This is a genomic window from Massilia sp. UYP11 (assembly GCF_050434805.1).
Classification (GTDB): Bacteria; Pseudomonadota; Gammaproteobacteria; order Burkholderiales; family Burkholderiaceae_D; genus Telluria.
The window spans coordinates 1-56,808 of record NZ_JBNDJE010000023.1 but is presented as its reverse complement, the minus strand read 5'-3'; the positions used below and the strand labels follow the sequence as shown (position 1 = coordinate 56,808).

Genomic DNA, 56,808 nt, shown 5'->3' with positions numbered 1-56,808 from the left:
CAAACCCTTACAGTAGTGCAATTGGTATTAGCTTCACTCTTCCATCAGCGAACCCGACAAGTAAGCTCTTTATTAGAGAAGACATCATAGTAGCGAACGAAGATCCTAACCAGCTTGTACGGCTTTACGTTGACTCTGCCCTAACAATCCCATTGGCTTCTCAACCGATTGATGTCTCCAGCTTCGGTGACGAGCAAACTCGCACTGTTGAAGTCTATGCAAAATACTACAGCACGAGCGGAAATGCAGTCAGTCGCGCAGGTTCGTACAGCTTTCAAATTCCAATCTACGTGACCGACGCAACAGAAGAGTACGCGGCAACTATCGAGTTCTACCCTACCGTTGAAGGATCATGTGGCTTCTCTCAAGCGAGCTACAACGTGAGCACCAATGTTGGAATGAGTCAGGTTGCCAAGACTTCTACCAATGTCATCTATAACTGTTCTCCTGGACTTACACCGTCAATGACTTCAGACAGTGCAAGCTTCACTTCCGCTGAAGATAACGATATGACTATGCAGATTTTTAGCGACAACAGCTACAGCCGAAACATAGCAAACGAACCCTTGGAGCTACAAGCAGACGGCACAAACAAAAGCCAAACTTTGTACTTGCAACACTTTGAGAATGGAAGCCCGATTATTAGTAAAGCTGGAACATACAACTTTGCATCTGCAATCATCATCAACTTCTAAACAAAAATATTAATTATCAGCCGTTGACTTTACGAATTGTTTTTGTATTATTAGATAGAGTATGCGGTAAAGCATATGACAACCACAACAAAAGGAAAACTATGAATTTCAAAAAATTAAAAATCGCAGCTTTAGTTTCAAGCTTAGCTCTGTGCTCTTCATTCGCACAAGCAGGAACTGCTTATTCCACTATCAATGCAACAATGAATGTAGCAGGTACATGTTCATTCAATCAGCCAACCTACACATTGACTGTAAATGCAACAACTGGACAGAAGCCAACTGGCAATGTCCAAGTCTTTGTTCAATGCTCTACAGGACTAACAGCAACTCTTCAGCAAGGCTATGCTAGAGCTTACTCAGGTAGCGGACAAGTTGGAGAAATCGAAGCCGTAGCATACAGAGATTCAGGTAACACTCAACCTCTTAGCGGTAGCTCAATAAGTTTGACAGCAGACAACAACATGAATCCTTACACTATCTATTACATGTTCAGAGATTACCAATCCGAGGGGCCAATACAGAAGACAGGAACATTTGAAATTTCAATGCCAATGCAAGTTAATTTCTAATTACCTAGTGAAATATAAGAAGCTCGCCATGTGCGAGCTTTTATTTTATCTAAACAATGTAGAAACCTTGACTTTCTATATATTTTCAATATAACTAGATATATATACAAAGGAAAATAATCATGACAAAGATAGAAAACAAAAAAGAAAAGAATTGGACAATGATCGGTTGCGCAGGATTAGCAATCTGTGTAGTTGCCTACTCTTTAGCTTCCATGAAAGTTGCGGATATAACTGAAGACTACAGAAACGAACAAATCGCTCAATATGCTGAGATTAATTCTAAGCTACAAAAAAATGAATGTGACAGACCAATTGCAGCGTACTTAAACGAACTTAAACGAAGTGGAATTTCCGCAGACTTCAGAAACGAAATTGACATGGTAGATACAGCAACACGTGAACGTTGCTTAAAGGCTCAAACCACTATCAGTGAAAACAAGGACAAAATGAAGAATGCGGTTCATCTTAAGCCGTCATTCTCATACATCACACAACATTTTTTTGGATAACAAAACTATGGACTCATTACTATCAATTCTACTAAGCCGTTGGGTTCTAGCTGGAAGCGCTTTAGCATTCATGGCACCAGTCGTTCAACCTTTTGCAAAGCTAAGCATTCCTGAGAATGTTTCAGTCGTAGCATACATGACAAAGGACACTTCATTTAGAAGTGCAATGGCTGAGAGCCGTGAAGAGTCCAACAAGCTATTTATAAAGGCAAAAACGCATGCAGGTTCTGCACTTACAAAAACATTAAACAGTATTTAAAGGAGGCTATTACGAAACTACAACTTAAATTTAAAGAAAACGAACATGGGAAGTGGCAATACGAAGTCAAAGAGAATGGAAAACGAGTTCTAATATCGGGCAAGTTCGACAATCTCTCAGCAGCAAGACAAACTTACTTTAGACATCATAGTAGAAAGCCAGTTGAAAATGAAATTGAATACGTACCGTGCATCAAAAACAAACCAACTTATCAACTCTATCAAGGAAAAATATGATAAAACAAAAACAGATCTACACAGCAGTTGCAGCATTATTTTTAGCTAGTTCAGCATACGCACAGCAAATCAATATCGGCACAAGCCCAACAGATTTGCCAGTTGCTGGTGGCACAAGCACTATCGCTATCGGTGACTCAACCACAGTAGCTACAACACACCCTATTCCAGCTTCCATCGTTGGCACTTCAGGTGCAATCGCTATCGGTATGGATAAGACTAACGGAGCAGTAACAAAAGCTTCAAACGGCGGCGTAGCAATCGGCTTAGGCACAAAGGCAACAGGCATGCAAAGCTCAGTGGCAGTCGGAACTTATGCAGATGCCACAGGAAATTATGCAATAGCTATCGGTTCAAATGCTGAGGCTGGTGGATACTTAGGTACAGCTATCGGCCCTGGTGCGAAGGCCAACTTCTCAGAGAGCGTCGCACTAGGTGGATCATCTACCGCAGGCAGAGATAGAGAAGTGAGCGTGGGCGCACCTGGCTTCACCCGCTATGTGTCCAATGTCACAGCAGGAACAAAGGCGACTGACGCAACCAACCTTGCTCAAGTTCGTGGTATCGCATACGAGACTTTAGATTCAGCGAACCTTTACACTGACGAGAGCCTTGCAAACTACGATGTCCAGCAGAAGGCATATGTGAGCAGCGCAGTAGCGAGCGGAGTACAGCAAGCGAACGGCTACACGGATACACAGTTCGGCAGAGCAAAGAGCTACACAGACAGCAAATTTGAGCAGTCCAAGAGCCTAGCTTATGCAGGCGCCGCAATGGGAATGGCATCTTCAGCTTTGGTCTTTGACCCTACCAAGTCCAGACAGATAGCGGTAGGAGCAGCAACCGTTCATGGCAAGTCTTCAATCGCAGCAGGGGTAGCTTGGAAGGCAGGAAGAAGCTTGATCAACGTGAGAGCAGCCACAGGAAACAACGGCATGTCTGGTGTAGCTGGTGGAGCTTCCTGGTCCTGGTAACACCTCACCTGGTAGCACAATTGAGAGCCCCTTCATGGGGCTTTTTGCTTGCCCTTCAGCATTGAAGAACGAAGTACAATCGGTTGAATGATCATTGTCAGGAACGAACATGCATAGGCTTTATGAAATTGGATTTCAAAGAGCAGGACGATGGTTGCTCAAGGGTGACGACTTGGCTTTGGAGCTACTTAGTCTCATGGATCGTCAGAACGTCCTTTATGCCTTTGTCAGTGGGAAGACCGTCAAGTATGTAGGCAAGACGACACAGACCCTACAGCGTCGCATGTTTGGCTACCAGAAGCCCAACCAAGACCAGCGAACCAACTGGCGCAACCGCCTGGCGATTGTGGATCTTCTCAAGAGGGGCGAACCTGTAGAAATTCTTGCCCTGGCAGACAATGGCCTACTGCGCTACGGAAGCTTTCACCTGAACCTTGCAGCAGGACTGGAAGACAGCATCATCCAGACCTTGAAGCCCGAATGGAATGGTGGCCGCACGAGTACCGTGATCGAGACCCCGAGTGAGGCGAACCCACCAGACAGCAGCCTTGAAGCCAAGCTTGAGGCGCAAGTACAGGAAGTCGTCCAACATGCGAGCGAGCCAGTGCAGAGCGTAGAGAAGCCCTTCCCTACGATTGAGACCCGTGCGAAAGTAAGTCCGACGACGATGGCCAGCGAACCTAAGCCTGTGCTAAAGGAGCTTAGTGCGGCGCCGCACTTCATCCTGACCTTGCAGGACACCTATCACCGCAGGGGCTTTTTCAACGTGCCTGTCAACTGTGACAAGTACTTTGGCCGCGACGAACAGAGCATCACGATCTATTGTGGCCGCGAGAAGCTTGAGGTAATTGGAAAAATCAACAGGACTGCGAACACGAATGGAACCCCAAGGATCATGGGAGCAGTCCCACTGCGGGAGTGGTTCCAGAAGCGCCGTGTCATGAGCCCTCTCAAAATATCAATCGTTGACCCTACGACGATTCACATACACGAGAACTAGCCCTACCTGGTAGCGAGCCACACAAGCCCCTTCATGGGGCTTTTTACATTTCAAAACTCAACCTTAGATCTTCATCGCTTCTTCGTAGAGGTCAAAAATCTTGGGTACCAAGTTGTTGCTCACTCTCATCATCAATGCATTGACATCGTGTTCAACTTTTGACGATTCTTGAACCTCATCGAAGTCACGCATTAGCAAGAAAATCACCCCGTTCCTCCACAAGAATTCAATGATGTACCTGTGCTTTGACAGGTTCATTATTTTCTTCAGTGTCTGGAAATCCTCGTCTTTCTCAAAATCTCTCATCTTCTCAAGAAGCTGACCCGTAGAAGGCACGGCCTCAACCCCCTTCATGAAGTCTTTGCTCCATGCGCAATCCTGGTCGCGTAGAGGTTTGCCACCCTTCTGTAACGTATCCAAAATTGACGACTTCAAAGCAAAGGGAAACTGATCACAAATGATATGGATGTTGTGAAGGAAGCCCATGATATTAGCTTCGCATTTTACCCTATCACTGAAGCCGTTCTCATCCTTGTTAATCGACCAGCCGAGATACTTCTTACGCTGAGAAGTCGCCAAATACTGATTCCAGAAATATCCAGAATAAGTTTCTGCCCTGTTTAAAGAATTGACTACCAGACGAAGCTTTTGACTATGAATCTCCGAATGCTTCACCTTGTCCAATAACGGCCTCAAATCTAGACTTTGTTCTTCACTCACCGGCTACTCCCTCATATGTGATTGCCTGAATTCTAGCATGCCTAAATATGAAAGCATGAAGATATCCAATTCTCTCCAACACCTTGCTCAGCCGTTGACTCTTGAAGATTTTTCACTATGGTAAGTACACCACAGGAGTAATTATGAATAATAAAAACAAGACAGGACTTACAAGAAGCGAAAACGGAACCCGCTACTTTGCAATGAAGAAGGAAGCTGAAAAGAGTATTGACACATTGTTCAACCGAGAAAAGGAAGATCAGAGTGCGCTTGTGAAACGACATCTCAGACTTGGAACAGTTCGCATATCAATCTACAACAAGGTAACAAAGCAGGAAGTTGACGAGGTAGACATCACTACACCTTTCATTATCAACGCAAAGGTGTATGACTCAACAACCGGAAAATTTGTCCCCAACAATCATGTAGCAAGGTATATCCGCAACACCATGCCTACAAGCGACCAGACGCATTTAGACAAGCTTAAAGAACTTTGTGATTTATCAGGACTACATAATGAATACAAATTTTTTGAGACTCAATTTCTTCAATATAGAGACAACTCAACAGATTGGCATAGTGAATCCGAATGGAATTTAATCAGCAGAGGCGCACAACATAAGGAGATTAAACAAACATTCTTCAGCAAGATGGAAGCGAGATACGAAGCTTTGACCAGAACGAAGTTCAAGCTTAATGCCCACGTATTGTGTTACCTATCTATTTTTGAAGTCTATTCAAATGGGCAAAGAAAATACTGCACAGACGACTATAGATTGACTTCTGAACATATTCTTAACCAGGCTCTTAATTACTCTGGAACCTACCCTAAATTGTTCATCCGTTCAGTCGTCAAGCAGTCAGCATTAAAGAGAATTTTTGGGAAACAAGCTAAGTGGTCTGGATATACCGTAGACCTTTCTCAAACGTCGATCAACCAATACGAAGACGACGACTACAAAGAAGAAGATTTAAACGAATTACTTAACTACACCATCCTTCCTCGTATCCACACAGACTATTCCTGGTTGAACTCAATCCACCTTGAAAGCATTCCTTGCGCACTTTGGGTAGAACTCTTCAAGCTAAACAATGGCATTCCACCATTCCTCGTGCCTGACGATACCATTGATGACTTCACCGATGAGCAATTGAAGGAGATCGTCAAACACGCGCCAAGAATAATTCTTGCGTGGAACAAGCCCGAACTCTTCAACTTAGATGTAAAGCTACCGATTACTGAGGTGTATCCAGTTCTTTCACTTAAGCAGAAGTGCGACCAGCTTACACTAGTACACCTCGGCTTTGAAAACCGTCACCTTATTCCTGAGTCATTGACCTGTATTTCTTCGTTGGAAAAAGCAGTTGAATCCAGCACAGCGAATCTTTCCGAGATCTACCATTTATTAAGTGAAGAGCTTAGGATTAAACACTGGAAAGGATTCGCATGTCCCTATAATCTAGCCTTCATTCCTGACCACCGTTTAGTTGCGGCAGACTTTGAACATTTAGTCGTAAAAACGCTCTTTGAGTATGCCGTTTGGACTGATACAGAAATTCCTAAGTTGCGATTTGAGGAATTGCATCCGATTCTACGAAGAGATCCTGAGAAATTATTTAACACTATCGTTCACTTGTGCGAAATAGGATTTGACCCACAGCAGACCGTTGAGCCTCACTTCTACTGGAAAGACAGAATCGAGCAGATAGTTTTAGAAGAGTACGAAGACTTTAGAAATAAGTTAAGTTCTGAGGTACAAAATGCTATTGCTGATTGCGGTATGGTAGAAGGTTGCGTAATTAACATCAACCCTAAGCTTGCAGCAGAATTTAGAAAAATTCTCCACTACCATAAACTTCAAGCAAAGATTCCTCTAAAGACTGACATACCCAAGAAGAAGAACAAGATCTAACAACAAGCCCCTTCATGGGGCTTTTTCTTTATCTGATATCCACTTTATTAAAAACAATGACTTAACCTTGTTTTTACATTTTGTTTTGCTATAGTAATCTTATAACAACAAGAAAAGGTAAATCATGAAAACTCAAAAGGAATTGGCGATGGAAAAGTTTGGAGACTCTGAATACACAAGAAGGAAAATCTCAGAGAAGGATTTAGAAAGAGCTTGGATACTTATCACTGATGGAACCGACCCTGACTTGAAATATTGCTGCGACTGGAACTACAAAAATAGGGAGTATACATTTTATAAAGGCGACTTCAATTGCCCTAATTACCAAGTTTGCTTCAAGAAGAAAGGTGAAGCGTACTGGTTCTTGTTGAATACCTATGGATCAGCACATTCGACGAAAGAATTATCACCCGTTTAAAACGCCTGGACTAGCCCACCTTACGGGCTACACTTTTTATAAGGAAAATATATGCGCGAAATTAAAAACGATGTAGCAACCACCAGCCCTAAGAGCTTTGACCCCTGGAAGATCACAGCAATCATATGTGTCTTGCTTTCAGCTTACCTAATCATTTCACCACGCACGCCGGCCCCAAATTCACATCCCTCCAACTCTGTTGAAGTAGCTAAAGCTCACAGTCCAGACGAAGCGACCATGCAGGAAGCTAAGGCGACATACAAGCCCAAGAGCATTCGTGAGAACTTGGCACGAGCGAAAGAAATAGCTAAGGGCTTCAAAGAGCAACCTGGTGAAGAGCATATGGATCGCATGAAGCGTTTTAATGATTACGTTTTAGAAGAAACCAAGGAAGATGTAAAGGTTAAAAAATAATAACAGCAACCCACGGAGACAATTATGACAAAGAATGAAAAGGCAACAAATATCGGATACACACAACCTATTGCTACTGGCAAGACATTAACCTTACTTATGCCTGACCACAGCACACTCAATGATGAGGAGATAGACGACATCAAAGAATTCTTCAATCTCATTATGCGAAAAATGGATAGGCAGAGAGAGCGAAACAAGCCAGCAGAATGTGTTTTTAAGACTGTTTTCGATCCTAATATTTTGAATTCTGTAGAGACTGATACCCCAGAACAAGCACAGCTTAAAGAAAATCTTATGCACTTGTTCTACCAATACGAATATCAAAAAAAACATCTAGGACAAGAGCACATGCCATTTGCGAGTGACGAATATCAGCAGGTTATAACCGTAGATAACAGCGGCAGTCGTGGTGAGCAAGATGGACATACTAAGTAAAAGAAACGGAGAGTATATGGATAATGAAGAATGGGAAAAGAATGCAGCAAAATTGTTTGTAGCAAACTACGCAAAAAATATTTCAGAAAGACAGAAAAATGGTGGTAGCTATACAGCTAATGGAGCATCGCAATCTGAAGAAATTCTAGACAATTCGTTGACTAAAGACTTTTTGATTATCCTATTTCAAATTTCCGCAATTGTTTCTTCTTGCTTTTTCTTGACTCTAGAACAATCCGCTACGGCAACACTCATGATACTAGCTTCACTTCTTATTATGGCTTTCTTTAAGGTCAAGATTGAAAGCAAGGCTGTTTTAAACCTAATGGGATTACTGATCTTGCATGCTGTAGTTTTGTCTGTGGTTGGATGCGTACAAAGTAGTTCGGGAATGAATAAACCTGATACAAGGCAAGAATCAATGCAGTCAGCAGGAGTGTAATGAAAAGGATTTGCTCACCTCACGAGCACATAACAATAAAAATAACGGAGCACCACATGAATAATAATAAGAACAGATTTGCAGAGGATTGGGAAGATGGTTGGACAGGCACACACAAAGACATAGAAGAACTTCTTGGTATTTCTGATAAAGACGACTACGAGCCAACTATAGAGGAAACGAAATCAGAAGACGACGAATACCTATCCGAGATTCGTTCACTCTATCAAGATGATCACGGCTTATCCTATGCAGTCGTCTATGCCCAGCTTTTTCTTATTGAGCAGGAAGAAGCGATTGCTCCAGCAAGTGACAATTGGAGGTTTTCTTTCAATGCCCTTATATCTTCAGATACCATAATAAAGTTCTACAAAACAAGACGTGATTCACCAGAGTTTGTTAGAGCAAGAATCCGCGCTGTACTAGACTCAATCGGCTGGAACGAAACTGAATTCAAGCAGAGCGAAGAAGTTCTATACAAATATCTTTCGCTAGAATTGGCTTGCAGAAGATTCATTGCTAGTCTTCACAGCAAAAAGCTACTTGCCAGATTCGTTGAGGAATGCAAAGCAAACTATGACAATCTATCAAAACTTACCAAAGACCTAGACAGGGACACGATAGCAAAAGGGATCACAGCCGACATTTTCACAGGGGTAGTTGAAGAGAAATACGTTGAGTCACCACTTGGCGCCGCTAACAGAACACAAACAATCCAATGGGTAGCGAGCGAAATTCAAGACTGCGCGAAAGGTAAGGACAACAGCAGGTTCCTTGACAGGCTCTACAGCAACCGCTTCAAGGAGCGTCTTGAGGTTGACGAGGAAATCTATGCCCACTTGGAAGACCGCTTCCCTCACTTCTCGGAAGTCATCAGCTACTACAAGGCTCAGTTCAGGTTGAACTTGCTCACTGGCCGCGACTACATCCCACCTGTCCTTCTACTTGGCGCACCTGGTATCGGCAAGACCATTTTTGCCAAGGAGTTAGCCCATGCTCTACAGACCGGCTACACCTTCATTGACATGGCCTCCGCATCGGCAAGCTGGACACTTTCAGGACTAAGCTCTTCCTGGAACGGAGCCAAGGCTGGCAAGCTCGCGACCACCATGTTAGACAGCCCTACCGCCTCACCAGTCGTCGTCCTGGACGAGGTTGAGAAGTCAGGATCTAGCGCCCACGGCCAAGACTCAAGAACACCTCTTTACCAGCTACTTGAAGAAAACACGGCCAAAGCCTTCACAGACGAGTTTGTGGACTTTCCGGTCGATCTCTCAAGGATTATCTACATAGCGTGTGCGAACAGCACTGAGGGGCTTACAGAGCCGTTGCTAACCCGTTTCAAAATCATGGAGATTCGTGACCCTTCCGACCTTGAGCACGACATGATTGTGGACAGCATCTACCAGACACAGCTTGCAGGATCTAAAGCCTTTCCTTCCACCCTACCTGGTGAGATCAAAACTCTACTAAGGGGTATGTCATTGCGTGAAGCCAAGGTAATGATCAGTGACGCTATCGCCACTGCCCTACTTGAATTGACATTGAAAGAAGTGAAGGATCGAAGAATACTTTCAATCACGCTTCACCCTCACCACTTCAAGAAGAAGGCAGTTCAGAAGAAAAAAATAGGGTTCTAACTCGCAAATAAGAAACGCCCATGCGGGCTTTTTTTCTTACCTCATCAAAACCAAAACCTACTTTGAAGGCTTTCTCCCTCTTCGTCCTTTAGGACATCTAAACTTCGTGACAATAAAATTTCAACAAGTAAAAAAGCACGACGCCCTACGGGGCTTATTCCTTATTTATAAATATTGCAAAAAACCTTGCTTTAACCTTGCTTTTATCTTTTTTTCTATTATATTAATTCTACAACAAGAGAAAGAAAAATATGCAACTATCAAAACCTTTTGATTACATTAGCGACTATGCCCTAACAAATCGTTCAAAGCGTGAATTCGTCACTGACAAGAAAACAGGTTGTGTCTATCACGTGGCTTATCGATCAAAGAACCATGAAAAAAGAGTTCCTGGTAAAAGCCATCAGCCAAACACCGAGTACATGCGCTTAGAGATCGATCCCAACCTTTCCCCTAATTTCAGCATTGAAGAACTTGACCTAGTTTCAGGCCGAAGTATCACCTGCAACCTCACCGGCTTAGAACAGCCAAGCCGAGGCACTACGAAGCTAATCATGTCTGTCTTCTATATAGACGAGACTCAAAGCCTTCAGGAGAGCGTCAGGACCTTCTACATGGATAGTATCGGCGGCACTATCACAAAGCGCCTGGATCTTGCTTTAGACACCTTCAGGAAGGAAGCCAAGGCGACCATAGACGAGATCAACGGCAAGGGCTTCAGCAACAAGCGAACTGAGAAGGCGAGCTATTACGCTAGCTACTTTGCTTTGAGAGGTAAAAGCTTGGACTCCCGCAGGGACAAATGGGCACCAAAAATTTTGCATGACGTTTGGAGTAATTACGATGCGACGAGCTTGAACATCATGCTTTACCTCTTCTCAATGTTGAAGGGAGATTTCTTGGACACAGGCGGCAAGTTCATGTACGTCAGCGACCACTTTATTGAAGTGAGGCGCTACAACTGGCATCCGACGAAGCACCTCTACACAGAGCAGGAAATGGCTGAGCTTGATGCAGTAATGGAATACTACAGATTGAACAGAGAATACATACAAAACCTAGTGAACGATTGCAGTAAAGGTTCATACTTCGATCAGGATAAATTCAAAGCAAATGTAAAAATATCATTCTGTGAAGAGGTAGCTCAATGACCCGCGATGAGTACAAGGAAGGCTTTACACACTTTGCTGAGACAATGATTCGTATGTGGAAGAAAGGAGGCGATAGGGATAATCAAATTCTTCTTGCAATGACTCATGAGAACTTCCCTGAATATTTTGAGACCTACAAGCACATGTTCATCATGGGCTTCTCTACCCTGGACAACTTCTTGATTGCCCTACTTCGCAACTACATCATGGTTGAGATTGCATGTATCTCTCACGACGCTCCTAACGACAGGCGACATGAAGTAAGCGACATCTTCAATGAAATAATCACGGAGAACTTAGAGAAGTACAAGGGAATTCTCATGACACTACATGCTCCAACATATCGACAGATTGAAGAGCTACATAATAAACAGCTACGGTTCAACTAAGCTCCTTCGGGGGCTTTTTTTACGACAGAGAAGATATCGACTTTAAAATAAACCTTGCTTTAACCTTGTGTTTTAATTTCCTTTTGTTATCGTAATTTTATAACAACAAGAAAAGGAAGATATATGAGAACAGCAATTGCATACGTATCATTCACAAACGACGCAGAATTCTTTGAGCTAAGTCTTGAAGGATCATTGGAGCATCCATTTGACGATGGTTCAGCTTATATTAAAGCGAAGCTCGTTCGCATGGAGAAGGAATTTAAAGATGGTGAAGAGCCAAGCTTCATATATGTAGGTGACAAGACAGTTCACTTATCTAAGGCGCACATCGTCAGTATGGAGATTTGGCAAGAATCATAATAGGACTGGCCCACCTTGCGGGCTACAACAAAAACATCCCAACCTAAGGAGAATATATGACAATTCAAAGAATGACACAGAAACACAGCTTAGCCGAGCATGTACACTTTCAGGCTTACCTTTTCTTAGCAATCAACAATGCGGTTGAACGGCTGAACCAATCATTGCCCGATCCGATAGAAAATTTAGAACACAATATTGCGACCTGCAACCACCTTCAAGCACTGACCAATGCCCTGGTTGAGTCAAGCGAGTATGTGAAGAGCATCATCGAATCAATCACGAGCGAATCTGACTAATTCTCTTACAGTCACACAAATAGATTACCCCTCTTAAGGGGTATTCTTTCGCCTCAAGATAATGATATCCACTTGCAAAAACCTTGCTTTAACCTTGTGTTTTATTTTTCTTTTGTTATAGTAATTTTATAACGAGTAAAAAGGAATCAATCATGTACAAAAACTCCATTGCTGAAATACATTTTAATCATACAAAAAACGCAATCAATAATCTTGAGAGTGCTTTAGCAAGCATTGAACACTACAAGCAACAAATTTCATTAAGTCTTGCAATACTTAGAGATTTCAAAGTTGGCGATTCTGTTACAGATGTGCTTTCTGCAAAAGACTCCGAATTTCTTTATCATGCCAACTCGATAGGCAACGATTTCACTGAAGATGAAGAAGATAACGGAAATATTACACTTTCAACACTAGATCCGTTAGAAGACTTGGTTAATGAGTATAACAAAGCTGAATCCAACTGATATTGACAGCGACGATAAAGGCTTTACCCACCTTACGGGCTACACAACAACATCCCAACCAAAGGAGATCATTATGGAAGTTAAAAATAAAGAACAAAAAGTGAGCAATGTCGCGCATTCAAAGTACCACTTTGAAAATTTTGAAGACGCAATTAAGTCGCCTAAGTATACTTTCAAGATTCCTGACTGCGATGAGAATGGGGAAATTGACATGCATTTTGAATTAATTGAGGACGACACAGACAAGAATGAGAAAGATTAATCATAAGCCCCTGGAGGGCTTTTTTTTCGCCTCAACACAATGATATCCACTTTCACAAATAACCTTGCTCTAACCTTGTGTTTTGATTTCATTTTGTTATAGTAACTTTATAACAACAAGAAAAGGAATGTGCATGGAATCATTCATACTTTTAGATACAGAAACCACAGGGTTAGACGACACAGCAGAGATAGTGGAAATATCTATCATCGATCACTTGGGACATGTCTTACTTGACACCCTGGTTAAACCTACTAAGCCTATCCCCTCTTCCGCTACTGCCATTCATGGAATCACTGATGACATGGTAGCCAATGCACCAAGCTACGCCGACATACACAGCAAAGTTTTAGCTCTACTTGAGCAAGGCACCTGCTACATCTATAACAGCAGCTACGACACAAGAGTCATTAGGCAAACCGCAGCACTTCATGGACTGTCTTTTGACTCTTCAAAATATTCGTTCTGGTGCGTAATGGAGGACTATGCCCACGAGTTCAATCAAGGCTACTGGGAGAAGCTAGTCTATGCCTACAGTCATGCCCTGGATGTGACTAAGAACGAGCGAATCAGTTTGAAGGCTCATAGATCACTTGCAGACTGCTACATGACCCTTGAAGTAGTACATCTATTACAGAGTCACACCGAAACGTCTCCAAAGAGATAGGAAAATAATTTTTTGGACTTGCCCACCTTACGGGCCTCAACAATAAAAACAATAAAGAGGAACTTATGGAATATAGAAAAATTAGTGATTACGACACCAACATGTCAGGGTCGGAAGGCAACAGATATGAGTTGATAGGGTGCGAGATTTTGGCGCCAATAGATCAGGATGATCTTGCTAGTCTGATTTTAGAGCATCACGGCTACGATACCTTTGAAAGCTATCAAAGCAACGACTATGGCAGAGAATTTGAGTCCGAATACAATTCTTGGCCTGAAGTCTACAACGCAATTTTACAGGGAGACGCCGTGGATACGACTCAGCATATCCATGATGAAATTTTCTTGGCTCTTCATGCGAAAGGCGTAATTTCAAATTGTTGGGTATCTGATCTTAGATATTACCAATCAAAGTATGGCGACTATTACATAAGCAATGAGGCTCCGGTACGCCTGGTTGACGATGGAAAAAAATCGTATACAAAAAACGACCTGATACAAGAGCTTATGCGACAGGGAAAAATAGTAAAAATGGCAGAGAATTTTTACACAAAAACCTGAGTCATATAGGACTTGCCCACCTTACGGGCCTCAACAATAAAAACAATAAGGAATACCATGAACAACACGTTTAACACAGAGAACATCAAGAATGAGATAACAAGATGGGCGACAGTTAAGACACCTGCTCTCTATGACCACTTCTCTACTTACTTAGGAATACCAAGCAAGGAGATCAGGAAGCTTTTCATCGAAAGCCAAGAAATACAGGATCACATCAACCAGTATTTCCAGGAAGAAAAAATTCAGGAAAAGCTTGAGCGCGAGGAAAACCTTAAGAAGGACCTAGCCACCCTAGAAGCCCTTTTTAAAACAGCGGTCGAGAAAAAAAAGATTTTCCTCGTTAAGGCATTAGTGAAATCCACAGGGATTCCACGTTGCAATATTAAGACCTTTTCTAAGGAAAATTCTGAATTATGGGAGATGGTAGTTGGCCCTACAGCAATAGCCGAGCGAAAACGTATAAAGACCGAGAGAAAAGCCGCTATTGAAGCACGGCATGCCGAAAATAGACGCTTGAAGGCACTACGCAAAGCCGAACTGGATGCACTTGTAAAAGCTAGGAAGGAACAGAAGGAAGCAAAGGCAGCTTATCTACTTGTTGTGGCTGAACGAAAAGCACAGCTTGAAGAGCTTCAAGCACAAAAGAAAGCCGAACGAGAGATCATCCGTTTAGAGAAAATTCAGCAGCGTTATGAGACTTTTGGATCATACATTGGCAACGAGCTAAGATATGAGAAAGGTCGTTTAGTAAAGAAACTGGAGTTTTTCATATCGAACCTTGATTTGGTCAAGATTGGTTTTACTGGACATATAAACTTCATATTTGGCGATGACAATTGTTGCGGCATTTATGTTCAACACGAGGCTGATCACCTTGGAACGTTCCCTACCCGTATCAACAAAGACTTCCACAAATTTGAAATTACCTGGAACAAGCGAATTTGCGATGAGCCAGCCGAGCATACAAGGGCACCACTTCACCTTCATCTTGTAGAGACACCTCACAATAACGGTTTCTACTTTAAGATACCCGAGCGATTCTTCTTAGGCTACATACCTGATTGATTGAAGCCCCGAAAGGGGTTTTTCTTTCTCTAGCGCCGTTGACATTCATCTTAATTTTGCTATGTTTATTCAAACAACATAGAAGAGAAGAATGAATAGAAATACACTATATAAAAATATTGAACTAGGAATAGCAACTAACGGACTTGTTAAACCTAAAGCAAATTTAAAAGTATGCAAAGGACACCTTGCGAATTTCTTGAGCTTTGCTTGTTACAAGAAGAAGATGCTCAAAACAAAGGTGAAAACCTACTTTGCTGATTATGGTTATCCAGAAGAGTTCCTTCATGACTCACCGTCCGCTAATTGCCAGCAGTGCAGAGACAAATTAAATTTGCAAAGAAGTAGACGAAGGCAAAATGTTGAGAAATCAATTCGTCTACTTCAACAAACAAACAAAATTTTGAGTGAGGTTGAGAACGGAACCTTCAGGCGGCATGGCGGTAACAAGCTTGAAATCCGTTGGAAGCAACTAGCCGCAACATACATTAGAAGAGTTGGATTGCCAGCAGACACTCCGTTCATGGAGCGAATGAGGGCTTATTGTGATTACCGCGAGCAGAGAGTTGATGATAATTTTTATGGCTCAAGCAAATGGGTAAATCTTAGAACCCTCATCATCAGTGCCTACGGTTGCACATGCATGAAGTGTAAGCGCCCTGGTCTAGTCGGCTCCGAACTACACTGCGATCATATCCTTCCACGTTCCCTCTTCCCCGAACATGAGCTTGATGCAGACAACATGCAGATTCTTTGCCGTTCATGTAATAGCTCAAAATCTAACAGAAGACTTGTAGACTACAGACCTTCGGATTGGTGCTCAATATTAGAAAAGGTTCTTGTGGAAAAATAGTATCTTTTCTCATTCTTCATTATATAGATATCCATCTTAATAAAAACCTTGCTTTAACCTTGCTATTATGAAACCATGATGCTAATATAATATTATATAAACAAATGGAGATAATTATGATGACATATACACAGACATTAGAAAAGATAACTACAGACGAAAGATTTGCGAGCTTTCAGAACTTTGACCCTGAACTTCTTTACACTCTTGAGTATTTTAATGAAATTCCTGAAGATGTTATAAAGTATTGTTTTAAGTGGAGTGAAGATCAGACCGAGCCATACTTTGAAGATGTTCGTACCTATGTGGAAATCATGTCGTTGATACAATAAATAAAATGTAGTGCAAAGAGAAGCCCTTGAGGGCTTTTTCCTTTTGTACTCTCTCTTTCAGATATCCAATTACTTGAAAACCTTGTCTTGCCCTTGCATTCCTTAAGATAACTGTTATGATGATTTTATAACAGCCCTACAGGAGAAATCATGAACCAACAAGAATTTTTAGCAGCAGTGCCAGCACCGCAAGAGGACGAAAAAACAGTAATGATTGAAGGTGAACCCTATCACATCGTCAGCTTTGAAGACGAAGCTAATAGAGACAGCTTCATCAGCGACATAAAAGAGAAGATGGGATTGATTGCACGTCCTGTTGACAAAGAAATTACGCAGGACTATCAATTTTTTGCAGCAGTTCCAGCACCAGAAGAAACCGAAGACACAAGAGATATTGACGGCTCACCGTTTTATGTCTTTGGCTTTCATAATGAAGACGACATGCACAACTTCATTGAAGATGTGAAAGAGAAGCAGGACGTGGAAGCTCATATACTTGAACGAGTCGCCTCACATTGATTGTCACCTACTGAACTGGCTTGAAGACACCGGCCAGTTTTTTTACCCTCCGATACCCAACACTTCGCGCAGCGCTTCATTGTCTGTTCGCACCCGGCCGAGCAACCACTTCACACCCACATGGCCCACAGCCCGACTCATGGCGCCAATGCCTTGCAGGTCAACGATCAACACGGCTTCTGGATCTTCTTCGTCACCAAGCATGTCGTGCCCATGCGTCGCTAATGACATGAACCTGTAGAACACCTGGTAGAGGTCATCCACTCCGGCTTCAGTCGCCAGTTCAATGACCTTCTTCTGTTTAGGCAGCTTCTTGAACCTGTCCTTCTGCAAAAACTCGGCAGTTGCATCGCCTCCGCTTTCACGGTCTCGGATCTTCAGGTTGCCGTTTTGCATGTTGATTCTCGCCGCCTTGGTGAACTCGGCCAACCCCGCCTGGCTCTGGTGAATCGCGTTCTCTTCTGACACACACACCCACAGAATGAGAATTAGGCTCTCAACCATAGTGCGACCGATCACACCTACGGCTACCTGGTTGTTCTGCGCACCAAGAGCCGACGCACCGCGGACCAGCTCAGCACAGCGACCCGCAATCTTCCTGACCTCTACATCTCGAGCGCACGCTTCGCCCTTCCCTTCCCAACTTGCGACCACGGCCAGCCGCTTCGCATGCTCTGCCAGTCCATCGGCATAGTCTTGAACAGTCGCTATTTTTGTCATGGTCGTGTGCTTTTACTTAGGTTGCGATGAAGACAAGGATACCCGAGGGCTACCCTGGCAGGACAGTGACTCATCGAACTGAACCCTACACCGGAACGGGCTACTTTGAGCTTTTACACAAGGGAGGCACTATGTCTGACGACCTGAACAATCGCGGCCAGCAGGACCGCATCCGTATCAATGTCAATGAAGAGCATGAGGTTCGCTACTGGACCCAAGAGCTTGGAGTCACCCGCGAAGAACTTGAGCAAGCTGTCAAGACTGTTGGCGTCATGGTAGACGACGTGCGCAAACACCTGGAAACGTAACCTTCCAACACTTGTTCGCAAAAAGCAGCGACTGGAGCTTTTTAATATTTTAGAAAATATTTCTTCAATGAGTAGACACCTCGAACTCAACGCAGAAGCTAAAATCTCTGCAAAGCGGTTCGCAGCACCTGTTTACAGCCATGTTATAACAGAAACTTTGGCGAGCCAGAAATATGACTGCGGAACAGTTTATTGTAGCGGTTCCAGCACCCTGTATGAGTATGGATGCAGAGCTCATTGAAGGAGCACCCTACTATATTTTCACATTTAACACAGAAGATGAGCGAAGATGCTTTATGGATGACGTTAAATTCGAAACTGGGCTCAGCGCTGTGATGGTGACGCAAAAGCTTTTGAGATATAACATCGTATATACTTGATTCAGGTAGAATCTGTTTTCGCTGGCTATTTAAGTAAATGCTCCTTTATGATGGGCCCCATCATTAAATCGAGATCTACGACGAATATGCGCACCCCATCGCGCCATACACATTGTTTCATCCATGCGAAAGCATGGTATTTCAACTCAAAAGTGTTCTGATTCTCTGAGTAGGAAAATTGCAATTTGTCTCCGCATTCATCAACTAAAAGTACAAAGTTCCTGGTGAGGACTGTTGCAACAATTGCAGTTGCCCCTTCGAATGATTCGTTTGACGCAATTGCACGACAATCAACGACGGGAATGATTTGATTACGGTATGTCATCAGCAATCCTCGATTACAAGGGATTACTAAATGGTTATTTTCAATCTTAAGTATTTCCTTGATTTTGCTTTTTTCTATCGCGATAGCTCTGCCGAATGCAGAGAGCCTTAGTAACGAAACAGGCGAAAAAATTTTGGTCATGGCGGGCCATCTTTTGAATAAAAGCAACGCGTTCGACTTTACTGAATTATCACCCAGTGGTCGTCGAATCACATAAAGCGCTTAACGTCAATACCCCATGCTTCGGGCTTTTCAAAAGAAACGATCTTATCGCCCCCCCCAAACCCCACCGGACGCGAAAGATCTACGGTAGCTGGCGGCATGTACGCTCGAGTTTTAGAATTGAAAAAAACACGTACTTTTGGGGTTAGCAGATTGCTTTCATGGGACTCAATAACTATGCCTAATCGCCCCGACTCCAATAGCACTAATGTTCTAACTGGATAGATTCCCACGCAACGCATGAACTCCTGCGTCAGAATTGGATTGAAGTGAAACTCGCTCCATTGATAGATCTTACGGAGCGCTTCTGCTGCACAAATTCCCTTGTGATACGACCGATCCGACGTAATCGCGTCGTACACATCAACTATCGCAGCCATTTGCGCAAGCTCTGAGATGTCGTCTTCTCTTTGCTTGCACGGATATCCTGTTCCATCACGTCGCTCATGATGGTGCAAGGTAATGTCTAGAACAATCTCGCCGATGTCCGGCGAATTTTTTAAAATGTGATATCCGTCGCGCGGATGGCATTTAACGATCTCGAATTCCTCATCGGTGAGTCGTCCTCCTTTATTCAAAATATTGTCAGGCACTAAAGCTTTCCCAGTGTCGTGAAGAAGCCCTCCAATTCCAGCCTGGACAATCACATCATCTGCCAAGCCACGCGATCGGCAAAAGGCTACCATTAGAGTGCAAACGCTTACGGAGTGGAGAAAAGTGTAGTTGTCTTTATTCTTTATTCGTAGCAGCCCTAACAGGGCTCCTTGATTGCGAAAAACCGAATCAGTAATACGCTGTACTGCGAATTCTACGTTATCAATTTCGATTGCGCGACCGAGACGAGCATCCTTCATGACTGTACGAACTACCTCAATGGCCTGACGTTTTACGTGCACGGCTCGCCCTTGCTCGTCCGTTAGAGAACATTGAGATGGACGTAGCTGCTGATTTTCCTCAGCAACTCTCTGTAATTGTGTCTCCGTCTTCGCCAAAGTGACAGCTAACGGAGGTGCATACGATACGTCAATACCACGTTCGCAATCGATAACAACACCTCGGATTCCGGCTCTTCGTATTTTTTTAATTTCCTCATCACTGCGAATAACAAAACGACTGCGAATAAATGGATGTTCCATCCATCCGCAGTCCAAATCATGGATAGCCATGCCAAGTTTAAGCTCACTGGCATCAATCGTTTTCAACATTTCAACACCGAATAAATATCTATTGCGACAGAGCGAGACGATACGGCTCACGAGATTGCTGGCTTGAAATTTTCCCAGACCTATGAGATCTTGTACTGGCGCTAACAAGCTTAAAAGAATCGACCAGTTCCGCGAGATGCTCAGCTTGGTCACGCAACTCTGCGGTCCCATTCGCCGCCTCTTCGACAACTCCTGCATTCTTCTGAGTGTCTGCATCCATTGCCGAAACCGCTACGAACATTTGCGCTAAACTGGCACTTTGTTCACGACTCGCAACCGCGATAGCCGACATTAGCTCCGCAGCTTTTTCAACTCCAGAAACGATACGTGTCATCGTCCCGCCTGCGTGGTCAGCGAGAGCCGTTCCCGCTTCGACACGGGCGACAGAGTCTTTAATTAGAGCGCTAATCTCTTTGGCAGCCGCAGCGGAGCGCTGTGCCAGCGCGCGTACCTCGGAAGCAACCACAGCAAATCCACGCCCTTGCTCGCCAGCGCGCGCTGCTTCTACTGCTGCATTCAAAGCAAGAATGTTAGTCTGGAAGGCAATCCCATCGATCACTGCAATAATGTCGACAATCCGCTGCGAGCTTTCCCGAATGGTTGCCATTGTCTGAACAACTTGAGCAACATCAGCGCCGCCTTCTACCGCTGTCGTTTTCGCTGAACTGATCAGCGCATTAACTTCGCTCGCTAGATCGGCGTTGTTCTGAACGGTGCTGGTCAGCTCTTCCATCGAAGATGTCGTCTCTTCTAGAGTACTCGCTTGAGTTTCGATTCGTGCTGATAGCGCAGCGGAGCCCCCTGCTATTGAATCTGATTCGTCCCGCACGACTTCCGTCGACTCCTTGATTTGTCCAACAAGAAGTTTCACATTTGTTTGCAAAACACGGAGACCCTGCATTAAATCTGCAAGTTCATTAGCGCCACGTGCGTTAATCCGACCACTTAGATCGCCAGCACTCATGGTTTCGATATCGTACTTCGCCCGCGTAAGCGGATCAATAAGCGTATTAAGCAACACAGCGCGGTAGCCGAAAAGAAAGAGCAATCCTGTCGCTGCAAATCCTAAGCGAATTGTCGAATTCAAAAAAGGGCCTGGTAATGCAAGAACTACTAGCAGGCAGCTGAGAAAGAGCGTCGATGATAAAATCTTTGCCCGATAAGACATTCTTTGCCAAAACAAAAGCTTCTTGAGCGGAATTGCGCTCACGACAGCGCCTTCTTTTATCAAAAGTCCGCTGTTCCCAGATCGTATAGCTTTGTATGCAGCCTCTGCGTTTGAGACTTGATCACGGGTCGGCTTCACCCTTACCGAAGTGTAACCAACAATTTTCCCGTCTTGAATTAGCGGGGCCGCGTTCGCTTCGACCCAGTAATGGTCTCCATTCTTGCATCGGTTTTTTACAAGACCGGTCCAAGCCTTACCCGCCTGGATAGTCTCCCAAAAATCTTTAAACGCCTCTGATGGCATGTCTGGATGCCGAACAATGCTCTGCGGCGAACCGATCAGTTCATCTTCAGAGAATCCACTAATCTCAATGAAATCTCTGTTGACATACGTGATATTTCCACGCAGATCTGTTTTAGACACGACAGTCTGATTGTCCTTTAAAACGTATTCTTTACCACTAACTGGACCATTTTCTCTCATCTTCTCCTCCGAAATTTGACGTCGCTGATGACGACGAAACATTTCCAGGAGTAAATGTATCATGATTTGAGGAATTTGAGCACGGTTTTCGTGTTTCGCAACAGATGTTACGAATATGCAACGAAAATCTTGAAGAAGTGGCGGACCGCACGTGATGTTCAAGGACAACGACAGAACTGTCTAACTGGACCAGTGCGCTCAGAGAAGCAGAGGCCTTTCGACCAGCTACGTCGGGTCTTGTTCATGTCGTATGTGCGGCATAATGGCGAGATACAGTGCTTCAAGATTTACAGGTTTAAGGAGGTGGTCATTGAACCCTGCAGCATGACTGCGGTCCCGATCTCCTGGTTGTCCGTAGCCGGACAGGGCAATGAGCACCGCATTGTTAGTAGTCGAGGTGGAACGGAGAAGCTGAGCCACCTCCCAGCCGTTGAGCTTTGGCAGCCCGAGATCGAGCAGTACCACGCTTGGATGAAACTGGAGGGCGGCCGTAATTGCTGCCTCTCCATCGTAAGCACGCGCTACAGAATGTCCATCAGCCTCAAGAAGCATGCCTAATGTGTTTAGACCGTCAACATTGTCATCGACGATCAAAAATTTTGTCGGCGCGAGTCTCTTGCTTGTGCTGTCTAAGGTATCGACATTGTTGCGATCTTGCGCTCCTCTTGGAAGACGTACGCTGAAACATGCTCCGCGTCCAAAATCACGGTTTCGGGCCAAGACCTCACCTCCGTGGAGCTCAACAAGCCGCTTTACCAAGGACAATCCAAGTCCGAGCCCACCACGGGACCGGTCGAGCGTTGCCGTTGCCTGTGAAAATAAATCAAAGATGCAAGGCAACAGACCTGGATCGATCCCAGGTCCATTGTCAGCAACGCTAATCTCCACCCATTGGTCATCGTTTGTGGAGATGCGGGATTCTACATTTATGCAACCGCCAACTTGCGTGTACTTAACTGCATTCTGCAAGAGGTTCGTCACGATTTGTATAATTCGGGCTGGATCAGCTACCAGCTCAATATCAGGTGGCAAGCTGTGTTTAATTGTCTGACCTCGCTCTTTAGCGAGTGGAAAAACAGATTCCAGGGCGGGATAAATCGCTGAGGATAGAACGACCTTTTCTTTGCGAAGTTCAATTTGGCCATGGACAACACGCGATACCTCCAAGAGATCGTCAACTAATCGTGCCATGTGCTTGGCTTGGCGCCGAATAATCTGAACCGAATGAGTTCTTTTCTCCTTGTCCTCTCCAGTTAGCTCGAGAAGTGCAACAGCGTTGGCGATCGGAGCTAAAGGATTCCGGAGTTCGTGGCCGAGCATAGCTAGGAATTCGTTGCGCCGTCGGTCGGCATCGTGCAAAACATGCTCGGATTCCTTGCGCTCAGTGATATCTACATTAACACCGGTCACTCTTTCTGCCTTTCCATCTCTACCGTAACTGACACGACCACGCCCCAGCAACCATCTCGCATTCCCATCATCCAGCACGATCCTCATCTCAGCCTCGTAGTCAGTGCCTTCACTCAGACAACGGGCTAAAGAACGTTCTACGATAGCGGTATCTTCGGGATGCACCTTCGCCATGAAACTAGCGATGTTGGATTTCCCATCAAGCGCAGGAGGAAGGCCCAACAGCTCAAACATTTGTCGACTCCAAGTAGCTTCGCCTGTAGCAACCGACCACTCCCAGACACCCATACGACTCGCTGCAAGTGCCATTTCAAGGCGGAGCTGTGTACTGCAAAGCTCCTCGGTGCGTTGTTGCAGTGCTTCCTCTGCAGCTTTGCGTTCAGTGATGTTCACCGACGAGCCAATTAGACCTATTACTTCACTGCTCTCGTTGTACAGCGGTGCCTTTGTCGATAGCCACATAGTACGGCGGCCATCTGGGAAGCTAACTTCTTCCTCGACGACTTCTGCACGACCGCTATCCATTATCCGTCGATCAGTAGCCATAATTACAGTAGCTTGTTCAGAATTTTCCAAAAATTCTACATCCGTCTTGCCTAGAATCATCTCCAAAGGCTTACCAACAAGCTCTGACACACCTTGATTACCCACCGTCATGCGGCCGTTGTAGTCTTTGGCATAAACGACTCCGGGAACGGCCTCAATGAATGAACGAAGCAGATGCATTGCGCGATCTCTTTCGATCTCGACGGCGCGCCGCTGCTCGATGTCGAGCAATACACCAGGGAATCGCAACGGTAGCCCAGACTCCGAATGGTCAACGCGCCCGTTCGCCTGTATCCACCGATAGATACCGTCCCGACCGCGCACACGGTATTCATGACTATATGGGCCGCCGCAACGGATCGCTTTAGCGATGGCGGCATGCAGTTCAGAGAGGTCCTCAGGATGTACGGTCGCGATTACTTGCTCGAGGCTCAGGCCGGATCTTCCTAATTCAACATCAATCCCAAAATATTCAGCGAACGTCTCATCAACGGCGAACCGATCACTAATCAAATCCCAGTCCCAAGTTCCTGCGATTGCACCGGCTGCCAACGCTAGCTGAACACGTTCAGCCGCCGCCTGCGACTCCTCATAAATTTTCGTCAACGCCATTTGCGCTTGACGTTGTTCTGTTACATCAAGCTCGGCCACGACTCCTGCGATTATATGACCGTTAGCATCGAGCACAGGCGCAGCATTATTCAGATAAAACGTCGCGGTCCATTATTGAAGGGTTGACACTCGACCAGTTCGCCGTGCACGATTTCGCGCTTGAATAACGCGCGCGACATTGCCCATTCATCTGGCGCAATACGCTTACCGGTGTTTGGCCAGTACCCCTCCCATTCCCCATATTGTTCCCAGCTAGTGGTTTGGGGTGGTACGCCCCAAATCTTTCTATTCGCGGCGTTGTCACGTAATACGCGGCCATCAGGATCTGCAATAACTAATCCAACAGGCAACGAATCGATCACTGCGGACAGTGTAGCCTCGCTTTTGCGAAGCTGCGCTTCGAGTTCGCGTGACGCAGTAACGTCAGTGACGACATGCACAAATGCCGAGGATTCCCCCTCAGTATCTGAAACAAGAGTGGTCTTGATACACGTCGTAACTGGACTTCCACAGCGCTTGACTTGCCGAACGTCTCCAATCCACTCGCCGTTGCACCGAAGCTCTCTCTCAAGCTCTCGCAACGGTATAGGTAGTACAGTGCTGAGCATATCATCAGCGTTGCGACCAACTACTTCGCTCGCAGTCCATCCATAAAGATGGGCGCAGCCTTCCGACCAATACAAAATGGTGCCGTCAAAGCTACACACAAACGTGGTAGTAAGTTCAAGCACAATTGAAGGGTCAAAGTGGTAATGTTCAGTTTTAGAAAACGTTAGCATGCAGGTAGGAAGATCAGTGAATCACGCTATGCCATTGCCAGATAGCGATAAAATGTGAGGAAAAGTGGATAAATTACTTTCGCTATGGGAGACGTTGAGCAATTGGTCATCAACAGTACCTTGATAAGCAGACACGCAAGGCCAGTGGCGACACTCGCTTTCTACAAACCTTCAACAGATCATGTATGTCCCGACGTTTTACCAGCCGATCGTTGCGCATTTGAAAGCAATTCGATAAGCGAATCGATTGCAAGCGGTTTGACTACGTGATAGTCAAACCTGGCTTTAGTCAATAAATAGAAATCAGATGGTTGACCGTATCCTGACAACGCCACAAATATTGTGTTACCTGATTGTGTCAAACTTTTATTATTTTCAGAAGGGTCAGAACTGGGTATAGTTTTTTTCAACATAGGACCGAGCTTGTATCTAACGATCGCTGCGGTAGCAACACCCATCAGTGAGAACACGTAAGTCGACAGATCTGCTTCAAAAGTGTAATTTTTTCCCATGCTGTTCCCAGAGATAGCGCATCCGAGCCGAGTGTTATTAAAAATAGTTCTCCAGTTCAATCAAGCTGAGACAGCCAGTCGCGACCACGAGGCGTTATTTGCCAAGAATCGGACTCGCGGAGCTGAATCATAAACTGATGCTTTAGTAGCCAAGCGATGACAGGATCAGAGGCGTTAGGATTACTACCACGTTGCAAAGCCTTAAGAAAACCCTCGCATTGGCATTGAAACATGAATTGCTTGCCTTTTTCTGTGAGTATAATTTTATCCTCCCAGATTTTGACAAGCCCTCTATCGATTAGATTCTTGTTCTCGCCGCTCAAGTAGCGAGCTGCTGTGCCAGCTCCCCGGTTTATCTGGCTCAACGACCTAAATATATGAGATTTACGTTCCATCGTGTCAAAACTTATAAAAACATGGCCTCTTATCGCTCATCTGGGCGGACGTGTGATTTTTTGCAAATTGAGTAATGAAGCTACATCAGTTAACCAAGCATTCAATTCAGAAGTGTCCAGCGGCTTTACGAAATGGGCGTCGAAACCTGCCTCTGCTGTAGCCTGACGTTCCTGTAATTGCCCGTATCCTGTAACAGCAGCGATTTGAATCTGCTGAAAAGGATGGATTTTACGGATACGCGCTGCAAGCTCTTTGCCGTCAATATCTGGAAGTCCAATGTCTAACAAGCAGACATCTGGATTAATTTCTCTAATACGTTCCAATGCCGTACTACCACGATATTCTGAGTATGCATCGTGTCCCAGAACGTTCAGATACATTGCGAGAGTCTGGGCAGCGTCCTCGTTGTCGTCAACAACTAAAATTCTTAGCGAAATTGTACCACGCTCAATAGTATCGTCACTCAACTGCATAGCGTTGATTTTGTCATTTGATTTAACGCGCGGCAAAGTAACTGTTAATTCCGAGCCATGTCCTGGGCCTTCGCTAAAGGCCGCAATTGATCCACCGTGCAGCTGTACCAAACTCCGAACCAACGCTAGGCCAATTCCTAATCCGCCTTGGGCCCTATCAGGCGTGCGCTGCCCCTGTGCAAACAAATCAAATGCATGCACCAATAGATCCGCAGACATCCCTATTCCATTATCCCTAACTGAAATCTGGATTTGCTTATCGCTAGGGATTAGCGAGATTCCTATTTCACCTCCCGGCAACGTATATTTTGCAGCATTGTTAAGGAGATTCGATACCACTTGGACAAGACGTTTTCGATCACCAAGAACAAAGTAGTCATCATCTGGCATTGTGGTCTTTAGCTGGTGAGAACGAGCGTCGATTAATGGCTTAGCTTGCTCAACTGCCTCGGCCAACACGGTTTTGACAGAAATTTCCTCATTATGAAGCGTGATCAAACCTCGGGTAACTCGCGAGACATCCAGCAGATCGTCAATTAAGCTTGTCATGTGAGACGCTTGCCGTGAAATTACACTACTGATCTGTTTAAGACGATTCGAATCTGGCTGAGTTACTGTGAGGAGGTTCGCTGCTGTTGTGATTGGCGCAAGCGGATTTCGAAGCTCGTGTGCGAGCATTGCCAAGAACTCGTCTTTGCGCCTATCCATTTGACGTAAAGATTCAGCAGCGTCGCGCTGTTCCGTCACGTCCGTATTGGTGCCTAACCAGCGGGTAATTGCGCCGTCTGCGTTATATATTGGTACCGCTCGCGACAAGAACCATCGGTAGGTCCCGTCGTGCCTTTTCATTGGAAATGTGTCCTCCCAAACCTTACCTGCACGAATATGCTCGCTATATTTCTTTTTAACTGCATCAACATATTCAGGGTGATGGATATTTTTGGACCCGAATTCTTCCATTACATTAGCGGCTGTCCCAGTGTAATCGTACCAGCGGTTGTTATACCAAAAAATCACGCCGTTTACATCCGCCATCCAGGCAAGCTGCGGGATGTTTTCGGCCAACGCTCTGAAGCGTTCTTCTTTCTCTTGTAAAGTTACTTGTGCGAGCTTTTGATCATGGATATCAGTGCACGTGCCCATCCATCGGACTATCTTACCTTCTTCATTTTGAACCGGAAACGCTCTACCAAGAACCCAACGATATGTTCCAGAATGATGCCGCAATCTATATTCGATTTCATAAATCCCGCCCGTTGAGAGGCAGGAACTCCATTGCTCCCATGCCCGTTTCTGGTCTTCAGGATGGAACATATCGTTCCACCCTTCGCCATCTGTAGTTCCGAGAGGAGCTCCAGTAAACTCATACCATTGCCGGTTGTAGTAGTCGTGGTAGCCGTCAGCAAGGGTCGACCAGACCATCTGTGGCATTGCGTCTGTGATGGTCCGAAATCTCTGTTCACTTTCTCGTAAAGCCAGCTCGCTACGAACTCGGTCAGTAATGTCCGTCTGGGCAACGACAGCGCTAATAATCTTTCCTTGACTGTTTCGTACTGGGGCTGCACGAAGTAAGAGTGTGCGACGGGTTCCGGGCATCCCGAATGGTTCGATTTCAATTACGTCGCTAATTGCATCTTCTCCGCGAAGCGCGCGGGCAAGGCCCCACTCCGCAGGCTTTATGGGCATGCCATGACGGGAAGACCTATCGGCCCACCAGCCTTTCCATTCTAGATATTCGTCAACTTGCTCCGACATAGGGTGGTCCCCCCAGATACGCCGATTTTCAGCGTTCACCATTGTGAGGCGCCCACTAGGATCTGCGAATCCGATGCCAACGGGAGCCGCCTCTAGCAACGCCATGAGCCGGCTTCGTTCCTCTTGTTGTAACTGCGTCGCGTTTCGTGCAATTTGCTCGCTATGGCGTGCGTTTTCTTGGGCGAGCACGTGCTCTGTTACATCATAACCTTCAACAAAAATACCGGTGATTTTGCCGGAGCCATCGAGTGTAGGTTGAAGAAGAAAGTCAACATAACGCGTTTCCAGAACGCCATCGCCTTTCCTATCCAGCGCCACAGGTAGGTTTCTCCCAATGAAAGGCTCACTACTGCCATAGACTTGTGCGAATAAGTTGAGGTAACCTTGATCGCCAATCTCAGGAAATACTTCGCTAACTGATTTCCCAATAAGATCGCGCTGTCCCACAAAATTTAGATATGCTGCGTTCGCAAGGGAGTACTTAAGCTGTGGACCTTCGAGTACCGCCATAAAGCTCGGAGAGCGCTCAAACAAGCTATATACTCGATCAGTCTCGCTTTGCCGCTTCTGGCGCATGAGAACTTGGTCGGTTGTCTCGGTCAGAATGCAATAAAAGCCGTGGACAGACCCGTCCAGGTCCCGTAATGGTGTATATGAAAATGAAAACCATGAGCCGACCTCTTTGCCGTCGCGTTGTAAGACAAAGTGTGCATCTTCGAACCGGCATGCCTCGCCAGCTATAACGCGCTTTACCAGAGGCTCAATGTCAGGCCACACATCAGGCCACACCAGTTGCAAAGGCTCGCCTAGGGCTTGCGGGTGCCGGTCCCCCAACACCTCCGCGTAGGCATCGTTGTACAAAAGTCGCAACTCTGGTCCCCAAGCTATAAAAATCGCATTTTTTGAGTCTAAGAGGAACCTTACAGCGTACTGTAAGGGCTTGGACCACAAAGCAGGTTCTAGGAGGGGTGATGTTGACCAATCATGTTCTCGCAATAAGTTCTCGACCTTACCGTTGCCAGAGAAGAATGATGAGATGATTTGTGGAAACATAAATGACCCAATTGTCCCGGATGGATTTGCCGGCTGCAGCTTTATTGAGCCGACGAGCCTGCTTGCTTTTTGTTGCTTACGTGCCTGCGACCCTTCATCAAGCGTTTCGACCTAGAGATGTTGCATCTAAAGGTGTAAATCTTAACACTTCTTGTAAATAATGACGAATCCAACGAAATTACTTGTTTGAAATATTTCTCTATGGCACTATGATTTTCGCGAGGACTTTACGCTTTAAAACTGTGAATATGACTATGATTTTCCAAACCGATCGGGACGCAAAGCCTGGCAACCAGGTGCCAGCTCAGTCTGATAGCATGCAGTCAGCCATCCCCTACCTACTGTATGTTAAAAATGCACAGAGGCAAGTAATTGCAAGGCTCATCGCTTTAAGCTTCAACGGCGTAATAAGAATCGAGTCGCTTTGGTTCGCCGACCCATACAGAGCTAAGGAGCTCGCTACCTCCTTGCTACAGAACTTAGAAGCTGAAGCGCTAACGCGGAGGTGCAGCTATTGTTTTGCTGATGAGCCCGATGATGAGCTAGTCAACGTCTACAAAGAATTGGGTTACAGTGCACGAGATGTTTCTATTGGGCGCGCGACCAAAGTGTCCGGACTGGCAAAGGAGCTTACTCCCAGTGAGGAGACGACTCTCCCAGTCTCTCGTGTAGTTTTGACCAACATCACACAGCTACAGTTGTAGAAGTACAACAAGGATACTCTTCCTTAGGCGTACTGTCGAGTGATTGTTCACTGAACCCTAGTCAAAAGGCTTAGCAGAGCCAACGGTAGGATGGGCGGTCAATGGCAGCGATCAGGAGAGCATGCGCCCGTTTATCGAACGGGGCGGTGTGTGTGCGCGTATCCGACTACTTGTTTTTCCGATGCCTGAACCGCCAAGTAAGACCGCAAATCATTGCAAAGCTTAAAACTCTTTTTGACTGGGCCGAGACTAAAGCACACCGTAAGCGAATATGACGTTCCGAAAGATCACGCTGGCATTAGATCGATCGAACTAATTAGAATTGTTATGTTACCGTGACTTCTTACTCGGTTCACCAAATTGTCCATTAAACCGCTTTACATCCATGATGCTAACAGCTAAACGTCTGGAATCTAGAAGAGTGAACGTAAATTTCAAAAAGATAATTCGTCCGTCACCGACCTTTTAGAGTGTCACATGCTATCGCACCAAGATCGGTAAAAGCTTGAAGTTCGACCAAACGCAACTTGCGCGGCTCCCTATCGAATACACATAGCGTACCGACAGCCAGGCCACGCTCATCGCGCAAGGGCACGCCTGCGTAAAAACGTATGCAAGGATCTTGATTTACAAAGGGGTTGCCATTGAAACGTTCATCCAGCTTCGCATCAGCAATCGTTAGCAGTTCGTTTTGCGCAATTGTATAGTTACAAAAACTCCACTCTCGCGGAAACTCGCGTATCTCAAGTCCTACTGCCGCCTTAACCCATTGAGTCCTCGGTGTGAAAAATGAGATTGCGGCAATTGATGTTCGTGTTGCGATCGCCGAAAGACGCACGATGCGATCAAAACGTTCATCTTCTCCAATATGGTGCAAATCAAGCAGGGCAAGTGAGGCAAGTCGCTGCCCCTCAGTTTCCGAAACGAGGAATGGAGGATTCGAAATAGGTAGGAATTCAGGGTCTGTCGGCAATGGCAAACGACGCACATCTGTAATACAAAGATCGTCTACCTTACCGTCTAAAAGAGCCTGAATCGCACTGGCGTAAGTCCTACGGTGTCCGCCAGGAGTTTTCCACGACAAAATGGAGCCGTTTTCCATCCAGTTCTGCATTGTACTGACGGCCACACCGAGCATGCGAGCAGCTTTACTTGTCGTTATTACTGCGTCGTCCGCACGTTTTTCTTCATCCATTACTTTCCTTGATTTTGCTTCTTTAGACAACTTTTTACGCTTCAAAATTTCGAGTTATCACTCATCCGTACATCACTGTCTACAGTTTTATATTGCTATCAGCGTAACACTCCGAAACGCGGGATCAATTTCGTCAGAAAAAGTCTATGAGCGGACCATTTTAATTTTCTACGGCGACATTACCTGATCGCTTGATCAGGCTGCCATCAGCGGTTCGAATCTATGTATTTCATCTGATTCGACGAGCTGAACAATGTCAACAATAATCAGCATCCGTTCCTCGAGGATTCCAAGCCCGACAATATAGTTGGCGTCATTGGGGCGACCAACATCAGGAGCAGCTCGAATTTGTTCTGGTGTTAATCTCGTGACGTCCGAAACACTGTCAACGACGATTCCGACGGTGCTTTTACCAAGGTTGAGCACGATCACTACGGTCGTGCTGTCATAGGTTGGGTCAGAATGTCCGAATTTGATCCGAATATCAATAATCGGTACGATTACCCCACGCAAATTCGCTACGCCTTTGATAAAACTCGGAGCATTCGCGATTCGTGTTACGCCCTCGTATCCACGTATTTCTTGGACGTTTAGGATTTCAATCCCATACTCCTCTTTGCCTATTTTAAATGACAGTAACTCTCTATGTATTTCTTGGCTCATATTTGGTTAATTTCAATGGGTTTTATATCTCTGCGTAGGCAAATCTTAATTACTAAGTGCCAATCGGTTTTTCTGCATTAAATTTTTGGAACCAACGGTATCAAGACGAAAAACGCTTACCACTGCAGCAAGCCGCTCGGCTTCGGCTTCGAGGGAGGCGGCTGCTCCGGTCGCCTCATGGACCAGAATTGCATTCTGACGAGTTGCATCATCCATTTGGCTGACTGCTTCATTTACCTGACTAATTCCTGTGCTCTGCTCCGAACTCGCGTGAGTAATTTCCCCCATGATGTCGGTAACACGTCTAACGGACGTGACGATTTCTTTCATCGTTGAGCCAGCCTCACTGACGAGCCTCGCGCCAGCATCAATACGCTCTACCGAACTCCCAATTAACTCCTTAATCTCTTTAGCTGCTGCCGCAGAGCGTTGAGCCAGGTTGCGCACTTCAGTAGCAACAACTGCAAAGCCGCGACCCTGCTCGCCAGCTCGAGCCGCCTCTACCGCAGCATTCAACGCAAGGATGTTGGTCTGGAAGGCAATACCATCGATAACGCTGATGATATCAACAATCTTCTTGGACGACTCGTTGATAGAATCCATTGTCTCAACAACTTGTGCTACAACGGTTCCGCCGCGCAACGCAACCTCCGAGGCCGATACAGCCAGGGTGTTGGCCTGGGTGGCATTATGTGCGTTTTCTCTTACCGTTCCAGTAAGTTGCTCCACCGATGCAGCCGTTGCCTCAAGCGTTCTAGCCTGCTGCTCAGTTCTTCCAGAGAGGTTCCTATTGCCATTTGCAATTTCATTTGAAACATTGGCAATACTTGTGGTTCCGCTGCGAACTTGCTCTACAATAGTGACCAAGTTATCTCGCATAGCCTTCATGGCAAATAGTAGACTAGCGCTATCGCTTCCTCTAGTTTCAATTTCAACGCGCAAGTCACCGGCCGCAATTGCTTTAACAATTGTGGTAGCATATTCGGGCTCACCTCCTAGCTGGTTAATTAAGCTGCGTGCGATGTACCATGCACCCACGGCCCCTGTTGCGATCGCGCCTGCGGATAAAAAAATCATCCATCCCAAGAAGCCCGACGCTAATTCCCGTGCGCTTAGGGCTTCGCTGTTGTTTAATCTTTCTTGCATGTCAATAAACTTATTTATACTGGCTAGCCACCCAACAAAAGCTGGCGCAGCATGGTCTTGTAGCAATAGCGATGCCTCTTCAAGTTGCCCCGCAGCGCGCAGCGAAATAACCTTTTCGATTAATGGCTTGGTCCGATTTTCTTGACCCTTGATGTCTGCCAATGCTTCTTTTTCATCTTGAAGTATTCCGTCAATAGATTGAAAGAGCTTGTCCATTGATACTGCTGCACTGGCGTAGTTGGCGTCCAGGGTTTTTATCAGTGAGATTGGAGTCTCAGCTTTTGCCTGGTCCTGTGCCAAGACCACATCGCGCAAAGCAATTGCTCGGTCGTGAACGCTACCGCGGAAATTGATAGCGTACCTTTGTTTGACGTTAGTCACGTCATTTATGTGAGTTAGCGTGCTATCGATCTGACTAACCCTGTAAGTCGCTAAGGCGGTAAGAACTGCCATCAAAACGAATACGGTACCGTACCCGATGGTAAGACGCGCACCTATACTGCTAAGCTTTTTCTTCATGTCATTTTTCTATGTTTACGATGGAAGATGAGGTTTCTCGGTGGAAACTTTTTCAACTATAACACGACTTGAAGCGAATCCGTCAAATTTATCGCTTGACACTTGCGATTGTTGCGTTCTGGCAATGGAATGACGCCGAGCTGGGGAAAATTTAGGCTTATTGTGCAGACAGTCAAGAGGTAAGGGGGTAAAATATGAGCATATTGATGACACATATGTGTCAAGTTTAGTTGAATCCGTAGGCTTTTTTTCCACATGACCCCCGAAATCTTGTTTGAAATACAAAACCCTTCCTCTGGTCAGCAGAGGTCCGGGGAGCCTCTGCATAGTTGCGCTTTCACACCTGTGCCGTTGATTATCTACGCGAAAGACTGCTACGGATGGGTCGTTGGAAGCTTAGTTAGTGCAACTTATAAAGGCGTTGCCCGGATCGATTCGATTTGGCTGGAAAAAAGCTGATTCCATGCTTTTGGTTGGCATTGAACTGATTAGTTAAATGGAGATCGAGGCGCTTGACCGGGGATGTGACTTCGTTTTCGCCGAAGAAACTACGAACGAGTCGAGATTTCTGTTTCTGGAGAATATGTACATTGAAAAAGCACTTGGTGGCACATTTATAACGGAATTCAGAGGCTTTGTAAAAAGACTATCTCGTGTCGGCTTCCGCTCGCGCACTATATAAAGAGTCATCAGTTGACGTTGTATTAGTTCGATATCCTGACGTTGCAGTCAATACCGTGATTGTTTGAGCTGTGCAATTACGGCAACACCTCGGCTAATCGCTTCTAAATTTCATGAATTATTCAGAAATCCGGAATTTTTAAAATGTGAGGTTCCATTAACACGAAGGACTAGTATAGCGACAGTGTATCAATATTGATTTCGCCCGATTGGAGAGCGCCGCCAAGCTCCGCGACCGTCTTAAGAATACGTGAAAATGGCAGTAAAGTTACACACACTATTGCATACGAATGAGCATGATCGGCCGAATCGCTCGCGAAAAATTTACTTCGCTACGTGAGGTTTAGGGACGATCTTCTCTGAGTGCCTGCACTTCGGGAACCTGTTGCAACCCCAAAATTCAGAGTACGGCCCTTTTCGTTTAACGAGAACACCAGTCTTGCAATCGGGCGCTGGACACATCCTCGTTTTCGTCTTCTCTCCGTCAATTCGTTCCAACTCAAGATTCGTGTCTTTCATAAGTTCCACGACAAAGGGCGATATGTTGCCGTCGACGGTGAAGAGAACTACTGACCTGCGGGCGCGAGTCAAGGCCACGTAGAACAGTCGTCGCTCTTCGCTAAACTGGAAGCTGTCGCCTGACGGCATTGCCAACTGAAGAACAGGATCATCTGTCTGCATGCTCGGGAATGAAGACCGAGTGTTGACAACGCGGGGCAGGATCACATAGTCCGCTTCCAGCCCCTTGGACCCATGAACGCTAGAGAACTTCACTTCTAGGTACCGACCGAACTTCGCTTGCCAGTCCTCAGGAATGAGTTGGACATCTCTGTTGTAGCGACCAAGCACGAAGACAGACAACTTTCCATTCTTCCCCGGCGCCACCGCGCCCGATGCAACCTTGCTGCACAGGTTCGCCATCCAAATGCTTATCGCTGTCTGAAGCTTGCCGTCATGATCAACTTGGAAGCCTTGGACGGACGGCGCATGCTCAGGCTGACTAGATCTCACTACCTTAGGAAGCTGCACTGGATTCTTCAGCACGAACTTGCTGGACACGTCGCAAATGGACTGAGGACAGCGGAAGGTTCGCTCGAGCTTAAGAGTGACGCTTTTCCCGAACCACTCTTCAAAACCTGTCATGACGGAGAGATCGGCGCCGGCGAAGCGGTTGATACTTTGCCAATCGTCGCCCACGGCAAACAGAAAACGGTTCGGTTTGCTAACCAGCGCACGCGTGAGCCTGGCCCTGGCACGCGAAGCGTCTTGGAACTCATCAACCATGACAAGGGTGTAAGGCGATTCCCATCTTCCCGACTCAAGATGGTCGGCGGCGATGTTCAGCATGTCTTCAAAATCAATACTGCCACTGGCACGTAAGCTCTTCTCCCATGCGTTGCGAATGTCTTCAAACAGGTCAAGAAACATTTCATGACGGTAGATGAACGAGCCCGCGTTACTGTCCTTGAGCCGCTTCCTCAGATCCGCATCAGTAAGGTCATTGCTCTTCGCATGCGTCAGGAAGGTGCGGAACAACCTCACCAACTCTTCATGTTCAATCGCTTTGCGTCCCGTTGTTTCACGATCAGGATTAGGATCGAGCGCGATGCCCCTCGCTGTCAGTTCCTTCTCTAAAATCTGGAAGGCTGCACCAGTGCGAAGCTGAGCAGAAGTCGTTTCAATAAGTGCAGTTCGATGTCGCTTGTGTAAGCCTCTCTTCCACTCTATCCCTTGCATGTAGTCCTTGAACTCAGCTGGGGGTTGACCATACGCATCCAGTGCGAAGTGTTCGTGGTAGAGGTTGATACCTGAATAGAAGAAGTCCGGCTGATATTGACGGTGGGCCGCGTCTGCGGTTTGGTGAACGTAGTCAGGCTCGTACTGATAATCCACCCCGTTGTAGAAAAGCCAATCAGCAATCATGCGTTCGCCGTGGCTCTTCACAACCTCATCACGAAGAGTCCTAAAACCATATTTTTTGGTGTTGCGATCACGGTCTTCGGCACCGTCAAATTCCTTGCCGAACTTGGGAAGGTCACGGCTGAGCACTACACGGAACAGATCCCACCGGGTGCGGAACAAGGGGTTGCTATCCTTCAGGCCATCAATCAGAGTTGAGAGGTGTTCAAGGTCTCGGCCTCCTTCAAGCCAACTAGCCAAGCTCGGCTTCTTGCCTGTCGCATGCCCAATTACATCGAGGCCGAACTTGTGGAAGGTGCGGGCGACAATGCCTTCACTTGTGAACCCGAGAGGACTTAGACGCTCATCGACCCGAACTTGGAGCTCTTTGGCAGCTTCTTTGTTAAAAGCCAGCAGCAAAATGCGTTCGGGTGGCACCACGTTACGGTGCAGTGCATACCCTGCCTTCGCAACCATAGTTGAAGTCTTGCCCGACCCGGCCGACGCGACAACTAGCACCCGATTATCAAAGCAGACCACCGACTTCGCCTGCTCAACCGTCAACGGCGACTTTTCAATCTTGTCAAAAAAATCCTTACACTCAATAAGTTCCCTCTTCAGGTGCGCTTCATTGAGCGAAGCAACATGCGAGGGGAAATCCTTCTTGCGCCACGCAAGAGCCGTCTGCACCTCTTTGCCTTGAGCCTTCAAGTGTTTGCTGACATCAGAATCCACCAGCAGGCTCTCCAGTTCGGCCCCGTTGCCAACGGCCTGCCCCTTCATGCTGAGCCACTTTTGAAGCACCTCATCAGGTATCCACCACCTGGCCTTGTCATGGGCATGAATGGCAGCAACGATCTTCCTGTACCACTCAACGAGTAAAGCGACGAGCGTGTCAAAGCGTTCGCATTTGCGCCTAGCTTCAATGATGGCTAGTTGCCTGCTGCGCTCAGCTTGCACCTTGCCGAACATGTCCTTTGCACTGGCATTGGGAATACCGTCAAGATGTATGGCCTGCTGACCAGTCGGGCAGAAAATCACTGAGGACCAGAAGGCACCCGTCTCAATGGACAATGGCTTTGGATTGATGACGACCGCGATAGACATCTGCCCATCCTTCACGAGGACGACCTCCTCTCCTTTGAGCGAAATAGTCCATCCTGGGCACTTCGTGAAGAATTCCCCTACCCGCGTTGAAGCCCACTGCGCCACGATCCGTCCTTGTAGTTACCCTGCTGGAATGTCATGGTATCACCTGAAGAAACGGTCAACCCTCTCGAACCTCTGCTTCTCGCAAATTCTTCTTGTTTGATACGCTACTAAGGTAGATGCAGAAACTATTTCCTCCGTAGCTCAGTAGGCAAACACGCTTGACTTGCAACGGACACGTCGAAGACTGTCAATACTAATTAACCGCTTGCATCCACCCGTTAGGCATGCCAACTACTCATCCCCTGCCGGAGAGCAGGTTCGTACAACCTTTCGAAGGATGGGTAGAACGAAAAAATGCGCCGACACTAAATTGTCTGCAAGCTACCTAACTCTCCTATAATGTGAAGAAAATCCTCGGAAATAGACAGAAAACTCATGACAAATCAATCACTACCTAAGACCCTGACTGGTATCGTCGGGTTCGACGACATCACCAATGGTGGACTGCCTTTGGGACGGCCAACCTTGATATGCGGCTCGGCGGGGAGTGGAAAAACTCTTTTCGCAATGACTTTTTTGGTCAGCGGCGCGACTGCGTCGAATGAGCACGGCGTGTTCATGTCATTCGAGGAGCCCTCATCAGATCTTGCCGCTAACGTTGCGTCCTTAGGCTATGACCTGCCCCAGCTGATCAGTGACGGCAAGCTGTACATCGATCATGTTCGGATCGATCCTACCGAAATTGTGGAAACGGGCGAATACGACTTGGAGGGCTTGTTTGTTCGGCTAGGACATGCCATTGACACCATCGGTGCGAAGCGTGTCGTCCTGGACACTATCGAAGCCCTGTTCTCCGGATTTAGCGACACTACACTGCTGCGCGCAGAGTTTCGCCGGCTGTTCGAATGGCTGAAGGCTCGTAACGTCACTGTAGTCATCACAGGTGAGCGTGGTGATGGTCAATTGACAAGATTCGGCATTGAGGAATATGTATCGGATTGCGTAATCCTGTTGGACAATCGTGTTCTTGATCAAGTTGCAACCCGCCGCCTGCGCATTGTCAAGTATCGCGGATCTGCACATGGCACCAATGAGTACCCATTTCTCATTGATGAGAACGGTATTAGCGTTTTGCCGGTTACATCAGCACGACTAAATCACGGTACTTCTAGCGAAATAGTTTCGTCTGGCGTACCACAGTTGGATGCAATGTTTGAACGGCATGGCTACTATCGTACTTCAAGTATCTTGATGTCGGGTCTAGCCGGAACCGGCAAATCGACATTCGCAGCGATGTTCGCGGATGCATGTTGTCGTGCTGGCAATCGATGTCTATTCTTCGCTTTTGAAGAGTCGCCTGATCAGATCGTGCGCAACATGCAGTCGGTGGGGCTAGACTTGGCGCAACACATTGATACTGATCAATTACGTTTTGAAGCGAGCAGACCCACACTCTATGGCCTAGAGATGCACTTAGCAAAAATGCATCGTGATGTCCTGGAATTTGACCCAAGCGTAGTCATCATCGATCCAATATCGGCTTTTCGCGGCCCAGCTTCTGAAGTCCACTCAGCCCTGTTACGCTTAGTAGATCTTCTAAAGTCACGTGGTATCACAGCACTCTATACCAGTTTATCTACAGCAGACTCGTCGATGAGCGAAGTCGAACGCAGTATTTCGTCCCTCATGGACACATGGATATCGCTGTCACATACCGAAGCAAATGGCGAGCGTAACCGCCTCCTCTACGTATTAAAGTCCCGGGGTATGGGCCATTCAAATCAGTTGCGAGAGTACCAAATTCTTGACTCGGGAATTAGTATTATCCCGGCGTACATTGGCGCCGCTGGTGTCTTGACTGGTTCGGCACGAGCTGCGCAGGAGGCATCCGAGCGTGCAGAAGCCCTGCGCGCTTCACAGCAAATTGAACGGCAAGCTCGCGAACTTGAGCGCAAGAGACATGATACTGAACGTCAAATTGCGGAGCTACGTGCGTCACTGGCAGCAGAAGAGTCTGAATCCGAAGCCATCACTGCTCAGTTAATGCAGCAACAGGAAACGACAGAAACAGATCGTCTCGCCATGGCAACGCGGCGCGGCTAAGGAGGCGTTATGAATATTACTGTCGATGGCAAAGAGAGTGCATCAGCTGAAAGCCTGATCCACCACACTTTACGCTTATACGTTGCAGGGCAAACACCTAAATCGCTCGCTGCAATTCGTAATTTAAAAGCCATCTGTGAACAGCATTTGGTCGGTCGATATACGATTGAAATCATTGACCTGCGTTCTACTCCACAATTAGCAGCCGGCGACCAAATTCTCGCCTTACCTACATTGGTGCGTCGCCTACCCGAGCCATTAACAAGAATCATTGGCGACTTGTCTAACACCGAAAAAGTCCTCGTTGGCCTAGATATTCGATCTGCTCAGGATTACACATGAGCGATCCGATACCATATAAGACGGTTGCTTGTGATGATATTCCTAGCAGACCCGGCGTTGAATATATTTTAGAGCTTTATGTCTCTGGCACCACTTCGAAGTCAATGCAAGCGATTGTGAATATCGAACGAGTCTGCAAGCAATATTTAGCAGGGCGAGTCAATCTGTCGGTTATCGATATCTATCAAAACCCTCAGCGTGCCCGTGACGCCCAAATCATCGCGGTACCAACACTTGTTCGAATAGCTCCACTTCCCACTCGTAGGGCAGTCGGCGCAATGTCGGACGATGCTAAGGTACTACTCATGCTCGATCTGTATGGGGACTGAAGGAATGAATACTAGGTACGATAAGATTGAAGAACAACTCCTTATCGCAGATCTACGACAGCAATTGCAAGAAGCTCATGAAACCCTTGATGCTATCCGCAATGGTGAAGTAGATGCATTATTAGTCGGCAGACACGATGATGCTAAAGTATATACACTACATAATGCAGACCGCCCATATCGCTTTTTGATTGAGCAAATGAGCGAAGGTGCCATGACCTTGGCAGACGATGGCATCATCGTTTACGGCAACAGCCGTATAGCGAGCATATTCGGCATGTCGTTGGAAGAGATAGTCGGATCTTCGTTGCAAAAATATCTTTCGGCTAATGATTACGAAGCAGTAATTACTGCAATCCGAGGTTCAGCCAGGGATGTACCACGGCTGGAAATGTTGGTATTGCGAAAGGACGGCTCCCATCCGTTTATAGCCATGTCAATTGCTGAGATCACTTCTGACACGCCAAATCTACGACTGTTTGGCGTCGTTGTAACGGACTTAACCGAATCACGGAAGGTCGAGGAGCGGCTGAGGCACGCTCAGAAAATGGAAGCAGTTGGACAGCTGACCGGTGGCTTAGCGCACGACTTTAATAACTTGTTACAGGCGGTTTGCGGCAATCTACAACTTATTAAATTTAAAGCTGACGATCCTGCTCGAATTTCAGCCTTAGCCCAGCGAGGCTTGGACGCTGCGATGCGAGGCGCTAAACTTACTGCGCAACTGCTGGCCTTCTCGCGCCTAGAACAAGTCAATCTGCAACCAGTCGATATTACAGCTCTCATTTCTGGAATGGGAGACCTTTTCCAGCATACGCTGGGCCCATCGGTTAGTGTGGTTTATCAACTCGATCAACATAGCAATTACGCAATAGTAGACAAAACTCAGCTAGAACTGGCACTTTTGAATCTAGCAATCAATGCACGTGACGCAATGTCAAATTTTGGAACCTTAACTATTCGTCAAACCTCCGCCGAAGATGAGTCGAATACTAGCTTGGAAAAATGGCTCACGATCATAGTTTCCGATACAGGTTCTGGCATGTCCCCTGACGTCGTATCACGCGCATTCGATCCATTTTTCACGACTAAAGCTGTTGGACAGGGTACCGGCTTAGGTCTAGCGCAAGTTTATGGCATTGTTAGACAGGCAGGTGGGACCGTGACTATTGACAGCGCCGAAGGAATCGGGACAAATGTTCGCATAATGCTTCGGCGTACCGTATCGCCGCAACCTGAGATTTTGCTAAATAAAAATTCGCTAAATGGACCCTACGCAAACCGAACAAAGCGTGTGATTGTCGTAGATGACGATGACGACGTTCGCAGTTTTCTCGTGGAAAGTCTTAATTTGCTCGGTTATTCAGTGTCAGCTGCAACAGACGGTCTGAATGGCTTGGAACTAATAAAAATGGACCCGCCTGACCTCGCAGTGGTTGACTATGCAATGCCCCGCTTGAGCGGATCTGAAATGATCAAGGCCACTCGCCAAGCTGGCATCGATATTCCAGTTATTTTTGTCACTGGTTATTCCAATCAGTCGGAAATAGCAAAGCTGATTGATAGAAAAACCGCTATTCTGACCAAACCGTTTTCTTTAGCAATTTTACAGGAAGTTTTAGAGCGACTTCTTGATGAGAGTAAGCCGTGCCAAGTCAGCAATTACAGTAGCACAGAAAATGAACGGCCATAAGCAACCAAAGGTCCTCAAGAAAACATAGGTAGGTATTTTCATTAAGTTGGAAAGCGAGCCCCATGCACACTTGTCTGAAAGCATGCCTTGTCCAAAAAATCCGCTGAGATGAATCGTGCGTATTGTTCTGTCATTCCGTTATACGATGACGAACAACGAACCGGAGGAGTTATGGAAAAATTTATTCCACTAGACACGGATACGGCAGGGGGTGTCTCTACAGCATTGATGGGTGTAGTGGCTGGCGCAGTGGCTGTGTGGGCACTTGACCGTGTCGACTGGTTTATGTGGAACCGAGAGGATCCATTAGCGCGCGCACAGACGATAGGTGTCCGGCCTGGAGGGGAACCGCCTTCACACGTGCTGGTCAGCAAAGTCGAACAGCTTACTGGGTTGAATCTGACTGACCGCCAGCATGACGTTGCTGGAAACTTAACTCATTACTCGATTGGTATTACGCCAGCGGCGGGGTACGCATTGATGCGAGAGAAGATACCTGGTCATGGAGTATCGCGTGGAGCGCTATTCGGTCTCAGTCTTTTCTTGGTACAGGACGAAGCCTTGAATTCGTTAAGCGGGCTTGGCGCAAAACCGGGTTCGTATCCTTGGCAAGCGCATGCACGCGGCTTGATTGCGCATGTTGTATACGGAGTCACTACTGAATTCGTATTGAACATCTTGGATCGTAATCGAAATCGGAAAAATGGCCGCGATTGAATTAAACTTGTTGCAGCACCGCATTTTCCAGAAACTAATGGCCTGCTAATCCAGATCAGACCACCTATGTATCGAAGGGCGAATTTTTTTGGCGCTAGTACTTTCACGCTGCAAGTGAATCGGAGGCGCGACAATCGCGAGACCTTGATCTGAGCACCCGCATGATCAATAGTAACCGCCAAAAATGAAAAAGGCTGTCCGGCTAGCATTGCCACCTATGGGGGAGACTACTTAGAGCACGTCGGGCCATCATATTCGCACTTCGCAAGGTCAGGAAGTCAAGTATTAAAATGGAGATACTAGTCCACAAAAGGACCGATTTTCCCAGTCGTGCGCACATTTCTGATCCGTTAGCGTTTCCTTCTGTGCACACTGTGACCTTACGATACAGGTCACGTATGATTTCCCTCCAGTCAATTCCGCATTCGGATATCCACGGCTGCGACAAGTGTCATCAGAGCAAAAAACTTGACTTTGAGCTACGCTTTTCCTACTAGCCGATTGTTGACGTTAGCCACCGCAGTATCGTCGCTTACTAGGCTTTAGTACGCGGTCCGAATGGCGAAGGTGCCGCTGAGGTTCTGCGCCGCGTTACTGCCGACAATCTATACCAGTTTGACCAAAGGTGCCGCGTCGGGGCTATACATAGCGCGGCCTGCCTGGGTAGCCGCGAACGGCTTTCAATCAATTTTTTGCCGAATGCTGTCAATTATCCGGCGACCTGTATTCAGTCGATCTTGGCAGCAGCCCGCGAGCATGATTTCTCAGTCGAAAACATTATTTTCGAAGTGACCGAAGGTGAACGCGTGCAAGACCGCTCACATCTCGTGCGGATCATCCGAGCTTATGACAAACTCGGTTTCCGCACTGCCATTGATGACTTCAGCGCTGGCTAAGCGGGTTTTGAATTGTTGTCCGACTACCAGCCTCTCACCTAATCCCGTAGATTGGCTTCAAGGTTTAAGGTTTATGAAACTAAACAGAAGAGTAAGAAAATCATGGAAGCGCTAGACAGCCTCAACAACCTTTATGGCCGTGATACAGTCAGGCTTGGATCTGCTGGCACAACCGCCACCTGGTCTATGAAGGCAGAAAACAAGACACCTTGCTACACGACAAGATGGGACGAACTACCAGTAGCAAGAGCCAACTGAACACTCTAAGGGGAGTCACAATGCCTTATGTGAGTTATGCAAAACAAAGAAAAGCCGATAAAGATTTTAAGATCACGAATCATCCTCACAAGTCCCAAGCTGAAAAGGACGAAGCGAAAAAACGGATAGATGAACGTGAACGTAAAGCTTTGGAACGCGAGGCTAAGCGAGCCGCTGAAGCAGGATTAAACAACCTCCAGCAAGCACTGTAAAAATCTACACTCCAATCCAAGCCCACAACTATGTGGGCTTTTCTCTTACCTCATCAAAACCTCACCCCTACCTGAAGGCTTTCGCCCTTCCCTGTCCTGACGGACTTCCAGCTTCGCCCTGGTCCTAAACGATACAATCTAGGTGTACAGATGTACGCATCCAACCGTGGCGCCGCCGAAAGCTCTCTCCGCAAGGTCCCCATTCCAAGGTTTTACCGTCAAATCTAGCTTGCTACTATCGAGTTGCGCGCCACGAGTTAGCTGAGAGAGCAAATGAGAGATAGAAATACGACTCAGGCGAAATAACATCTCCATGTGCGGAAGACCGAATGACTCAACACCGCTCTGATCAACCTGAAGTACGAAGTTATCGGTTTCCGGATGATCAAGAAGACGTACCTTTATCTCTACGCTTCCATCATCCTTTTCTGTTGTGTGAACAACTCCACGTCCGAGACGTGAAGTTACAAAATGACGTTGCATAGATTTCATTTGATCCGTGTGGTCTAACTTTAACTGGACTTGTTAACGCTAGATTTTACTACAGTAAGCCTTAAGAGTGCAAAGTTGCCAACTTTACCAAACTGCCGATGGTCAAATCGTGATCGCACGAGGGCCGTGACTTCCTTGCAGACTGTGCGTGAAAATACGATACTAATAGTCTCTACCTGAAGGCTTTCGCCCTTCCCTGTCCTTGCAGGACTTCCAGCTTCGCCCTGGTATCAATCCACCCCGCTATCTAGTCGCTCAACCCGCAGGGCCCTCCGTTTACGCTGCGCTTGGCTCGTATGGTTTTCTCTTTTTTTGAACACCCTACCGCTTTGCTGAAATTCGTTTAGAAGCCCTACAAGCGTTTTTTCATACACCTGGCACATTCGTACCAACTACACTGCGAAAGCCCAACCTGAGCCTTCTCACGAGGTCGTTTTCTTCCACTGATATCCATTTTTGCCGTTTATCTGTGTTTCTTACCGTTTGTCGGAAAACCTTGCCTTAACCTTGCTTTTGTATATCAATAATATATCATAGGATTATAACAACAAAAACAAAGGGGAATTAAAATGGCGATACTTTTCTTAATAATCGGCATACTTGGAATGGCCTTCTTCAAAGACACAATTGGCTCAATGATTTGGAACGTAGTGGGCTATGTTTGGGTAAAGCTTGACAGCATGATTGATGCAGTCACAGGTAAGTAAAAATAAAAACTAAAACGATAAAATTGGAGCAAACATGAGAACATTAGAATTATTATCAGCATCAAACCCGGTAGCACAGATGTACAATACAAACACAGTTCGTTATGCAGAAGTACAAATTGAAGCAGACGACTACGATTTCATAACAGAACATGAAGCAATCTACTTAGCCAACCCTACAAATGAAAATTTCATGAATTGGTTAGCTTCAATTTAAAAATATAAGAGCCTTTAGAGGCTCTTCCATGTTGACTCCAGAATATATATTTGCTATATACTTTATATATACATAAGAAAAGGAGAATACATGGATACACAAAAAGAAAAATATTGCTACTTACTGAAATTGCCATTACGAGTTGCATTGAAAGCGAAGGAGCTTACAAAGGATCAGGAACGAACTATGGCGAAATACATTCAGATAGCAGTTCAAGAGAAGATTGATAGAGATACACCAAAAGCAAAATAAGAAACCGAGCGGCACACAAAAAAATAACAACAGGAGATTTATATGAGTATCAGAGAATTAAGAGAAGCAGTCAAAACAGCAGAGCGCAACAAGAAGGTAATCAACATCATCAGCAACGAAGGAAGCGTAGGTAAAACTATCCTAAGTTTGTTAGTTGCTGGTGTATGCAAGAATCTTGGAGTTCGTTTAGCAAAGTTCACTTTAGACAAACACCACCAAGAGCTTTTAACTGTTCATGGACAGTACAGTAAAGGTCAATTACTAGATATTAGTAAGCAAGATCCTATTGAGGGGGTTGCCCACTTTGACGTTAGAGAAGACGGTAGAAAGTCTATTGATATTCTTGGCGTAGCAGAAATCAAAGAAGTTGATATTTTGTTAGACAATCCAGCGGACGGCATTGACGAGCAAAACAAGCTTCCATCACAAGAAGCATATGTGAAGATACATAAGTTAATGAAACGCGACATTCTTGAGATCGTACCTATCGCTACCCCTGACAAGTCTATTGCATCAGCCGAAGCGATGATCAGCACTTTTGACGGTATAGACATTGAGAACATTCATTTCTTATTTGTTTTCAATGAAGGACTAATGGGGAAGAACAAGAAAGAAGTTCACCAAGCGTTTGCGAACAGTAAGATTATTCAGGACATGATCACACAAGGGCAAGCAAGCACAATCACTATCAGAACGAAGTTGGAACCTACAGCAGTTTCACTAATTAAGTCCAAGTCTTTTGAACAGTTGAGAAAGATGAACGACGAGGGGAAAATGGATCTATTTGATTGGGTAGTTTTGGACGAGTTGATTAACGATTTTGAGCGCGACTTCTTACCTTACCTTGCATAAAAATAGCCCCGTTAGGGGCTTTCTCTTTTGTCTAGCATACTTGTGAAATGCTAGCTTCTTTTTCTCAATAAATCTAACCGCTTTACAATCTCACCAATAGAAGCTTCATAGCCATTAAGTTCAAGGATGTAAGCAATCCAGAACTCTCTTCCATAATCACAACTCGCAAATCTATCACTTAGGAAAATTCTATAGTTAGTCTGGAAAACTTCATCAAGTGTCATTCCTGGCTTGACGAGTATAGAAGCTCTGTGTCCTTCCTCAATGGCTTCATATGTTAGCCGCCTCACCTCTGCACTTATTCTTTCAAAATCATCGTCTTTCATACTTTCTCCTTTTAAATTTTTCTTTGCACTACCACCTTCCTCTTCAATAGATCGAACACGTTTTTCTGTTGTTCGGTTCCAAGCTCATTCTTAAATTTAGTGTGGTTGCCCGACACAGTCCACTTTGGATTGTTGTACCTGTTGTATTCGTTAATTTTCTCAAGGAACCCCAACCACACATATTCATCAACACCCGTCCATTCAGCTACCCACCCTTCTTGTGCTTCCCTCTTCCACCTGTCTTCTTCTTCACGCAAATCTTCAAAATCTACAGCAGGAGTTAGCGAAGTCTTGGCAAAGACATGTGCATGTTCCTGATCGATAGCCGGTTTAGGAGGCGTGTGACGGACAGCTTGTATCTGGTGCGGAAGAACTTGTGTCTCAACCGCTTCCACTGGCGCCACCTGGTGCGACACGGCTACTGGACTAGGTACGACGTCGACGGAGCGAGTTTGTGTGAGGGAAGAAGCAATAGATGCTTTCTGACCAGTTAGCCCCTTCTTCTTCCTTATGCGAGAAAAGTACTTTTGAATCATTGCTTCGTTAGCATTAGTGTTGCCATTCTTATGCAACATCTCAACGATTGACCGATACCACGGCTTACCATTTCTACGAAGCAACGGTATCAATTCATTTTCCCAAACATCGAAGTTCTCAACACAAATTTGTAGAACATTAGTCGCCTTACCGTTTCTTCTCTCTTCGTCTAATAATTCTTTAGTCCATTGAGCGAAATTATCATCAATCATTTTTCGCCCCTTTTCTCTTCCCATATACCTCAGCACGAGTTCTAGAAAGATATGCCCCAACCTGGTCTACCGAGCATTCATATCCCGCCCTGGTAAGTAAGTCAGCTAAGTACTGATATTGATTCTTACGCTGTATCTTAAGCAACGGCAAAAGCTCATAGTCCCATAAGCGAATGTTCTTGCGAAACACATCCGCAAGTGAGTCGCGCACTTCATGCACAAGCAAATTATCCTCTTCATCTCTAATCGCCTGCCTAGTCATTTCTAAAATATTCATCGATTCGCCATAATTTCATTTTAATTAATCATAATCGATGAAAAAGAAAAGTCAACAACCCAAACTATCAGTTTGAGTCTGTTCAGTAACATTTTATGTCTTGATTTATCTGCGAACGTCTTTGTATGTCTTCCAAAATCAGTATGTGTCTTTTTTAGTGTTGTCGATGTAATTTTTTCGCCGTTGTTCTTAAAAAGTAATTCATAAGCACTCATCACATTGAAATGTATAGTTTGCGAAAATTTCATTTTCCCGTTGAGCCTCTAGGCTCATGGACGATTTTCACAAATATATAAGGTATGACCCGTTGACTCCTTATTTTTTATAGCTATATTAATGCTATAAACCAATAAAAAAGGATCAACTATGAACATAACTAATAAAATAAACATGTGGAATGAAGTGCTATTGAAAGCTGACACTAAAGTAAAACAAGTAGTGGACCCAACTACCGGAGCCTTCTATTTTGAAGTAGCGAAGTACAGGAACGACAACTCATTAGCATGCCGCGCTATTAATAAGATCAGAGAGAAGTCAGGCGTAGATTTGAGATTCAGCTTCATCAACATGGGAAAAGTTCTTTTCACTACCAAGCATGAAGCGAACCTTGAAGAGTTCATTAAGAGCTACCGCTTTGACATCAACACTGAGAACTTCGCTTACTCAAACGTGACCGTTAAAGAGTTTGATGCTATCAAGAGAAGTAATGCTTTAGATAAAGTGATGGCGAAGGAGTTGCCAATACAAATGGCTGAACTAGTTGGATCAACCAGCCAAGGCTATACAGACATAAATAAAATGATGAAGAGTGAACTTAGTGAAAAGATTCCACCAGTATTGGTTGACACACCAAAGAGTGAGTACAAAGTTGAGCTTGACGACTTCGCAAAGGAATTAATCACCGAGTTCTCAAAGCCTGAACACAAAAACACTGTCAAGATCGTTAAGTCAAAGTCTCTAGGGAGAGGTAGATAATTATGAGCGGATCACCATTTGACAAAGAAATTATGGAGCAGTTAAGCCAGCTAATAGGAAAAGGCTTTCTAGTCATTCCAATTGATCCAGAGTTGAAGGCGAAGTACTACGACACTTGCACCAAGCACAACCGTAATCCGCATGAGCAGTTGAGAAAGGATATGTCTCACCGAATCAAAATATTGATGGATAGGGAGCGTAAGGCGAAAGAACAGGAAGGAAAAGAGCAGGCTGAAAAGCAGAGCTTTCTTCAACAAGCAGCTTTGAAAATGCGAACCAATGAACCAACCAAGGGAAAGGATAAATAATGAAAAACCACTTACGAGTAGATTCAGTGAAGGTGTTTGAGGAAGATGCATTGAAGCTTGAGCTACTTCAAAAAGCACATGGCATTAAGGGTAAGGGCGAGGCATACAGGAAGGCCGTTGATTTCATGCTTAGGTATCACGAGCTTTATGTTCAGAACACAATGGCTTTGAAAGAATTAACAAAAGCTGTAAATGATGGCAATGCCAAGACCGATGAACGCCTGGAAGACCTATATTTCAAAATCAATACAATCAACGCACACAAATAACAAGAGACACAGCCCATGCTTATAGATTTTAAAAAGATGAACAACTTGGACTACCACAAGAAGCAGTTGAAGTACAACATGACTGCTTTGCTTGCCGAGATCAAGAAAGCATATCCAGACGAAGTAAATCCAAACCTCAACGACCCGAAGTTTAAAGCCATCATTGAGAGTATGCCCTTCAACCCTATGATTGCGGGTGGTATCGCAAAAGAGCTAGGGTTGACTGATCAAGTGATGACTTTAGACCTTTGGGAAGATTTTTGTAATGGCTATGCGCCTGCTGCAAAAATACCTGCTGACTCTCCTCTACAAGATTTAGTCATTGATACACCACGCGGCAAAATGGTTCAATTCACCAAAGCGGCTTCACAGATTAATAGCAAGGGTGACTATGTTCTTGAGCCTGCTACTAACACGAAGCAGAAGCGTCTTGGTGTTGAGTTTATTTTTGGCTTAGCTGGCAATGTGTCATCTGCTGTTGCTAGGCTTGCAACTGAAGATCCAAGTGTTGAGAACAAGGTTAAAGACATGTTCAACAGAGTGATGAAAGAGCATGTTCTTCCAGCTATGTTAGAAGATGCATTAATAAGAACTGGTAAGGACGGTGTAGATCTTCACTATGTGAAAGAAATCTTATGGGTGAACTTCATGCACTCGGAGAATCGCAGCGAACTTCCTTTCTATCATATACATGGGGACCTTTTGAATGTAGCTCTAGGATATGACGACAAGCTGTATTCATTAAACACTGATCAGGTTGTGCAGAACAAAGATCACTACAACGCCATCTTTCAAGCTGCAATGAAGCACATGATGGAGCAAGAGCTTGGCTTTGTCTTCAAACCTGTCTACTTGGACGACGACTTGAACAATGAATTCCTTGCCGACCATGAAAAGAATATTTGTGCTTACGATCTAACTGACGACTTCGTACCTCAAAACGTCCAGGACTTCGCAGGCGCACGCCAGAAGGAGATCGAAGATGCAGTGAAGAAGAAGGGTAAGCCTATGAGCTTCCTGGAAATGGAACATGCTCGCCTTGAGACTCGTGACGAGAAGACTGACCTCTCCCCTTCTGAGCTTAGAGCACAGTGGAAAGTCCAATACGACCAACTAGGCTTCACCGCGGACCACGTGAAGAAGGCTATGAGGTTCAACCAAGTCATGCCGAACACTGCCAAGCTCGATGACGAGCAGTTGCTTACCAACTACCAGAGGAAGGTGAACGCTCAAGCGGTTCGTAACGGCCAAAGCACCAAGTTCAACTACCAAGTGCCAGCAGGTTTGTACAAGCAGGGTAATCTCCCGGCCGCTAAGCGTCGCTCCGTCCAAATGGTAGAGACAACATACGAAAGCGATGCAGCAGCCGACGAACGATTGATTCAGGGCTTCATCCGCAAGCACCGTGAAGTGAGCTTTACTGAGCACCAGTTCAAAGCACACATGGTCAAGCAGCTTCTCGAGACTCACGACAAGGAAGGGGCTTTCCGCAAGGCTGAGCAGCTCTTTAACGATAACTGCCTACACATGATGGACAAGACCAAGCTGGACTACTTCAAAGAGTTCATGGAGAACAAGGCTATGGAGCCGTTTGAAAGACAGCAGAAGATGATTCAATGGTCGAAAAATATGCAATTTACTACCAAGGGCATACGGGATATGGAGATGCGTATCTTTGACACCTTGAATGCTCGCAAGGACGAGTCGCACCTTTCCTACTCTGAACAGGAAGTATCAGAATTTATTATCAGTTGGGAAGATATGAAGAGTACTCAGTTCGGTAAGCCTGTGAAGATGGCCAAGGGACAACGTGACGCGGTTATAGCTGCAATCTGTAGCAAGGGCGGAATTGTAAATATAGCTGGACGTGCAGGGAGTGGGAAAAGCTTTTTACTTGAATGTGTGAAGGACTTCTACGAAACCAAGGGCGTGACTATGATGGGAACTTCAACATCAGCAGCCGCGACAATTGAGTTAGAAAAGTCTACAAACATGAAAGCTGGACAGTCATTCAATACAGCTAAACTCTTACAGCTATTAAAGACCGACAAGAAAAAAATCACTAAGGACACCGTTATTGTGATTGATGAGGCAGGCATGATGGATCTTGAACCAATGCATGACTTAGTTATGCATGCGAACAAGGTAGGAGCCCGACTGGTTCTATCTGGAGAGGTACAGCAATTGCAAAATGTCGGGCTTGGAAGCGTACTGAGAACCTTGAGCGATGAGTTCGGATTCACGCCTGTTACAGAGATCAATCGTCAAAGCGATTCCTGGCAACGTGAGATGGTCAACGACTTCGCATCAGGGAGGTCAGCAAAGGCCGTTAGAAGCCTTTACGACCACGGCAGAGTGATTATCACCAAGACCGAAGACGAGCGCATTGCAGCGGCCGTACAAGCCTACATGACTGCAACCCATATGGAAGAGAAGACAGTCAAGGTTGCCGGCCCCAACGGCTTCGTGTCCAAGACTGAGAAGGTGGAGGTTGCGACTTCGTTTGAACAGAAGGTAATGATTGCAGCGACTAACTTTGAGGTGGAGCGCCTGAACAACGAGGTACGTGCGGCATTGAAGAAGGAAGGCAAACTGCCAGAAGTGGATCAGGCAACAATCACATGCGCTGATAAGGTTGAGAGAGGGTTCTCCGAGGGCGACCGCGTTATTTTCACCAAGAGCAGTAAAAGTAGCGATGCAGATCCGCTTGAAGTTGCGAACTCACAGACTGGCACAGTCATTGGCTTCAAGATGGACAAGCTGACCAAGAAGCCGATTGCTCTTCAAATTCGCCTGGACACTGGCAAGGAAGTCTTCATGGACTGTAAGAAGAAGAAGCCTGCTATCCGTTCAGCGTACTGCATCACAACACACAAGAGCCAAGGGCAAACAAAAATGTCGGCTATGTATGTGCCTTCTCAAAATAGTAACAGTTTGCACCAGGCGTACGTGGCTTGCTCTAGACATAAAAAAAATGTGACCATGTTTCTGAGTGACCAGATGGCGGATAAGCTTGCCGAAAAAGCTGAAGACAAGGAACCGACCGCAAGGATGGTAGAGGTTGCACGCCTGGTAGCGAAGAGCCGAGGTGTAGAGCTTCCGCTTGAAGTCACTCAGTCATTTGGAGAGGCACGAGCATTCTTGAACGAGAACTACGAGAAGATGGCCGAGGTAGGGATAGTGCAACATAGGGTTGACGATTTTACCAATATTATTTCTGCGATGGCGAAGGAAAGCTATAAGAAGAGCACATTGGACTATCAGCTACTAGACGGCGAGCACGTAAATGCCTACAAGGAAGCGAAGCAGTTGAGGAAGGACTTGGCCGCAGGTATAGCCGAGCCAGTCATGAAGGCCAAGGCGGTGAAGAAGGAAGAGGAATTCATCCCTGAACACGCTCGCAAGAGTAAGCCGATCATGTTGAACCAGCTTCCTACCATCAAGCCTGTAGTGCCAGAGTCAGCGGCGCCGGCCCTTGCTGCGAAGAAGACGAAGGCCAAGAAGAAGGAGTTGGGCTTGACCAGATAACATACGAAAAACCGCCCTCCTCATCAGTAAGTCGTTGCAATGGACGACTTATTTCCGCTATCCTGAAGCCGTAGCATTCAGTCATCATTAGGGAGAACCGATGAGCAGGGCAATTTTGTATGATCTAGAACGTAAACGGAAAGCTGCATATAGGGCTGAACGAAAAGTCAAATCGCAGTCTCTTGAAATTCAAATCCAGAACTACAACGATAACAATAAATATTGTCAGTACAAGTTTCCCCAAGCAGATAAACTAATCAACGACACCTTCATCTCTAATGAGGTAATCACTAGAAGCACGAAACCTACAGACGACAGTGCCTTTGAAGAAATTGACGATAAGATTGATTTCTGCAAGACTTATGTTGAAAAGTTATTGGATGTCGATCTCTCAGAGGTTAGGGTTCTTCGCGTCAACGGCTTGAACCATTTATCTGAAGGAAGAGCACTCTCGTGCGCCGAGAACGAACATGCTGTTTTGCTTCCACCTAAAGGAAATGGCTTCGTATCTGTTGATCTGCTTCTTCATGAGCTAGGGCATACCGTCGAGTTCATGTTGAGAAGGCCAATTGCCGACAACGATTACTTCACCAATTTCGGAATCTTGAGCGAAGCTATAGCTCACTTCGTTCAATTTAGGTACTTAAGAGAACACGGAACCGAGGATCAAAAACTATCAGCTATCCAATCAGTTATTCCTGGATACATTGCAATGAGAGTAGTGGAAGCTGTACTTGCAGATCCACGTGGAGCCAAGATCATTGTTCCTGAAGATGTATTTGACCGTCCTGAAGTTTTAGAAGTAAGACATGCGATGGGTGACGGAAACTTCAAATATTTCCTTGAGTTCTATCGAAACCTAGATGTTCGCAAGGTTTATGACCACAAAGTTGTAGAACGCATGGGTGCGATTATTGCACTCCATTTATTAGACGAACCCGAGACTGTACGCAAGTTTTGCACGATCAAAGCTCTAAACAGCTTGGAAGAAACACTATCATCGAACGACATAGACACTGAACGTGTCCTGGACTTTACTAAAGCTGACGAACTCATCAAAGCTTTTCTGAACTAACCTTCCCTTCTCTATCCATCAAAAGCCCCTTCATGGGGCTTTTTCTTTTTCCAAATAATGCTTTTGACTTAAGCCTAGCTATTGCTTTTCCTTTTGTTTTATATATAACTAATATATACACTAAGGAGATACGAAATGATGACTAACACCCGATTATTCAAAACAGTAGAAGAAAATATAAAGCCCAAAGCTGAAGAAAAACTAGTTTGCGACGGTTGCCCAAACGCTCTAGCTTTTGCACTAAAAGATGAAGTTCGCTTCTACTGCAAGATCATGCACACAATCACTTGGACTTCTAATGAACGAACAGCAATCGTAGTTTGCACAGACAACATAGCGCCTCTTGAAAGTGCGATAGTTCCTCAACAAACAACCCATCAGCCAGCGACACTTGAAGAATTTCCAGATTTGGGAGAGTTCGATCCCGATACAAAACCCTTCATACACTCCACCTGATATTTTTAAACACATATGATATCCAATTCAGGGTATGACCCTTTACTTTGGAAATCATTTTGCTATAACTATATTAACAACAAAAATAAAACAGGAGTTTAACATGAAGGTAAGAACAAGAGAATTCAACAAAGCACATGCAGAATACGAAGCAATAATTCTATCTGACGACGACACTAAGATTGACCCAGTCCTAATGGAAGGTTACATAGACAATTTTGACGAAAATTGCAGAGCATTGAAAGAGAGAACCGACATCGAAAAGAAGAAGGATGCACGCAAGACCGTAATTGTTGATTTGAAAACTCATGCAATCTTCTTTGCCTCATTCGCCGCAACAGTATTTGTTGGGTACAAAGTTGGCGCAATCTACGAATGGCTAAGTGTGTTGATCTAAGCCAACCATACAAACAAATTACAGGAGAATAAAAATGAATCAAAACAGCAACAATGAAGGAAACAACGGGAAGGTATTTTTCGCCTTATTAGGAACAGTGGTTCTTGGAGCATTAGCTTTTACAGGAATTCTACGTGCAAACAACTTGGAAGAGATTTTCATAGTTAAAGAAGAGAACCGTCTTTTTGCAGCTAAAGATGCTATCTACAAAACAGAGTGTCAGGAGCCACGCCGCGAGCAAGAAAGACTTTCTTCACAAATTGAAGAGCAAGCTGGAGCAGCAGCATTTCGTATGAAGACCATTTATCAAGACGGCTTAAAAGCACATGAATTGTATAGCCCTGGCGAAAAGATTGTGGAAGGCGAGAAGTATGTTGAACAAAAATGTCAGGAAGCACTGAAACGCGCAGGCGAACTTAATCGCGGAAGCTCAAGAGAATTCGTCATAGCCAATTTCTTCGGGAGAAAATGATTAGATGAAAGATGAAAAACCCATAGTTTTACTACCGGGGGATAAACGTGTCTTAGATGGATATACACCAGTGATTCACGCAGGGACAGCTATTACACTAGCTGTTCTTGGCTTTGTAGCTACGGCAAGTCTTGTCCTATTTTTGACCTGGTTCAACTTCCCCTTCCTCCCTGTGCCTGAGTCTAACTACAGCAAACTCGGACACATATTTCACTACTTCAATCACTGGTTCATAAGCAGGCTTGTCAAGCTACCGTCTTACTATAGCTATGGTGGCTGGATGAATCATGTTGTTGAAAATGGGCAGGTTCATCTGATAGCGATCAGACACTTCCTTGCAACAGTTTTCGGTGGCTATGTAGGCTACAAGTTCTTTATGTATTCCTGGAAGCCTGTAGACAACCAGCGTCAGATCCGAGGCAAGACCCTACTAAAGGGACAAGAAGCTTTCAACGATTTAAAGCGCACATGGGATGCGCAAATCAAAGCGACAGTGAGCGAAAAATTCCCGCATGGTAGAAGAGCTTTGATCATTGCGAGCGACAAGGGATTTAAACCAAATGTAGCAGAGACTTTTGACAAGAAAGCTAAAGTCATACGAATGCCGGACGATTCCAGAAGGACACATCAGGTCTTTCTTGGAGGCTCACGGCGCGGAAAAGGTGTTGTACTAAAGCAACAGATTATGCAAGTGTATTACCGCATCTTAAATGGTAGCCGTGACAAGCTCATGATTATAGATACCCCAAAAGGGGAATACGGCAACTTGTTCAAAGCAAAATACACAGTTCAGTTTGCGCCTGATGAAAAGCACAGTGTTGAGTACTGGCTTGCAAGGGACTTGGAGTATGACGCCGACTTTAAAGCGTTTTGGGCAGGACGAATTCCGACCAATGAGAAAGAGCCGTACTGGTCTGACTCAGCAAGGGCTATCGGTGTAGCTATCATGGTCTTCCTACGCAATCAATGCGGCGAAGATTGGAACTTCTCACACTTCGCGTATTGGAGAGATCAACCACAAAAAACATTAATAGAGATCGCTCGTGAGCACTATCCAGACGCATTGAAGACTCTTGAAGGGCCTGAAAACACTGTAGGGACTCACATGTCCACTTTATCAGTGAACTCTTCTGACGCTATCGAGCTTGCCAAGATTTGGAATGGCTACCACCACAAAGCTGACATTCATCAAATGAGTGTTGCACTTCTTCAGAAACCTTTCTGGCTTAACTGGTTCATAAACACTGCATACCCTCTTACAAGAACTGTAGGCGAAGACGAAGAGCAAAAAACAGAAGACATTCCAGAGAACTACTTCACTCACTTCATGATGAGTGGTTTGCTTAAGGCCACCTCTAAAAACCTCGGCCGAGACGCCTGCGGCTGGGTAAAATCCTGACATCGAACCAAGCCAGCGAGTGCCGTCATGATGAAACC

63 protein-coding genes (1 of these 63 only partly in view) are annotated in these 56,808 nt (G+C 45.6%); 46 read left to right on the top strand and 17 right to left on the bottom strand.

Going from position 1 to position 56,808, the window contains the following annotated elements:
• From ABIB38_RS21430 to ABIB38_RS21405, 6 genes are all read left to right on the top strand, one after another.
• Positions 1-695, top strand: the 3' portion of a protein-coding gene (locus ABIB38_RS21430; protein WP_429206723.1) for a hypothetical protein. It extends 121 nt beyond the left edge of the window; 695 of the gene's 816 nt are visible here — the last part of the coding sequence; its start codon lies off the left edge, out of view; the stop codon is at positions 693-695.
• Positions 696-796: 101 nt separating this feature from the next.
• Positions 797-1,267 carry a hypothetical protein gene (locus tag ABIB38_RS21425; protein WP_429206722.1) on the top strand — a complete coding sequence of 157 codons (471 nt, stop codon included), beginning with the start codon at positions 797-799 and terminating at the stop codon, positions 1,265-1,267.
• 122 nt (positions 1,268-1,389) lie between these two features.
• A complete protein-coding gene (locus ABIB38_RS21420; protein WP_429206721.1) occupies positions 1,390-1,779 on the top strand; it encodes a hypothetical protein in 390 nt (129 codons plus the stop codon).
• A 7-nt stretch (positions 1,780-1,786) separates the two neighbouring features.
• The gene (locus tag ABIB38_RS21415) at positions 1,787-2,038 is read left to right on the top strand and encodes a hypothetical protein (protein WP_429206720.1); all 252 of its coding nucleotides are present in this window, start codon (positions 1,787-1,789) and stop codon (positions 2,036-2,038) included.
• Between the two features lie 187 nt (positions 2,039-2,225).
• On the top strand, positions 2,226-3,248 hold the full coding sequence (locus tag ABIB38_RS21410; protein WP_429206719.1) for a hypothetical protein: 1,023 nt from the start codon (positions 2,226-2,228) through the stop codon (positions 3,246-3,248).
• Positions 3,249-3,357: 109 nt separating this feature from the next.
• Positions 3,358-4,248 (top strand): GIY-YIG nuclease family protein, encoded by an 891-nt coding sequence (locus ABIB38_RS21405; protein ID WP_429206718.1) that lies wholly within the window; start codon positions 3,358-3,360, stop codon positions 4,246-4,248.
• Between the two features lie 63 nt (positions 4,249-4,311).
• Here the strand turns inward: ABIB38_RS21405 and ABIB38_RS21400 are convergent, their stop codons facing one another.
• Positions 4,312-4,968, bottom strand: a complete 657-nt coding sequence (locus tag ABIB38_RS21400) for a hypothetical protein (RefSeq protein WP_429206717.1) — start codon at positions 4,966-4,968, stop codon at positions 4,312-4,314.
• Positions 4,969-5,111: 143 nt separating this feature from the next.
• Between ABIB38_RS21400 and ABIB38_RS21395 the strand changes: the two genes are divergently transcribed.
• The 18 genes from ABIB38_RS21395 (at position 5,112) to ABIB38_RS21310 (ending at position 17,163) form a co-directional block, all read left to right on the top strand.
• Positions 5,112-6,881: a hypothetical protein gene (locus ABIB38_RS21395; RefSeq protein WP_429206716.1), complete on the top strand. Its 1,770-nt coding sequence runs from the start codon at positions 5,112-5,114 to the stop codon at positions 6,879-6,881.
• A 124-nt stretch (positions 6,882-7,005) separates the two neighbouring features.
• Positions 7,006-7,299 (top strand): hypothetical protein, encoded by a 294-nt coding sequence (locus ABIB38_RS21390; RefSeq protein ID WP_429206715.1) that lies wholly within the window; start codon positions 7,006-7,008, stop codon positions 7,297-7,299.
• Positions 7,300-7,350: 51 nt separating this feature from the next.
• The gene (locus tag ABIB38_RS21385; RefSeq protein ID WP_429206714.1) at positions 7,351-7,713 is read left to right on the top strand and encodes a hypothetical protein; all 363 of its coding nucleotides are present in this window, start codon (positions 7,351-7,353) and stop codon (positions 7,711-7,713) included.
• A gap of 24 nt (positions 7,714-7,737) precedes the next feature.
• Entirely contained in the window at positions 7,738-8,151 is a 414-nt protein-coding gene (locus ABIB38_RS21380) for a hypothetical protein (RefSeq protein WP_429206713.1), read from the top strand.
• Between the two features lie 16 nt (positions 8,152-8,167).
• Complete coding sequence (locus ABIB38_RS21375; protein ID WP_429206712.1) at positions 8,168-8,593, top strand: hypothetical protein; 426 nt, start codon at positions 8,168-8,170, stop codon at positions 8,591-8,593.
• Positions 8,594-8,649: 56 nt separating this feature from the next.
• Positions 8,650-10,233 carry an AAA family ATPase gene (locus tag ABIB38_RS21370; protein WP_429206711.1) on the top strand — a complete coding sequence of 528 codons (1,584 nt, stop codon included), beginning with the start codon at positions 8,650-8,652 and terminating at the stop codon, positions 10,231-10,233.
• 251 nt (positions 10,234-10,484) lie between these two features.
• The gene (locus ABIB38_RS21365; protein WP_429206710.1) at positions 10,485-11,384 is read left to right on the top strand and encodes a hypothetical protein; all 900 of its coding nucleotides are present in this window, start codon (positions 10,485-10,487) and stop codon (positions 11,382-11,384) included.
• On the top strand, positions 11,381-11,773 hold the full coding sequence (locus ABIB38_RS21360; RefSeq protein WP_429206709.1) for a hypothetical protein: 393 nt from the start codon (positions 11,381-11,383) through the stop codon (positions 11,771-11,773). The genes ABIB38_RS21365 and ABIB38_RS21360 overlap by 4 nt, the downstream gene beginning before the upstream one ends.
• Before the next feature lie 123 nt (positions 11,774-11,896).
• A complete protein-coding gene (locus ABIB38_RS21355; RefSeq protein WP_429206708.1) occupies positions 11,897-12,136 on the top strand; it encodes a hypothetical protein in 240 nt (79 codons plus the stop codon).
• Between the two features lie 56 nt (positions 12,137-12,192).
• Positions 12,193-12,435 (top strand): hypothetical protein, encoded by a 243-nt coding sequence (locus ABIB38_RS21350; RefSeq protein ID WP_429206707.1) that lies wholly within the window; start codon positions 12,193-12,195, stop codon positions 12,433-12,435.
• Positions 12,436-12,587: 152 nt separating this feature from the next.
• A complete protein-coding gene (locus ABIB38_RS21345) occupies positions 12,588-12,902 on the top strand; it encodes a hypothetical protein (protein ID WP_429206706.1) in 315 nt (104 codons plus the stop codon).
• A 73-nt stretch (positions 12,903-12,975) separates the two neighbouring features.
• Entirely contained in the window at positions 12,976-13,164 is a 189-nt protein-coding gene (locus ABIB38_RS21340) for a hypothetical protein (RefSeq protein WP_429206705.1), read from the top strand.
• A 133-nt stretch (positions 13,165-13,297) separates the two neighbouring features.
• The gene (locus tag ABIB38_RS21335) at positions 13,298-13,831 is read left to right on the top strand and encodes a 3'-5' exonuclease (RefSeq protein ID WP_429206704.1); all 534 of its coding nucleotides are present in this window, start codon (positions 13,298-13,300) and stop codon (positions 13,829-13,831) included.
• 65 nt (positions 13,832-13,896) lie between these two features.
• Positions 13,897-14,391, top strand: a complete 495-nt coding sequence (locus ABIB38_RS21330) for a hypothetical protein (protein WP_429206703.1) — start codon at positions 13,897-13,899, stop codon at positions 14,389-14,391.
• Positions 14,392-14,448: 57 nt separating this feature from the next.
• A complete protein-coding gene (locus tag ABIB38_RS21325) occupies positions 14,449-15,459 on the top strand; it encodes a hypothetical protein (RefSeq protein ID WP_429206702.1) in 1,011 nt (336 codons plus the stop codon).
• 91 nt (positions 15,460-15,550) lie between these two features.
• Complete coding sequence (locus ABIB38_RS21320) at positions 15,551-16,312, top strand: HNH endonuclease (RefSeq protein ID WP_429206701.1); 762 nt, start codon at positions 15,551-15,553, stop codon at positions 16,310-16,312.
• A 116-nt stretch (positions 16,313-16,428) separates the two neighbouring features.
• On the top strand, positions 16,429-16,644 hold the full coding sequence (locus tag ABIB38_RS21315; protein WP_429206700.1) for a hypothetical protein: 216 nt from the start codon (positions 16,429-16,431) through the stop codon (positions 16,642-16,644).
• A 150-nt stretch (positions 16,645-16,794) separates the two neighbouring features.
• Positions 16,795-17,163, top strand: coding sequence for a hypothetical protein (locus tag ABIB38_RS21310; RefSeq protein ID WP_429206699.1), 369 nt, complete (start codon positions 16,795-16,797; stop codon positions 17,161-17,163).
• A gap of 42 nt (positions 17,164-17,205) precedes the next feature.
• Here ABIB38_RS21310 and ABIB38_RS21305 read toward each other — a convergent pair whose 3' ends face one another.
• Complete coding sequence (locus tag ABIB38_RS21305; RefSeq protein WP_429206698.1) at positions 17,206-17,883, bottom strand: DUF5677 domain-containing protein; 678 nt, start codon at positions 17,881-17,883, stop codon at positions 17,206-17,208.
• Positions 17,884-18,014: 131 nt separating this feature from the next.
• Here ABIB38_RS21305 and ABIB38_RS21300 point away from each other — a divergent pair, with 131 nt between their 5' ends.
• Positions 18,015-18,191, top strand: a complete 177-nt coding sequence (locus ABIB38_RS21300) for a DUF3606 domain-containing protein (RefSeq protein WP_429206697.1) — start codon at positions 18,015-18,017, stop codon at positions 18,189-18,191.
• Between the two features lie 405 nt (positions 18,192-18,596).
• Here ABIB38_RS21300 and ABIB38_RS21295 read toward each other — a convergent pair whose 3' ends face one another.
• The 7 genes from ABIB38_RS21295 to ABIB38_RS21265 all read right to left on the bottom strand — a co-directional run bounded on the left by ABIB38_RS21295 (position 18,597) and on the right by ABIB38_RS21265 (position 29,510).
• Complete coding sequence (locus ABIB38_RS21295; RefSeq protein ID WP_429206696.1) at positions 18,597-19,037, bottom strand: chemotaxis protein CheW; 441 nt, start codon at positions 19,035-19,037, stop codon at positions 18,597-18,599.
• Positions 19,038-19,105: 68 nt separating this feature from the next.
• Positions 19,106-20,374: an HD-GYP domain-containing protein gene (locus tag ABIB38_RS21290; protein ID WP_429206695.1), complete on the bottom strand. Its 1,269-nt coding sequence runs from the start codon at positions 20,372-20,374 to the stop codon at positions 19,106-19,108.
• Positions 20,343-22,136 carry a methyl-accepting chemotaxis protein gene (locus ABIB38_RS21285; protein ID WP_429206694.1) on the bottom strand — a complete coding sequence of 598 codons (1,794 nt, stop codon included), beginning with the start codon at positions 22,134-22,136 and terminating at the stop codon, positions 20,343-20,345. The genes ABIB38_RS21290 and ABIB38_RS21285 overlap by 32 nt, the downstream gene beginning before the upstream one ends.
• Positions 22,137-22,199: 63 nt before the next feature.
• Positions 22,200-24,581 (bottom strand): PAS domain-containing protein, encoded by a 2,382-nt coding sequence (locus tag ABIB38_RS21280; RefSeq protein WP_429206693.1) that lies wholly within the window; start codon positions 24,579-24,581, stop codon positions 22,200-22,202.
• A gap of 50 nt (positions 24,582-24,631) precedes the next feature.
• Positions 24,632-25,321, bottom strand: coding sequence for a PAS domain-containing protein (locus ABIB38_RS21275; RefSeq protein WP_429206692.1), 690 nt, complete (start codon positions 25,319-25,321; stop codon positions 24,632-24,634).
• Positions 25,322-25,500: 179 nt separating this feature from the next.
• Positions 25,501-25,833 (bottom strand): hypothetical protein, encoded by a 333-nt coding sequence (locus ABIB38_RS21270; protein ID WP_429206691.1) that lies wholly within the window; start codon positions 25,831-25,833, stop codon positions 25,501-25,503.
• Positions 25,834-26,264: 431 nt separating this feature from the next.
• Positions 26,265-29,510: a PAS domain-containing protein gene (locus tag ABIB38_RS21265; protein ID WP_429206690.1), complete on the bottom strand. Its 3,246-nt coding sequence runs from the start codon at positions 29,508-29,510 to the stop codon at positions 26,265-26,267.
• Positions 29,511-29,719: 209 nt separating this feature from the next.
• Between ABIB38_RS21265 and ABIB38_RS21260 the strand changes: the two genes are divergently transcribed.
• A complete protein-coding gene (locus ABIB38_RS21260; protein ID WP_429206733.1) occupies positions 29,720-30,214 on the top strand; it encodes a GNAT family N-acetyltransferase in 495 nt (164 codons plus the stop codon).
• A 454-nt stretch (positions 30,215-30,668) separates the two neighbouring features.
• Here the strand turns inward: ABIB38_RS21260 and ABIB38_RS21255 are convergent, their stop codons facing one another.
• The 4 genes from ABIB38_RS21255 to ABIB38_RS21240 all read right to left on the bottom strand — a co-directional run bounded on the left by ABIB38_RS21255 (position 30,669) and on the right by ABIB38_RS21240 (position 37,424).
• Positions 30,669-31,409, bottom strand: coding sequence for a GAF domain-containing protein (locus tag ABIB38_RS21255; protein WP_429206689.1), 741 nt, complete (start codon positions 31,407-31,409; stop codon positions 30,669-30,671).
• Positions 31,410-31,604: 195 nt separating this feature from the next.
• Positions 31,605-32,072, bottom strand: a complete 468-nt coding sequence (locus ABIB38_RS21250; RefSeq protein WP_429206688.1) for a chemotaxis protein CheW — start codon at positions 32,070-32,072, stop codon at positions 31,605-31,607.
• 45 nt (positions 32,073-32,117) lie between these two features.
• Positions 32,118-33,737: a methyl-accepting chemotaxis protein gene (locus ABIB38_RS21245; protein WP_429206687.1), complete on the bottom strand. Its 1,620-nt coding sequence runs from the start codon at positions 33,735-33,737 to the stop codon at positions 32,118-32,120.
• A 1,005-nt stretch (positions 33,738-34,742) separates the two neighbouring features.
• A complete protein-coding gene (locus ABIB38_RS21240) occupies positions 34,743-37,424 on the bottom strand; it encodes a UvrD-helicase domain-containing protein (protein WP_429206686.1) in 2,682 nt (893 codons plus the stop codon).
• Between the two features lie 480 nt (positions 37,425-37,904).
• On the opposite strand from ABIB38_RS21240, the gene kaiC reads away from it, so the two are divergent.
• From kaiC to ABIB38_RS21200, 8 genes are all read left to right on the top strand, one after another.
• Positions 37,905-39,572: a circadian clock protein KaiC gene (kaiC, locus tag ABIB38_RS21235; RefSeq protein WP_429206685.1), complete on the top strand. Its 1,668-nt coding sequence runs from the start codon at positions 37,905-37,907 to the stop codon at positions 39,570-39,572.
• Positions 39,573-39,581: 9 nt separating this feature from the next.
• Positions 39,582-39,914, top strand: coding sequence for a circadian clock KaiB family protein (locus ABIB38_RS21230; protein WP_429206684.1), 333 nt, complete (start codon positions 39,582-39,584; stop codon positions 39,912-39,914).
• The gene (locus ABIB38_RS21225) at positions 39,911-40,243 is read left to right on the top strand and encodes a circadian clock KaiB family protein (RefSeq protein WP_429206683.1); all 333 of its coding nucleotides are present in this window, start codon (positions 39,911-39,913) and stop codon (positions 40,241-40,243) included. Before ABIB38_RS21230 ends, ABIB38_RS21225 begins: the two co-directional genes overlap by 4 nt.
• Before the next feature lie 4 nt (positions 40,244-40,247).
• Complete coding sequence (locus ABIB38_RS21220; protein ID WP_429206682.1) at positions 40,248-41,936, top strand: response regulator; 1,689 nt, start codon at positions 40,248-40,250, stop codon at positions 41,934-41,936.
• Between the two features lie 171 nt (positions 41,937-42,107).
• On the top strand, positions 42,108-42,653 hold the full coding sequence (locus tag ABIB38_RS21215) for a hypothetical protein (protein WP_429206681.1): 546 nt from the start codon (positions 42,108-42,110) through the stop codon (positions 42,651-42,653).
• 581 nt (positions 42,654-43,234) lie between these two features.
• On the top strand, positions 43,235-43,549 hold the full coding sequence (locus tag ABIB38_RS21210) for an EAL domain-containing protein (protein WP_429206732.1): 315 nt from the start codon (positions 43,235-43,237) through the stop codon (positions 43,547-43,549).
• Positions 43,550-43,651: 102 nt separating this feature from the next.
• Positions 43,652-43,807, top strand: coding sequence for a DUF4113 domain-containing protein (locus ABIB38_RS21205; protein WP_429206680.1), 156 nt, complete (start codon positions 43,652-43,654; stop codon positions 43,805-43,807).
• Positions 43,808-43,827: 20 nt separating this feature from the next.
• Positions 43,828-44,019, top strand: a complete 192-nt coding sequence (locus ABIB38_RS21200) for a hypothetical protein (RefSeq protein ID WP_429206679.1) — start codon at positions 43,828-43,830, stop codon at positions 44,017-44,019.
• A 138-nt stretch (positions 44,020-44,157) separates the two neighbouring features.
• Here the strand turns inward: ABIB38_RS21200 and ABIB38_RS21195 are convergent, their stop codons facing one another.
• Entirely contained in the window at positions 44,158-44,511 is a 354-nt protein-coding gene (locus ABIB38_RS21195; protein WP_429206678.1) for a hypothetical protein, read from the bottom strand.
• Positions 44,512-45,252: 741 nt separating this feature from the next.
• Here ABIB38_RS21195 and ABIB38_RS21190 point away from each other — a divergent pair.
• The 3 genes from ABIB38_RS21190 (at position 45,253) to ABIB38_RS21180 (ending at position 46,539) form a co-directional block, all read left to right on the top strand.
• Positions 45,253-45,435, top strand: coding sequence for a hypothetical protein (locus ABIB38_RS21190; RefSeq protein WP_429206677.1), 183 nt, complete (start codon positions 45,253-45,255; stop codon positions 45,433-45,435).
• 90 nt (positions 45,436-45,525) lie between these two features.
• Positions 45,526-45,687 (top strand): hypothetical protein, encoded by a 162-nt coding sequence (locus ABIB38_RS21185; protein ID WP_429206676.1) that lies wholly within the window; start codon positions 45,526-45,528, stop codon positions 45,685-45,687.
• A gap of 42 nt (positions 45,688-45,729) precedes the next feature.
• Positions 45,730-46,539, top strand: a complete 810-nt coding sequence (locus ABIB38_RS21180) for a hypothetical protein (RefSeq protein ID WP_429206675.1) — start codon at positions 45,730-45,732, stop codon at positions 46,537-46,539.
• Between the two features lie 50 nt (positions 46,540-46,589).
• On the opposite strand, the gene ABIB38_RS21175 is transcribed toward ABIB38_RS21180, so the two are convergent.
• Genes ABIB38_RS21175 through ABIB38_RS21165 form a run of 3 tightly spaced genes read right to left on the bottom strand, consistent with a single transcriptional unit; the run spans position 46,590 to position 47,891 of the window.
• Entirely contained in the window at positions 46,590-46,865 is a 276-nt protein-coding gene (locus ABIB38_RS21175; protein ID WP_429206674.1) for a hypothetical protein, read from the bottom strand.
• A gap of 11 nt (positions 46,866-46,876) precedes the next feature.
• On the bottom strand, positions 46,877-47,614 hold the full coding sequence (locus ABIB38_RS21170; protein ID WP_429206673.1) for a hypothetical protein: 738 nt from the start codon (positions 47,612-47,614) through the stop codon (positions 46,877-46,879).
• Positions 47,607-47,891, bottom strand: coding sequence for a hypothetical protein (locus ABIB38_RS21165; RefSeq protein WP_429206672.1), 285 nt, complete (start codon positions 47,889-47,891; stop codon positions 47,607-47,609). The genes ABIB38_RS21170 and ABIB38_RS21165 overlap by 8 nt, the downstream gene beginning before the upstream one ends.
• 366 nt (positions 47,892-48,257) lie before the next feature.
• Here ABIB38_RS21165 and ABIB38_RS21160 point away from each other — a divergent pair, with 366 nt between their 5' ends.
• The 9 genes from ABIB38_RS21160 to ABIB38_RS21120 all read left to right on the top strand — a co-directional run bounded on the left by ABIB38_RS21160 (position 48,258) and on the right by ABIB38_RS21120 (position 56,770).
• Positions 48,258-48,866 (top strand): hypothetical protein, encoded by a 609-nt coding sequence (locus tag ABIB38_RS21160; RefSeq protein WP_429206671.1) that lies wholly within the window; start codon positions 48,258-48,260, stop codon positions 48,864-48,866.
• A 2-nt stretch (positions 48,867-48,868) separates the two neighbouring features.
• A complete protein-coding gene (locus ABIB38_RS21155) occupies positions 48,869-49,174 on the top strand; it encodes a hypothetical protein (RefSeq protein ID WP_429206670.1) in 306 nt (101 codons plus the stop codon).
• Positions 49,174-49,443, top strand: coding sequence for a hypothetical protein (locus ABIB38_RS21150; RefSeq protein ID WP_429206669.1), 270 nt, complete (start codon positions 49,174-49,176; stop codon positions 49,441-49,443). Before ABIB38_RS21155 ends, ABIB38_RS21150 begins: the two co-directional genes overlap by 1 nt.
• A 15-nt stretch (positions 49,444-49,458) precedes the next feature.
• On the top strand, positions 49,459-52,971 hold the full coding sequence (locus tag ABIB38_RS21145) for an AAA family ATPase (RefSeq protein WP_429206668.1): 3,513 nt from the start codon (positions 49,459-49,461) through the stop codon (positions 52,969-52,971).
• A 100-nt stretch (positions 52,972-53,071) separates the two neighbouring features.
• On the top strand, positions 53,072-54,046 hold the full coding sequence (locus ABIB38_RS21140; protein WP_429206667.1) for a hypothetical protein: 975 nt from the start codon (positions 53,072-53,074) through the stop codon (positions 54,044-54,046).
• 135 nt (positions 54,047-54,181) lie between these two features.
• Positions 54,182-54,502 carry a hypothetical protein gene (locus tag ABIB38_RS21135; protein WP_429206666.1) on the top strand — a complete coding sequence of 107 codons (321 nt, stop codon included), beginning with the start codon at positions 54,182-54,184 and terminating at the stop codon, positions 54,500-54,502.
• Between the two features lie 34 nt (positions 54,503-54,536).
• A complete protein-coding gene (locus ABIB38_RS21130; RefSeq protein WP_429206665.1) occupies positions 54,537-54,899 on the top strand; it encodes a hypothetical protein in 363 nt (120 codons plus the stop codon).
• 34 nt (positions 54,900-54,933) lie between these two features.
• Positions 54,934-55,371, top strand: a complete 438-nt coding sequence (locus ABIB38_RS21125) for a hypothetical protein (RefSeq protein WP_429206664.1) — start codon at positions 54,934-54,936, stop codon at positions 55,369-55,371.
• Between the two features lie 4 nt (positions 55,372-55,375).
• Complete coding sequence (locus ABIB38_RS21120; protein ID WP_429206663.1) at positions 55,376-56,770, top strand: type IV secretion system DNA-binding domain-containing protein; 1,395 nt, start codon at positions 55,376-55,378, stop codon at positions 56,768-56,770.
• Positions 56,771-56,808: the final 38 nt, after the last annotated feature.

What these genes read in the sequence shown, in the direction of transcription:
- ABIB38_RS21425 (WP_429206722.1), top strand. Translation starts at nt 797, where the DNA reads ATGAATTTCAAAAAATTAAAAATCGCAGCTTTAGTTTCAAGCTTAGCT.
- ABIB38_RS21420 (WP_429206721.1), top strand. Translation starts at nt 1,390, where the DNA reads ATGACAAAGATAGAAAACAAAAAAGAAAAGAATTGGACAATGATCGGT.
- ABIB38_RS21415 (WP_429206720.1), top strand. Translation starts at nt 1,787, where the DNA reads ATGGACTCATTACTATCAATTCTACTAAGCCGTTGGGTTCTAGCTGGA.
- ABIB38_RS21405 (WP_429206718.1), top strand. Translation starts at nt 3,358, where the DNA reads ATGCATAGGCTTTATGAAATTGGATTTCAAAGAGCAGGACGATGGTTG.
- ABIB38_RS21395 (WP_429206716.1), top strand. Translation starts at nt 5,112, where the DNA reads ATGAATAATAAAAACAAGACAGGACTTACAAGAAGCGAAAACGGAACC.
- ABIB38_RS21390 (WP_429206715.1), top strand. Translation starts at nt 7,006, where the DNA reads ATGAAAACTCAAAAGGAATTGGCGATGGAAAAGTTTGGAGACTCTGAA.
- ABIB38_RS21385 (WP_429206714.1), top strand. Translation starts at nt 7,351, where the DNA reads ATGCGCGAAATTAAAAACGATGTAGCAACCACCAGCCCTAAGAGCTTT.
- ABIB38_RS21380 (WP_429206713.1), top strand. Translation starts at nt 7,738, where the DNA reads ATGACAAAGAATGAAAAGGCAACAAATATCGGATACACACAACCTATT.
- ABIB38_RS21375 (WP_429206712.1), top strand. Translation starts at nt 8,168, where the DNA reads ATGGATAATGAAGAATGGGAAAAGAATGCAGCAAAATTGTTTGTAGCA.
- ABIB38_RS21370 (WP_429206711.1), top strand. Translation starts at nt 8,650, where the DNA reads ATGAATAATAATAAGAACAGATTTGCAGAGGATTGGGAAGATGGTTGG.
- ABIB38_RS21365 (WP_429206710.1), top strand. Translation starts at nt 10,485, where the DNA reads ATGCAACTATCAAAACCTTTTGATTACATTAGCGACTATGCCCTAACA.
- ABIB38_RS21360 (WP_429206709.1), top strand. Translation starts at nt 11,381, where the DNA reads ATGACCCGCGATGAGTACAAGGAAGGCTTTACACACTTTGCTGAGACA.
- ABIB38_RS21355 (WP_429206708.1), top strand. Translation starts at nt 11,897, where the DNA reads ATGAGAACAGCAATTGCATACGTATCATTCACAAACGACGCAGAATTC.
- ABIB38_RS21350 (WP_429206707.1), top strand. Translation starts at nt 12,193, where the DNA reads ATGACAATTCAAAGAATGACACAGAAACACAGCTTAGCCGAGCATGTA.
- ABIB38_RS21345 (WP_429206706.1), top strand. Translation starts at nt 12,588, where the DNA reads ATGTACAAAAACTCCATTGCTGAAATACATTTTAATCATACAAAAAAC.
- ABIB38_RS21340 (WP_429206705.1), top strand. Translation starts at nt 12,976, where the DNA reads ATGGAAGTTAAAAATAAAGAACAAAAAGTGAGCAATGTCGCGCATTCA.
- ABIB38_RS21335 (WP_429206704.1), top strand. Translation starts at nt 13,298, where the DNA reads ATGGAATCATTCATACTTTTAGATACAGAAACCACAGGGTTAGACGAC.
- ABIB38_RS21330 (WP_429206703.1), top strand. Translation starts at nt 13,897, where the DNA reads ATGGAATATAGAAAAATTAGTGATTACGACACCAACATGTCAGGGTCG.
- ABIB38_RS21325 (WP_429206702.1), top strand. Translation starts at nt 14,449, where the DNA reads ATGAACAACACGTTTAACACAGAGAACATCAAGAATGAGATAACAAGA.
- ABIB38_RS21320 (WP_429206701.1), top strand. Translation starts at nt 15,551, where the DNA reads ATGAATAGAAATACACTATATAAAAATATTGAACTAGGAATAGCAACT.
- ABIB38_RS21315 (WP_429206700.1), top strand. Translation starts at nt 16,429, where the DNA reads ATGATGACATATACACAGACATTAGAAAAGATAACTACAGACGAAAGA.
- ABIB38_RS21310 (WP_429206699.1), top strand. Translation starts at nt 16,795, where the DNA reads ATGAACCAACAAGAATTTTTAGCAGCAGTGCCAGCACCGCAAGAGGAC.
- ABIB38_RS21305 (WP_429206698.1), bottom strand. Translation starts at nt 17,883, where the DNA reads ATGACAAAAATAGCGACTGTTCAAGACTATGCCGATGGACTGGCAGAG.
- ABIB38_RS21300 (WP_429206697.1), top strand. Translation starts at nt 18,015, where the DNA reads ATGTCTGACGACCTGAACAATCGCGGCCAGCAGGACCGCATCCGTATC.
- ABIB38_RS21295 (WP_429206696.1), bottom strand. Translation starts at nt 19,037, where the DNA reads ATGACCAAAATTTTTTCGCCTGTTTCGTTACTAAGGCTCTCTGCATTC.
- ABIB38_RS21275 (WP_429206692.1), bottom strand. Translation starts at nt 25,321, where the DNA reads ATGCTAACGTTTTCTAAAACTGAACATTACCACTTTGACCCTTCAATT.
- ABIB38_RS21270 (WP_429206691.1), bottom strand. Translation starts at nt 25,833, where the DNA reads ATGGGAAAAAATTACACTTTTGAAGCAGATCTGTCGACTTACGTGTTC.
- ABIB38_RS21265 (WP_429206690.1), bottom strand. Translation starts at nt 29,510, where the DNA reads ATGTTTCCACAAATCATCTCATCATTCTTCTCTGGCAACGGTAAGGTC.
- ABIB38_RS21260 (WP_429206733.1), top strand. Translation starts at nt 29,720, where the DNA reads ATGATTTTCGCGAGGACTTTACGCTTTAAAACTGTGAATATGACTATG.
- ABIB38_RS21255 (WP_429206689.1), bottom strand. Translation starts at nt 31,409, where the DNA reads ATGGATGAAGAAAAACGTGCGGACGACGCAGTAATAACGACAAGTAAA.
- ABIB38_RS21250 (WP_429206688.1), bottom strand. Translation starts at nt 32,072, where the DNA reads ATGAGCCAAGAAATACATAGAGAGTTACTGTCATTTAAAATAGGCAAA.
- ABIB38_RS21245 (WP_429206687.1), bottom strand. Translation starts at nt 33,737, where the DNA reads ATGAAGAAAAAGCTTAGCAGTATAGGTGCGCGTCTTACCATCGGGTAC.
- ABIB38_RS21240 (WP_429206686.1), bottom strand. Translation starts at nt 37,424, where the DNA reads ATGTCTATCGCGGTCGTCATCAATCCAAAGCCATTGTCCATTGAGACG.
- kaiC (WP_429206685.1), top strand. Translation starts at nt 37,905, where the DNA reads ATGACAAATCAATCACTACCTAAGACCCTGACTGGTATCGTCGGGTTC.
- ABIB38_RS21230 (WP_429206684.1), top strand. Translation starts at nt 39,582, where the DNA reads ATGAATATTACTGTCGATGGCAAAGAGAGTGCATCAGCTGAAAGCCTG.
- ABIB38_RS21225 (WP_429206683.1), top strand. Translation starts at nt 39,911, where the DNA reads ATGAGCGATCCGATACCATATAAGACGGTTGCTTGTGATGATATTCCT.
- ABIB38_RS21220 (WP_429206682.1), top strand. Translation starts at nt 40,248, where the DNA reads ATGAATACTAGGTACGATAAGATTGAAGAACAACTCCTTATCGCAGAT.
- ABIB38_RS21215 (WP_429206681.1), top strand. Translation starts at nt 42,108, where the DNA reads ATGGAAAAATTTATTCCACTAGACACGGATACGGCAGGGGGTGTCTCT.
- ABIB38_RS21205 (WP_429206680.1), top strand. Translation starts at nt 43,652, where the DNA reads ATGGAAGCGCTAGACAGCCTCAACAACCTTTATGGCCGTGATACAGTC.
- ABIB38_RS21200 (WP_429206679.1), top strand. Translation starts at nt 43,828, where the DNA reads ATGCCTTATGTGAGTTATGCAAAACAAAGAAAAGCCGATAAAGATTTT.
- ABIB38_RS21195 (WP_429206678.1), bottom strand. Translation starts at nt 44,511, where the DNA reads ATGAAATCTATGCAACGTCATTTTGTAACTTCACGTCTCGGACGTGGA.
- ABIB38_RS21190 (WP_429206677.1), top strand. Translation starts at nt 45,253, where the DNA reads ATGAGAACATTAGAATTATTATCAGCATCAAACCCGGTAGCACAGATG.
- ABIB38_RS21185 (WP_429206676.1), top strand. Translation starts at nt 45,526, where the DNA reads ATGGATACACAAAAAGAAAAATATTGCTACTTACTGAAATTGCCATTA.
- ABIB38_RS21180 (WP_429206675.1), top strand. Translation starts at nt 45,730, where the DNA reads ATGAGTATCAGAGAATTAAGAGAAGCAGTCAAAACAGCAGAGCGCAAC.
- ABIB38_RS21175 (WP_429206674.1), bottom strand. Translation starts at nt 46,865, where the DNA reads ATGAAAGACGATGATTTTGAAAGAATAAGTGCAGAGGTGAGGCGGCTA.
- ABIB38_RS21170 (WP_429206673.1), bottom strand. Translation starts at nt 47,614, where the DNA reads ATGATTGATGATAATTTCGCTCAATGGACTAAAGAATTATTAGACGAA.
- ABIB38_RS21165 (WP_429206672.1), bottom strand. Translation starts at nt 47,891, where the DNA reads ATGAATATTTTAGAAATGACTAGGCAGGCGATTAGAGATGAAGAGGAT.
- ABIB38_RS21160 (WP_429206671.1), top strand. Translation starts at nt 48,258, where the DNA reads ATGAACATAACTAATAAAATAAACATGTGGAATGAAGTGCTATTGAAA.
- ABIB38_RS21155 (WP_429206670.1), top strand. Translation starts at nt 48,869, where the DNA reads ATGAGCGGATCACCATTTGACAAAGAAATTATGGAGCAGTTAAGCCAG.
- ABIB38_RS21150 (WP_429206669.1), top strand. Translation starts at nt 49,174, where the DNA reads ATGAAAAACCACTTACGAGTAGATTCAGTGAAGGTGTTTGAGGAAGAT.
- ABIB38_RS21145 (WP_429206668.1), top strand. Translation starts at nt 49,459, where the DNA reads ATGCTTATAGATTTTAAAAAGATGAACAACTTGGACTACCACAAGAAG.
- ABIB38_RS21140 (WP_429206667.1), top strand. Translation starts at nt 53,072, where the DNA reads ATGAGCAGGGCAATTTTGTATGATCTAGAACGTAAACGGAAAGCTGCA.
- ABIB38_RS21135 (WP_429206666.1), top strand. Translation starts at nt 54,182, where the DNA reads ATGATGACTAACACCCGATTATTCAAAACAGTAGAAGAAAATATAAAG.
- ABIB38_RS21130 (WP_429206665.1), top strand. Translation starts at nt 54,537, where the DNA reads ATGACCCTTTACTTTGGAAATCATTTTGCTATAACTATATTAACAACA.
- ABIB38_RS21125 (WP_429206664.1), top strand. Translation starts at nt 54,934, where the DNA reads ATGAATCAAAACAGCAACAATGAAGGAAACAACGGGAAGGTATTTTTC.
- ABIB38_RS21120 (WP_429206663.1), top strand. Translation starts at nt 55,376, where the DNA reads ATGAAAGATGAAAAACCCATAGTTTTACTACCGGGGGATAAACGTGTC.